44 protein-coding genes and 3 pseudogenes are annotated in these 47,965 nt (G+C 72.0%); 26 read left to right on the top strand and 21 right to left on the bottom strand.

All coding sequences use genetic code 11. The annotated features are described in order from the left end of the window. A pseudogene (locus tag J7E93_RS17510) lies at positions 1 to 864 on the bottom strand (ATP-dependent helicase); the annotation flags it as partial. Between the two features lie 287 nt (positions 865 to 1,151). On the opposite strand from J7E93_RS17510, the gene J7E93_RS17505 reads away from it, so the two are divergent. The 3 genes from J7E93_RS17505 (at position 1,152) to J7E93_RS17495 (ending at position 3,087) form a co-directional block, all read left to right on the top strand. Next, a complete protein-coding gene (locus J7E93_RS17505; protein WP_215070425.1) occupies positions 1,152 to 2,252 on the top strand; it encodes an acyl-CoA desaturase in 1,101 nt (366 codons plus the stop codon). Positions 2,253 to 2,289: 37 nt separating this feature from the next. Then, positions 2,290 to 2,472: a hypothetical protein gene (locus J7E93_RS17500; protein WP_215070424.1), complete on the top strand. Its 183-nt coding sequence runs from the start codon at positions 2,290 to 2,292 to the stop codon at positions 2,470 to 2,472. A 72-nt stretch (positions 2,473 to 2,544) separates the two neighbouring features. Beyond that, positions 2,545 to 3,087 carry an MOSC domain-containing protein gene (locus tag J7E93_RS17495; RefSeq protein WP_215070422.1) on the top strand — a complete coding sequence of 181 codons (543 nt, stop codon included), beginning with the start codon at positions 2,545 to 2,547 and terminating at the stop codon, positions 3,085 to 3,087. A gap of 3 nt (positions 3,088 to 3,090) precedes the next feature. Here J7E93_RS17495 and J7E93_RS17490 read toward each other — a convergent pair whose 3' ends face one another. From J7E93_RS17490 to J7E93_RS17475, 4 genes are all read right to left on the bottom strand, one after another. Next, positions 3,091 to 4,473: a tannase/feruloyl esterase family alpha/beta hydrolase gene (locus tag J7E93_RS17490; RefSeq protein ID WP_215070420.1), complete on the bottom strand. Its 1,383-nt coding sequence runs from the start codon at positions 4,471 to 4,473 to the stop codon at positions 3,091 to 3,093. A 120-nt stretch (positions 4,474 to 4,593) separates the two neighbouring features. Then, a complete protein-coding gene (locus J7E93_RS17485; RefSeq protein WP_215070412.1) occupies positions 4,594 to 5,574 on the bottom strand; it encodes a hypothetical protein in 981 nt (326 codons plus the stop codon). A gap of 100 nt (positions 5,575 to 5,674) precedes the next feature. Then, on the bottom strand, positions 5,675 to 5,980 hold the full coding sequence (locus J7E93_RS17480) for a hypothetical protein (protein WP_215070410.1): 306 nt from the start codon (positions 5,978 to 5,980) through the stop codon (positions 5,675 to 5,677). Positions 5,981 to 6,111: 131 nt separating this feature from the next. Beyond that, on the bottom strand, positions 6,112 to 6,732 hold the full coding sequence (locus J7E93_RS17475; protein WP_215070408.1) for a class I SAM-dependent methyltransferase: 621 nt from the start codon (positions 6,730 to 6,732) through the stop codon (positions 6,112 to 6,114). Positions 6,733 to 6,883: 151 nt separating this feature from the next. On the opposite strand from J7E93_RS17475, the gene J7E93_RS17470 reads away from it, so the two are divergent. The 8 genes from J7E93_RS17470 to J7E93_RS17435 all read left to right on the top strand — a co-directional run bounded on the left by J7E93_RS17470 (position 6,884) and on the right by J7E93_RS17435 (position 15,832). Next, positions 6,884 to 7,822 carry an MHYT domain-containing protein gene (locus J7E93_RS17470; RefSeq protein WP_215070406.1) on the top strand — a complete coding sequence of 313 codons (939 nt, stop codon included), beginning with the start codon at positions 6,884 to 6,886 and terminating at the stop codon, positions 7,820 to 7,822. Positions 7,823 to 7,969: 147 nt separating this feature from the next. After that, positions 7,970 to 10,861 (top strand): nitrate- and nitrite sensing domain-containing protein, encoded by a 2,892-nt coding sequence (locus J7E93_RS17465; RefSeq protein ID WP_215070404.1) that lies wholly within the window; start codon positions 7,970 to 7,972, stop codon positions 10,859 to 10,861. After that, positions 10,858 to 11,292, top strand: a complete 435-nt coding sequence (locus J7E93_RS17460) for a roadblock/LC7 domain-containing protein (RefSeq protein ID WP_215070402.1) — start codon at positions 10,858 to 10,860, stop codon at positions 11,290 to 11,292. The genes J7E93_RS17465 and J7E93_RS17460 overlap by 4 nt, the downstream gene beginning before the upstream one ends. Before the next feature lie 12 nt (positions 11,293 to 11,304). Next, positions 11,305 to 11,721, top strand: a complete 417-nt coding sequence (locus J7E93_RS17455) for a DUF742 domain-containing protein (protein ID WP_215070400.1) — start codon at positions 11,305 to 11,307, stop codon at positions 11,719 to 11,721. Next, positions 11,702 to 12,319, top strand: a complete 618-nt coding sequence (locus J7E93_RS17450; RefSeq protein ID WP_215070398.1) for an ATP/GTP-binding protein — start codon at positions 11,702 to 11,704, stop codon at positions 12,317 to 12,319. Before J7E93_RS17455 ends, J7E93_RS17450 begins: the two co-directional genes overlap by 20 nt. Before the next feature lie 263 nt (positions 12,320 to 12,582). Then, positions 12,583 to 12,996, top strand: a complete 414-nt coding sequence (locus J7E93_RS17445; RefSeq protein ID WP_215070396.1) for a roadblock/LC7 domain-containing protein — start codon at positions 12,583 to 12,585, stop codon at positions 12,994 to 12,996. A gap of 119 nt (positions 12,997 to 13,115) precedes the next feature. Beyond that, entirely contained in the window at positions 13,116 to 14,144 is a 1,029-nt protein-coding gene (locus J7E93_RS17440) for a DUF6397 family protein (protein ID WP_215070394.1), read from the top strand. Positions 14,145 to 14,284: 140 nt separating this feature from the next. Continuing rightward, positions 14,285 to 15,832, top strand: a complete 1,548-nt coding sequence (locus J7E93_RS17435) for an ATP-dependent DNA ligase (RefSeq protein WP_215070392.1) — start codon at positions 14,285 to 14,287, stop codon at positions 15,830 to 15,832. On the opposite strand, the gene J7E93_RS17430 is transcribed toward J7E93_RS17435, so the two are convergent. Further along, on the bottom strand, positions 15,816 to 16,373 hold the full coding sequence (locus J7E93_RS17430) for a DUF6328 family protein (RefSeq protein ID WP_308368693.1): 558 nt from the start codon (positions 16,371 to 16,373) through the stop codon (positions 15,816 to 15,818). The two genes, J7E93_RS17435 and J7E93_RS17430, sit on opposite strands and share 17 nt — an antisense overlap. Before the next feature lie 207 nt (positions 16,374 to 16,580). On the opposite strand from J7E93_RS17430, the gene J7E93_RS17425 reads away from it, so the two are divergent. The 4 genes from J7E93_RS17425 (at position 16,581) to J7E93_RS17410 (ending at position 19,534) form a co-directional block, all read left to right on the top strand. Next, complete coding sequence (locus J7E93_RS17425; protein WP_215070390.1) at positions 16,581 to 16,958, top strand: hypothetical protein; 378 nt, start codon at positions 16,581 to 16,583, stop codon at positions 16,956 to 16,958. Between the two features lie 357 nt (positions 16,959 to 17,315). Beyond that, positions 17,316 to 18,101, top strand: coding sequence for a polysaccharide deacetylase family protein (locus J7E93_RS17420; RefSeq protein WP_215070388.1), 786 nt, complete (start codon positions 17,316 to 17,318; stop codon positions 18,099 to 18,101). Between the two features lie 366 nt (positions 18,102 to 18,467). Then, positions 18,468 to 19,178, top strand: a complete 711-nt coding sequence (locus tag J7E93_RS17415) for a hypothetical protein (RefSeq protein WP_251066673.1) — start codon at positions 18,468 to 18,470, stop codon at positions 19,176 to 19,178. Beyond that, positions 19,178 to 19,534, top strand: a complete 357-nt coding sequence (locus tag J7E93_RS17410) for a peptidase inhibitor family I36 protein (protein WP_215070386.1) — start codon at positions 19,178 to 19,180, stop codon at positions 19,532 to 19,534. The genes J7E93_RS17415 and J7E93_RS17410 overlap by 1 nt, the downstream gene beginning before the upstream one ends. An 88-nt stretch (positions 19,535 to 19,622) precedes the next feature. Here the strand turns inward: J7E93_RS17410 and J7E93_RS17405 are convergent, their stop codons facing one another. The 3 genes from J7E93_RS17405 to J7E93_RS17395 all read right to left on the bottom strand — a co-directional run bounded on the left by J7E93_RS17405 (position 19,623) and on the right by J7E93_RS17395 (position 22,164). Then, positions 19,623 to 20,078, bottom strand: a complete 456-nt coding sequence (locus J7E93_RS17405) for a peroxiredoxin (protein WP_215070384.1) — start codon at positions 20,076 to 20,078, stop codon at positions 19,623 to 19,625. A gap of 216 nt (positions 20,079 to 20,294) precedes the next feature. Then, the gene (locus tag J7E93_RS17400; RefSeq protein ID WP_215070382.1) at positions 20,295 to 20,864 is read right to left on the bottom strand and encodes a PadR family transcriptional regulator; all 570 of its coding nucleotides are present in this window, start codon (positions 20,862 to 20,864) and stop codon (positions 20,295 to 20,297) included. 58 nt (positions 20,865 to 20,922) lie between these two features. After that, positions 20,923 to 22,164: an FAD-dependent monooxygenase gene (locus tag J7E93_RS17395; protein WP_215070380.1), complete on the bottom strand. Its 1,242-nt coding sequence runs from the start codon at positions 22,162 to 22,164 to the stop codon at positions 20,923 to 20,925. Positions 22,165 to 22,376: 212 nt separating this feature from the next. Here J7E93_RS17395 and J7E93_RS17390 point away from each other — a divergent pair, with 212 nt between their 5' ends. The 4 genes from J7E93_RS17390 (at position 22,377) to J7E93_RS17375 (ending at position 24,650) form a co-directional block, all read left to right on the top strand. Beyond that, positions 22,377 to 22,892, top strand: a complete 516-nt coding sequence (locus J7E93_RS17390) for a TetR family transcriptional regulator C-terminal domain-containing protein (RefSeq protein WP_215070439.1) — start codon at positions 22,377 to 22,379, stop codon at positions 22,890 to 22,892. 37 nt (positions 22,893 to 22,929) lie between these two features. Beyond that, positions 22,930 to 23,415, top strand: coding sequence for an SRPBCC family protein (locus J7E93_RS17385; RefSeq protein ID WP_215070379.1), 486 nt, complete (start codon positions 22,930 to 22,932; stop codon positions 23,413 to 23,415). Positions 23,416 to 23,569: 154 nt separating this feature from the next. After that, on the top strand, positions 23,570 to 24,133 hold the full coding sequence (locus tag J7E93_RS17380; RefSeq protein ID WP_215070377.1) for an MBL fold metallo-hydrolase: 564 nt from the start codon (positions 23,570 to 23,572) through the stop codon (positions 24,131 to 24,133). Between the two features lie 208 nt (positions 24,134 to 24,341). Then, positions 24,342 to 24,650, top strand: coding sequence for a CU044_2847 family protein (locus J7E93_RS17375; RefSeq protein ID WP_215070375.1), 309 nt, complete (start codon positions 24,342 to 24,344; stop codon positions 24,648 to 24,650). 88 nt (positions 24,651 to 24,738) lie between these two features. Here J7E93_RS17375 and J7E93_RS17370 read toward each other — a convergent pair whose 3' ends face one another. The 5 genes from J7E93_RS17370 to J7E93_RS17350 all read right to left on the bottom strand — a co-directional run bounded on the left by J7E93_RS17370 (position 24,739) and on the right by J7E93_RS17350 (position 31,552). Beyond that, positions 24,739 to 27,225 carry an ATP-dependent Clp protease ATP-binding subunit gene (locus J7E93_RS17370; RefSeq protein ID WP_215070373.1) on the bottom strand — a complete coding sequence of 829 codons (2,487 nt, stop codon included), beginning with the start codon at positions 27,223 to 27,225 and terminating at the stop codon, positions 24,739 to 24,741. Positions 27,226 to 27,415: 190 nt separating this feature from the next. Further along, positions 27,416 to 28,237: an ABC transporter permease gene (locus tag J7E93_RS17365; protein WP_215070371.1), complete on the bottom strand. Its 822-nt coding sequence runs from the start codon at positions 28,235 to 28,237 to the stop codon at positions 27,416 to 27,418. A 22-nt stretch (positions 28,238 to 28,259) separates the two neighbouring features. Continuing rightward, a complete protein-coding gene (locus J7E93_RS17360) occupies positions 28,260 to 29,162 on the bottom strand; it encodes an ABC transporter permease (RefSeq protein WP_215070369.1) in 903 nt (300 codons plus the stop codon). Positions 29,163 to 29,168: 6 nt separating this feature from the next. Then, complete coding sequence (locus J7E93_RS17355) at positions 29,169 to 30,368, bottom strand: ABC transporter substrate-binding protein (RefSeq protein ID WP_215070367.1); 1,200 nt, start codon at positions 30,366 to 30,368, stop codon at positions 29,169 to 29,171. A gap of 146 nt (positions 30,369 to 30,514) precedes the next feature. Then, complete coding sequence (locus J7E93_RS17350) at positions 30,515 to 31,552, bottom strand: ABC transporter ATP-binding protein (RefSeq protein WP_215070365.1); 1,038 nt, start codon at positions 31,550 to 31,552, stop codon at positions 30,515 to 30,517. Between the two features lie 136 nt (positions 31,553 to 31,688). Between J7E93_RS17350 and J7E93_RS17345 the strand changes: the two genes are divergently transcribed. Both J7E93_RS17345 and J7E93_RS17340 read left to right on the top strand, forming a co-directional pair. Further along, the gene (locus tag J7E93_RS17345; protein ID WP_215070363.1) at positions 31,689 to 32,555 is read left to right on the top strand and encodes a FadR/GntR family transcriptional regulator; all 867 of its coding nucleotides are present in this window, start codon (positions 31,689 to 31,691) and stop codon (positions 32,553 to 32,555) included. A gap of 235 nt (positions 32,556 to 32,790) precedes the next feature. Then, positions 32,791 to 33,510, top strand: a pseudogene (locus J7E93_RS17340) (cache domain-containing protein); the annotation flags it as partial. 108 nt (positions 33,511 to 33,618) lie between these two features. Here the strand turns inward: J7E93_RS17340 and J7E93_RS17335 are convergent. Then, the gene (locus J7E93_RS17335; RefSeq protein WP_215070359.1) at positions 33,619 to 35,232 is read right to left on the bottom strand and encodes a PHB depolymerase family esterase; all 1,614 of its coding nucleotides are present in this window, start codon (positions 35,230 to 35,232) and stop codon (positions 33,619 to 33,621) included. A gap of 168 nt (positions 35,233 to 35,400) precedes the next feature. Between J7E93_RS17335 and J7E93_RS17330 the strand changes: the two genes are divergently transcribed. Both J7E93_RS17330 and J7E93_RS17325 read left to right on the top strand, forming a co-directional pair. Continuing rightward, positions 35,401 to 35,985: a tetratricopeptide repeat protein gene (locus tag J7E93_RS17330; protein WP_215070357.1), complete on the top strand. Its 585-nt coding sequence runs from the start codon at positions 35,401 to 35,403 to the stop codon at positions 35,983 to 35,985. 64 nt (positions 35,986 to 36,049) lie between these two features. Then, positions 36,050 to 36,571 (top strand): nuclear transport factor 2 family protein, encoded by a 522-nt coding sequence (locus J7E93_RS17325; protein ID WP_215070355.1) that lies wholly within the window; start codon positions 36,050 to 36,052, stop codon positions 36,569 to 36,571. A gap of 75 nt (positions 36,572 to 36,646) precedes the next feature. On the opposite strand, the gene J7E93_RS17320 is transcribed toward J7E93_RS17325, so the two are convergent. From J7E93_RS17320 to J7E93_RS17310, 3 genes are read right to left on the bottom strand one after another with little or no spacing between them, the layout of a single operon-like run. Next, positions 36,647 to 36,841, bottom strand: a complete 195-nt coding sequence (locus J7E93_RS17320) for a hypothetical protein (RefSeq protein ID WP_215070353.1) — start codon at positions 36,839 to 36,841, stop codon at positions 36,647 to 36,649. After that, positions 36,838 to 37,071, bottom strand: a complete 234-nt coding sequence (locus J7E93_RS17315) for a hypothetical protein (RefSeq protein WP_215070351.1) — start codon at positions 37,069 to 37,071, stop codon at positions 36,838 to 36,840. The genes J7E93_RS17320 and J7E93_RS17315 overlap by 4 nt, the downstream gene beginning before the upstream one ends. A gap of 54 nt (positions 37,072 to 37,125) precedes the next feature. Next, a complete protein-coding gene (locus J7E93_RS17310; protein ID WP_215070437.1) occupies positions 37,126 to 43,224 on the bottom strand; it encodes a DNRLRE domain-containing protein in 6,099 nt (2,032 codons plus the stop codon). Positions 43,225 to 43,666: 442 nt separating this feature from the next. Here J7E93_RS17310 and J7E93_RS37830 point away from each other — a divergent pair, with 442 nt between their 5' ends. Continuing rightward, complete coding sequence (locus J7E93_RS37830; RefSeq protein ID WP_285440927.1) at positions 43,667 to 43,792, top strand: hypothetical protein; 126 nt, start codon at positions 43,667 to 43,669, stop codon at positions 43,790 to 43,792. Between the two features lie 129 nt (positions 43,793 to 43,921). After that, positions 43,922 to 44,392, top strand: coding sequence for a hypothetical protein (locus tag J7E93_RS17305; protein WP_215070349.1), 471 nt, complete (start codon positions 43,922 to 43,924; stop codon positions 44,390 to 44,392). Here the strand turns inward: J7E93_RS17305 and J7E93_RS17300 are convergent. Both J7E93_RS17300 and J7E93_RS38375 read right to left on the bottom strand, forming a co-directional pair. Beyond that, positions 44,389 to 44,706: a cupin gene (locus J7E93_RS17300; RefSeq protein ID WP_215070429.1), complete on the bottom strand. Its 318-nt coding sequence runs from the start codon at positions 44,704 to 44,706 to the stop codon at positions 44,389 to 44,391. The genes J7E93_RS17305 and J7E93_RS17300 overlap by 4 nt on opposite strands. Positions 44,707 to 44,766: 60 nt before the next feature. Continuing rightward, positions 44,767 to 45,690 (bottom strand): annotated as a pseudogene (locus tag J7E93_RS38375) (MFS transporter); the annotation flags it as partial. A 94-nt stretch (positions 45,691 to 45,784) separates the two neighbouring features. On the opposite strand from J7E93_RS38375, the gene J7E93_RS38060 reads away from it, so the two are divergent. Next, positions 45,785 to 46,660 (top strand): DMT family transporter, encoded by an 876-nt coding sequence (locus J7E93_RS38060; protein ID WP_215070348.1) that lies wholly within the window; start codon positions 45,785 to 45,787, stop codon positions 46,658 to 46,660. Here J7E93_RS38060 and J7E93_RS17290 read toward each other — a convergent pair. Then, on the bottom strand, positions 46,627 to 47,965 hold a 1,339-nt coding region (locus tag J7E93_RS17290), incomplete at its 5' end, for a M20 family metallopeptidase (protein WP_251066672.1). The genes J7E93_RS38060 and J7E93_RS17290 overlap by 34 nt on opposite strands.

Below are 47,965 nucleotides of genomic sequence, written 5' to 3'. Positions count from 1 at the left end.
GCCGGATCCGGCCCAGACCTCGGCCGCGTCCGCGACCAGGGCCGGGTCGCTGACGCTGTGCATCTGGAGTACGGCGCGGAAGGCCGGGGCCTCCTGTGTGGTCAGGCCGGGCAGTTCGACGCGCAGCGAGAGACGTACTCCGGCGTCGTGGCCCGCCGCCACGTCCGCCGCCCATGCCCGTTGCTCCGGCAGCTCCTGCGGTGCGTCGGCGGCGAAGGCGGGACCGCCCGCGGCGAGCGGCGCGGCCGGCGTACGCGGCAGGCCGTCCACGACGGCGTCCACGAAGGCGCGCAGCAGCGCTTCAGGCTCGGGCAGGAGCAACTCCCCTTCCTGGGCGAGGGGTACGGCGTGGGCCGACGGGGGCATCGAAGCGGCGAGCGCCCGCAGCTCCGCCAGTTCCTCGCGGCCCAGCGGACCGGCGCGCCAGGCGTCCCGGTCGGTGCCGGTAAGGCCCGGCAGGAGCAGACCCTTCGCCGCCAGGTGCAGGGCGAAGAGGGTGGCGGCGCCCCAGAAGGCGGCCGCGGGGGAGGTCTTCGTGGAGAACCGGGCGCGGGTGAGGGCCGGGAGGGCCTCCCGTACGGGCAGCAGGAGCGCGGGCACGGTGTGCGGACGGACGTCGTCCGCCACCACCGTCAGCTTGTCCATCGACACGTCAGTCGGCGCCTCCGTCGGCCGTTCGTGCGTCCGCCCGGCGCCCGCTGTCGGCGTACCTCCGTCCGGGGCTCCGCGGGTGGCTCCGTCCGGAGTCCCTTCCGGGGACCAGAAGGCGATCCGCCCGGCGCGGGGCGGATCGGAAGGCAGGAAGACAGCGGAGTGGCGGGCGAGTTCATCGGGTGTCAGCGACAGCGACAACGCATTCCTCAAATTTGACTACTGGAGGCCGAGCGGCCGAGGGTACCCGAACGGACCTCCCTCCCGCCCATGGAAATCCCGTGACCTGGATCACTCCGCCCCGTGACGAAACCCCGTGACGAAACCATGAGGCGGAGGCGTGGGGCGGGGGCGGGGGTGGAGGCAGCCCCACCCCCCCCGGGCAGGCCCCCGAGGACGTCGGGGGGTGACGCCATGGCTGCGCACCACCACCGATCCGTAGGTTCGAGGAAGTCGGGGCGGACCGCGCCCGGCCTCGCCCACGGACACCGGAGACCGCCATGCCCCAGGCCACAGCCACGCTCGCGGCGCCCACCGCCACGCTCACGGCCCCGGATCGGAGGACCCCCGCCAAGCGAGGCGGCGGCAGCGAGTTCGCACCACTCCTGCGCACCATCAAGGAGCAGGGGCTGCTCGAACGCCGGGCCGGCTGGTACGCACGCGGCATGGCCGTCAACCTCCTCGGCCTCGCCGCCGTCGCCGCGGGGCTCGTCCTGCTCGGCCCGTCCTGGTGGGCGCTCCTCCTCGCCGTCCCCCTCGCGCTGCTCTCCGCCCGCGCCGCCTTCGTCGGACACGACGCCGGCCACGCGCAGATCAGCGGCGACCGGCGGCGGAACCGGATCATCCAGCTCGTCCACGCCAACCTCCTGCTCGGCATGAGCCAGGAATGGTGGAACGACAAACACAACCGCCACCACGCCAACCCCAACCACCTGGACAAGGACCCGGACGTGGCGGCCGACATCCTGGTGTTCGCCGCGCACCAGACGGCCGGCCGGACCGGCGTACGCGGATGGCTCACCCGCCACCAGGCATGGCTGTTCTTCCCGCTGACGACCCTGGAGGGGATCGCCCTCAAGGTGTACGGATTCCAGGCCCTCTTCTCCCAGGACGGGCCCTACCGGTCCCGGCGCGAGCGGCTCGTCGAGGGCGCCCTGCTGCTCGCCCACGTCGCCGGCTACGCGGCCCTGCTGCTCAGCACACTCACCGTAGGCCAGGCGCTGCTCTTCGCCCTGATACACCAGATGCTCCTCGGGCTCCACCTGGGCATGGCCTTCGCCCCCAACCACAAGGGCATGGAGATGCCCGACGCCCACCCGGACGGCGACAGCTGGGGCCATCTGCGCCGGCAGGTGCTCACCTCCCGGAACATCCGCGCCGGCGCCCTGACGGACTGGTTCCTCGGCGGGCTGAACTACCAGATCGAGCACCACCTCTTCCCGAGCATGCCCCGGCCGCATCTTCGCCTCGCGCAGCCCGCCGTGCGTGCGCACTGCCGCACACTGGGTATCCCGTACACAGAGACCGGTTTCGTCGAGTCCTACCGGCAGGCGCTGAGCCACCTGCACGAGGTCGGCGATCCGCTCCGTACGGCGGCCTGACAGCTCCGTACCCGGCCCCGAGAAGGAGGCGTCACCCATGACGGCACGGACCAAACTGGTGATCGGAGGAGTGGCCGTCGGCCTGCTCCTGATGCCCTTGATCGGGTTCTGGATGTCACTGCTCGTGGTGATCGGCGTGCCCGCCGTGGCCTACCTGGCGCTGGACCCGGGCCAGCGGCGCAGGCTGCGCCGGATCTCCCGGAAGGAACTCAACCGCTGAGCGGAGGGTCGCCGAGAGACGTGGCATAGGGTCGGAAGCGATCATCAGTTCGGGAGAGGGGAGTTCCGCGTCATGGGCGGGACGGTCACGACGGTCAGCAGCAACGCCGAGTACTCGTTCACCAAGCCGAACCGGGACAGCATCACGCTGCTGGCCGGGCTCGGCGTGGAGGGGGACGTCCACGCGGGCGTCACGGTCAAGCACCGCTCGCGCGTGGCCAAGGACCCGACGGTGCCGAACCTGCGCCAGGTGCACCTCATCCACGCGGAGCTCTTCGACGAGGTCGCCGGATCCGGCTTCGAGGTCGCCCCGGGCGCCCTCGGCGAGAACGTCACCACGCGGGGAATCGACCTGCTCGCCCTGCCGACCGGCACCCGGCTGCGTCTCGGCGCCGAAGCGGTCGTGGAAGTCACGGGACTGCGCAACCCCTGCGCCCAGATCGACAACTTCCGGCACGGACTGCTCAAGCAGGTCCTCGGCCGCGACGAGAACGGGCAGATCGTCCGCCGGGCCGGGATCATGAGCATCGTGCTGACCGGCGGTGTGGTGCGGCCCGGCGACCCGATCACGATCGACCTGCCGGCCGAGCCGCACCGTCCCCTGGAGATGGTCTGAGCGTCAGCTCCGCCGCTCCAGTGCGCAGGAGTTGACCACGTCACCGCCCGCCGGCCGTGCGATCGTCCGGTCCGCGGGCGGCGCCGTACCCTCCTCGACCCACTGCGTCAGCGCCACGAAGGCCGAGCGGTAGCAGGGCAGGATCGGACGCAGCCGCTCCGGGTACGTGTCGTACAGACCGTCGGTGTGGGTGCCGTCCTGGACCGTGTAATAACGGTGCAGCCCGCCCCGGCCCCGTGCGTCGATCATCCGCGCGTACACATCGGAGTCGGTCTTGATCGGCAGCAGCGTGTCGAGGTCGCCGTGGAGCGTGATCAGCGGCTTCCCGATCCGGCCGGTCAACGCGACCTTCTCGACCGCCCTGCGCACGGACGCGGGACGGTCGGTGTAGTCGTAGGAGGCGTCCGAGGCGCAGGCGGCCAGGATCTGCTCGACCGTCGAACCGGCCGTGGAACCAGGGCAGCCCGGGTCGTACGACGGGTCGAACTCGGCCCGGAAGATCTTCTGGGTCAGCCCCCAGTACGCCTTCTCGTGGTACGGCCACAGGAACCGTGAGCCCGGTGCGAAACCGGCGTCGATCAGGTCCTCGTCGGACGCCCGCCCCAGCGACCGGGCGACGGTCACGGGCAGACTCGTCAGCAGGTTGGGCCCCCGGGTCGTCCACAGCACCCCCTCCCAGTCGACCCCGCCGTCGTAGAGCTCGGGACGGTTCTCCAGCTGCCAGCGGGTCAGATAGCCGGCGTTGGAGATGCCCGTCATGTACGTGCGGTGGGGCGCCCGGCCGTAACGCTGCCGTACGGCCTTCTTGGCGGCCCGCGTCAGCTCGGTCACCCGGCGGTTCCACTCGGCGACCGCGTCGCCGGCCTCACGTCCGTCGGTGAAGAAGTCCGGCCCGGTGTTCCCCTTGTCGGTGGCGGCGTAGGCGAAGCCCTGGGCCAGGACGTGGTCGGAGATGAGCGCGTCGGTGGAGTACTGGCGCCGGGTGCCGGGAGCGCCGGTGACGACCAGGCCGCCGTTCCAGTTCTCGGGCAGCCGGATCACGAACTGGGCGTCGTGGGCCCAGCCGTGCGTGGCGTTGAGACGAGAGTCGTCGGGGAAGTAGCCGTCGACCTGGATACCGGGCACGCCGGACGGATTCCTGGTGCCCTTCGCGGAGAGGCCCGCCTGGTCGGCCATGTCGGTGTACGGCGTGCCGGCGAGGCCCGCGGTCGTCAGATCACCGAGACAGACGGACTCCTGGTGCTCCGCGCCGGGCACCTGGATCCGGTGCCGCGCCGCGCAGGGGTCGGGCGGCGCGGGATCGGCCCCCGCCGGATTGGCGGGGCCGACGACGGTCAGCCCCGTCAGGAGCGCGACGAGCAGCGGAACGCCTCGGAACGGGCGCATGGACGGCCTCCGGTGGGACGAACGGGCGGGGGTGCGCCGCCCATCGTGCGGGGCACCCCTTCCGTGCGGCCATGGTCCTGGACCACACCTCGGACCTCCGGCCCATGTGGCCTCCCGGGGTCAGGAGGGGCGTACCGCCATCGCCTCCAGGGCCTCCAGGAGGGCGGGCAGCTTGGGACCTCGGGCGACCGGGAGGACTTCGCGGGGCTCGTCGTCCAGCAGGACGAAGGCCATGTCGTCGGTCCGTGCCACCAGGGACCAGCCGGGGCCGTCCGCGCGGAGCATCCGCGCCCCACCGGCAGCGAAGCTCGACCGGACCCGGCCCACAGGGGGCGCCTCCTCGAGGTAGCCGCGCAGGTCGGCGAGGGCGCGGCGGACACCGTCGTACGGGTCGTGCGGACGGTCGCCGCCGGTGGGGTCGGCCGGGTCGCTCAGGCTGTGCGGACGGTTGCCGCCGGTCGGGCCGGTCGGGTCGACCGGGCTGTGCGGACGGTCGCCGATGCCGTCGCCATCCGCCTCGGCCGGGCCGGAACCCTCGGGGCCCGGCCCGCCCTCGCCGCCCTCGCCGCCGTCAGCTCCGTCGGCCTCACTCTCGTCCATCTGGGCCCGCCAGGCCGCCCACTGCAAGGCCACCTCGTCGGCGCCGAGACGGCGCTGCGCGGGGCCCCAGCCATCGCCGGCCGGCGGGGCCAGCGGGGCACGGTCGCCCTCCTCCGGCTCCGGGTCGTGCGGGGCCGGAAGGCCGGGAGCGGCCGAGGCCACGGCGAGAGGCCAGCCGGGGAGCGCGGCCACGACCGAGCGCTCGTCGGGAGAGAGGTCGTACTCCATCCCGCAGTCCCAGGAGGCGATGGCCACCGCGACGAGCGACACGTCGTCGACGATCACGGTCCACCGGGCGCCCGCGCCGTCCTGGCCGAGCACGAGCCCGTACCCCTCGGCGTACGGTTCGAGCTCCAGCGCCGCGCATGCCGCCGGGTAGTCGTCGCCCAGGACGCTCGGGTACTGCGCGGGCGTCAGCAGCACCGCCGTCAGCACGTACAACGCGTCGTCGGTGCCGTCGGCCTCTACGGTGTTGTCGGCGGTAGGGTCCGTCCCACCCACGGCAGCCTCCCCATCTGGTCGTCGGCGCACCTTAACCAGTGGGTAACCCGCGCGTCGAGAGGCTCCGGGCGACAAAGTGGCGGGGCTGATTCTGTACCGATCAGGAGTCGGGCAGGCCGAGCAGCGACCGGGCCACGGTGCGCGGCGACTCGTCGCGCTCGCGGGCCAGCGCGATCACGGCCCGGCAGGCCAGCTCGTTGATGCCGAAGGAGAGCGCCTCGGGCTGGACCCAGGTGACGGCCTCCTCGATCTGGTCCTGGTCCTCTTCCACACAGCCGACCACGTAGGTCGCCGCCGCCTCGAAGATGTTGTGCGGCCGGCGCACGCCGGGGGCTTTCCGCGGCTCGTCGGGAGCCCGTCGTGCGGTCGGCAGGAGGGTGCGCAGTATCGCTCGCATACGGGCCATGGCCTGCCGCCTTTCCCGGACAGGGCTGCCCGGCACCTCCACCGTAGACACGGAAGTGCCGGGACAGAAGGGTGCGTCGGTGTACGGGTCACGGGTCATGGGTCACGCGATCACCGGAAGGGCCGGGACAGTCACTCCGTACGACGGAGGGGTGAGCCCTCTCGTACGGCGAGCACCAGATAGCGGTCGTCCTCGTCCACGTAACGGACCATCCGCCAGCCGGAGTCGGAGAGAAGCGGGCGGAGGCGGGGCTCGGCGCGCAGGTCGTCCTCGGTGACGAGTCGTCCGTGGCGAGCCGCGAGGGCCGCCCGGCCGATGGGGTGGAAGAGGGCGAGCTGTCCGCCGGGGCGCACGACCCGGGCCAGTTCGCGCAGGTTCTCGGCCGGATCCGCAAGGTGGGAGACGAGTCCCGCCCCGAAGACCGCGTCGAGCGCCTCGTCGCGCACCGGAAGCCGGGCGACGTCCGTCAGGAGCAGCGCCGCGACCTTGTCGCGCCCGGCGCGTACCGCCTCGGCGAGCATCTCCGGCGTCAGGTCCGCGCCGATCACGGTCCCCGTGGGTCCCACCGCCTCGCGCAGTGGAGGAAGCGCTCGACCGGTGCCGCAGCCCGCGTCGAGCACGGCGTCTCCCGGGCGCAGCCCGAGGTCGGCGACGGCCGCGGCATAGGCGGGACCGTCGTCGGGGAAGCGCGCGTCCCAGCCGGCGGCGCGGGCGCCGAAGAACTCCTGGACATGGGTGGGGTCATCGCTCATGCGTGCATGATGCCCCAGCCTCAGGGGTGAACGTTCTGTGCGCACGTTCGAGCGCGGCACGATCGTTCTGGAACATCTCTGCGTCATATTCCATCAGCTTTCGAAATGCGCCCCCGATGCGCCCCCTTGCCCGCACTAGCGTCCCTGGGTCATGGGACACCTGGACCACGCCACCTTCGGCTGGCTGACACCTGCGCTGTCGTACGCGATGGCCTGCATAGGCGCGGCCCTCGGGCTGCGCTGCACCGTCCGCGCGCTCGACGCGACCGGCCGATCACGACGCAACTGGCTGCTCACCGCCGCCTCCGCGATCGGCACCGGCATCTGGACCATGCACTTCGTCGCGATGCTGGGCTTCGGCGTCACCGGGAGCGACATCCGCTACGACGTTCCCCTCACCATCCTCAGCCTGCTCATCGCCATGGCCGTCGTCGGAGTCGGGGTCTTCGCCGTCGGCTACGGCCGCGACCGCTTCCGCTCGCTCCTGGTCGGCGGACTCACGACCGGCGTCGGTGTCGCGAGCATGCACTACATGGGCATGGCCGCACTGCGGCTGCACGGGCAGGTGCGGTACGACCCCGTGCTCGTCGCGCTCTCCGTCGTCATCGCGGTCGTCGCCGCGACGGCGGCGCTGTGGGCGGCCCTGAACATCCACGCCCCGGCCGCTGTCGCGGTGGCCTCCCTGGTGATGGGAGCGGCCGTCAGCAGCATGCACTACACCGGTATGTTCGCCGTCCGGGTCGAGGTCACCCCGTCGGCGTCGACGCTTCCCGGCGCCTCGGCCATGCAGTTCATCTTCCCCCTCGCCGTGGGTCTCGGCTCCTACCTCTTCATCACCTCGGCCTTCGTGGCCCTCTCACCCACCGCCAAGGAGCGCGCCGCATACGCCTCGGCGGAGCGCCTCACCGAACCCGACGACCGTGCCGTCGACGTGGCTCCGGCCGGCTTCCACCCGTCATCGCCGTCGCCGTCACCGTCACCGTCACCGTCGGCGCCGCAGGCCGCCGACAACACCGCGGGCGCCATGGGGACGGCGCCCTCGTACGCCTACCCGGCGGGCCCCGTGGACGGTGGCCCGGGCAGGGCCTAGGCCGAACTCCGCTCTTCGGCACGCACGCGCGCGCGTGCCTGGGCGGAGGAGCGCGAGGCGCGCCACGCACGGCGCATCACGAACCACGAACGGCGCACACCGCACCGCGTACAGCACCAGGACAGACGCAGCCGGAACGAGGAGGCCATGCGAACTCCCCGCAGGACCCAGGGCGCCCACACGACGGCGCGGCCGCAGGCGACGGTGCGCGGGCGGCGCGCGCACGCCGGGCCACCCGCCGACGAACCGCCGGAGACCGATGACGCGCCGCCCACCCACGAGGCGCCCTGGCTCACCGACGTGCCCGGGTCCACCGACGCGCCCCGGTCCACCGACGCGCCCCGGTCCACCGACGTGCCCGGGTTCACCGAGGTGCTCAAGTCCACCGGGACGCCAGGGATGCCAGGGGCGCCCGCCGCGACCCGGCGCCGGGGTCTGCGCCCCCGTACCGTCCGCGCGAAGATCGTCTCGTTGCTGATGGTGCCCGTCGTGTCGCTGCTCACTCTGTGGGGCTTCGCCACCGTCACCACCGCGCAGGACATCGCCCGACTGCGCCAACTCCAGCGCGTGGACGCGGAGATCCGGGAACCCGTCGCCGCCGCCGTTCTCGCCCTCCAAGCCGAACGCCGTGCCGCCGTACGCCAGGTCGCCGCACCGGGCACCGGGCGCGCCACCGAGCTCAGGGAGCAGGCGCGGCGTACCGACGCGGCCGTCACCCGGCTCCGTCTCGACGCCCGGCACACCGTCGGCGACACCGGAGACCTGTCGGACGGTGCGCCCCGCGAAGTCGCCGACCGGCTCGGACGGTTCGTCACCCGCGCCGAAGGCCTCGGTCGACTGCGCACCGCAGCGGCCGACGGCAAAGCCGACTGGGACCAGGTGTACGCGGAGTACACCGCCGCCATCACCACCGCCTTCGCCGTCGGCGGCGCCCTGACCGGCATCCAGGACGCCGAGATCGGCTCCGACGCGCGCGTGCTCCTGGAGTTCGGCCGGGCCGGCGAGATGCTCGCCCGCGAGGACGCCCTGCTCGGCTCCGCCCACCTCGGCGGAGAACTCACCCCGGAGAGGCTCCGGCGGTTCACAGGAGCCGTGGAGACCCGCCGTACCCTCCTCGAGTCCGCCACCGCCGACCTGCGCGGCCCCGAGCGAGCCGCCTGGGAGAAGCTCGCCGCCCAGCGCGGCCACCGGCAGCTCACCGCGGCCGAGGACCGCGTCATCGCCGCCGCTCCCGGCCGCAAGGCCGTCCAGGCCGTCTCCGCCGCCTCCTGGGACGACGCCGTCGCCGTCGTGCGCGGCTCAATCCGCGCGATCGAGACGGACGCCCGCCACGCCGCCGCCGACCGCGCCGACCCGTTCGCCGACGGCGTCCTGACCGCGGGTGGCGCCGCGGTCCTGCTCGGCCTGGCCGCCGTCGCCGCCTCCCTCGTCATCTCGGTGCGCATCGGCCGTGCCCTCGTCGTCGAACTGGTCAGGCTGCGCAACACGGCCCTGGCGATCGCCCGGCGCAAGCTCCCCGCCGCCATGCACCGGCTGCGCGCCGGTGAGGAGATCGACGTCCTGGCCGAGGCCCCGCCGGGGCCCGCCCCGCAGGACGAGATCGGCCAGGTCGGCGAGGCGCTCACCACCGTGCACCGGGCCGCGCTCTCCGCCGCCGTCGAACGCGCCGAACTCGCCAGTGGGATCTCCGGCGTCTTCGTCAACCTCGCCCGCCGTAGCCAGGTCCTCGTCCATCGGCAGCTCAACCTGCTGGACAGCATGGAGCGTCGGGCCGACGACCCGAACGAGCTCGGCGACCTGTTCCGGCTCGACCACCTCACCACGCGGATGCGGCGCCACGCCGAGAGCCTGATCATCCTCTCCGGCGCCGCACCCGGACGCGCCTGGCGGATGCCGGTCCCGCTGACCAACGTCGTACGGGCCGCCGTCTCCGAGATCGAGGACTACGCGCGCGTGGAGGTGCACCGGCTCCCCGAGACGGCCGTCGTCGGCGGCGCCGTCGCCGACCTCACCCACCTCCTGGCCGAACTCATCGAGAACGCCGCCCAGTTCTCCCCGCCCCACACCAAGGTGCGGATCACCGGCGAACAGGTCGGCAACGGTTACGCCCTGGAGATCGAGGACCGCGGCCTCGGCATGGGCAAGGAGAGCCTGGCCGAGGCCAACACGAGAATCGAGCAGTCGGAGGCCCTGGACCTGTTCGACAGCGACCGGCTCGGACTGTTCGTGGTGAGCCGCCTCTCCTCCCGGCACGACATCAAGGTCCACCTGCGGACCTCGCCCTACGGCGGTACGACGGCCGTTGTGCTGCTGCCGACGGACCTCCTGCAGAGCGCACTCCCCCCGGGACGGACCGGGCCCGACCGCCGGGCGTCCGAGAGCGCCTACGGGGAGGGAACGAGGGCGGAAGGGGCCCGCTCCGAGGAAACGCCGATGCCGCCGAAGGCGATGAGGGCGATGACGGCGGTGACAGCGGTGACAGCGACGTCGGCGACGACGGCGGTGACAGCGACGACGGCGACGTTCCCGGAGCACCGGCGGCAGCAGCCCGGCGCCGTGACCCCCGTACCGTCCCAGCCGCCGGCGGGCCCGCCACGCGTCCCCGCCCTGTCGGCGCAGCCGGACGGGCAGGAGACCGGTTCCCAGGAGCAACCGCCGGCCGGGGTCACCACCCTTCGGCAGCGCGGACGTCCGACCCCGGGCCCCCAAGCGCCCCCACCAGCGACGCCTCGGTCCTCGGCACCCTCCTCCCCGCCCCCGGGATTCCCCCTTGAGGACGCCCACGAGCTCCCTCGCAGGGTGCGTCAGGCCAGTCTCGTACCGCAGCTGCGCGAGGCGCCCCCGGCGGACCCGCCGCCCACCCCGGCGGTCCAGGGAGCGGGCGCACGCACACCCGAGCAGGTCAGGGACCGCATGACCGCCTACCGCGACGGTTGGACGCGGGGCGGCGGCGCCGCCCCCGGCACCCGCCGCCCCCTCGGCACCGGCTCCGGCCGCGACTTCGGCCGCGACTTCCCCAGTGAAGGAGAGCAGGAATGATCGACCACGAGAGGATCTCCCACCACCGCTCAGGTGAACTCGACTGGCTCCTCGACGACCTCGTCGTCCGGGTCCGAGAAGTCCGCCACACCGTCGTGCTGTCCAACGACGGTCTCGCCGTCGGATCCTCCAGCGGCCTCAGCCGGGAGGACGCCGAGCATCTGGCCGCCATCGCCTCCGGCTTCCACAGCCTTGCCAAGGGCGCGGGCCGCCAGTTCCACACGGGGGGCGTGCGCCAGACGATGGTGGAGATGGACGACGGCTTCCTCTTCGTCGCGGCCGCCGGCGACGGCTCCTGCCTCGCCGTCCTCAGCTCGGTGAACGCCGACATCGGTCTCGTCGCCTACGAGATGGCCCGCCTGGTGAAGCGGGTCGGCGAACATCTGCACACACCGCCGCGGCTCACCGCCACCCCGCCGGCCGCCGGCTGACCGGAGACACCCATGAACGAGGACAGCACCGGCGACGGCCAGGCCGCTGCGGGCAGCCAGTGGTACGACGCCGACGCCGGGCCGCTCGTCCGGCCGTACGCCATGACCGGCGGCCGTACCAAGCCGGGTCCCAGCAACGTACGGTTCGACCTCATCGCCCTCGTCGTCGTCGACGACGACCCGCCCGGCCGTGCCGAGGAATCGCTCCTCGGCCCGGAACACCGGGCCCTGCTCACGCTGTGCCGGGCCGAGACCCAGTCGGTGGCGGAGCTCGCCGCCGACGCCGACCTGCCCGTCGGAGTCGTCCGGGTCCTCCTCGGCGATCTCCTCGAAGCGGGCTTCGTCAAGGTCAGCCGACCCATCCCGCCCGCACAGCTGCCCGACGAACGGATCCTGAGGGAAGTCATCGATGGCCTACGAGCGCTCTGAGAGCACCGGTACGGGCGACGGCGTGGACGCCACGGCCCTCGCCCTGAAGATCCTGGTCGCCGGCGGGTTCGGCGTCGGCAAGACCACCCTGGTGGGCGCGGTCAGCGAGATCCGTCCGCTGCGCACCGAGGAACGGCTCAGCCGGGCCGGGGAGACCGTGGACGACACCGACGGCGTCGCCCGGAAGACCACCACGACCGTGGCCATGGACTTCGGGCGCATCACGATCCGCTCGGGGCTCTCGCTGTACCTCTTCGGCACCCCGGGGCAGGACCGCTTCTGGTTCCTCTGGGACGAACTGTCCCAGGGGGCACTGGGGGCCGTCGTCCTCGCCGACACCCGACGGCTGGAGGACTGCTTCCCGGCGGTGGACTACTTCGAGCACCGCAAGATCCCCTTCCTCGTCGCCGTCAACTGCTTCGCGGGCGCCCGGAACTACGGTGCGCACGAGGTCTCGCGCGCACTGGACCTGGACCGCGGCACACCGGTGGTGCTGTGCGACGCGCGGGACCGGGACTCGGGCAAGGAGGTCCTGATCCGACTCGTCGAGTACGCGGGACGGATGCATACGGCCCGGCTGCTGGACTCCGTCGGCTGAGACGAACCGGTGCCCTCGCGCTCGACGACCTCCTCGGCACGGTCCACGCCCATGGAGCGGCCACCGATCCGGGCAGCCCCATGGCCAGGGGTCCGTGCTGCGCCGTGCCGCGCCGTGCCGCGCCGCGCCGTGCCGTGCTGCGGCACGCGTGGCTCCTTCGAGTGCTTGCTCTGTCCACGACACTGCGTAAGGCTTGCGGACGACACGCGGACCGCGGGGACTTCGGGTCGACGGGGACGCAACACACAGGGGGAGGACCGGACATGGCGCTGGACAAGGGACTTGACTGGCTTCTGGACGACTTGACCCAGCGGGTCGAGTACATACGGCACGCGCTGGTGCTGTCCAACGACGGGTTGGTGACGGGCGCGAGCAGCGGCCTGAAGCGGGAGGACGCCGAGCATCTGGCCGCCGTCTCCTCCGGCCTGCACAGCCTGGCCCGCGGTTCGGGTCGGCACTTCCAGGCGGGTCGTGCCCGGCAGACGATGGTGGAGTTCGACGAGGCCCTGATGTTCGTGACGGCGGCGGGGGACGGCAGCTGTCTGTGTGTGCTGAGCGCCGCGGAGGCCGATGTCGGCCAGGTGGCGTACGAGATGACGCTGCTGGTGAACCGTGTGGGCGAGCATCTGGGGGTGGCGGCGCGTCAGCCGGGCCGCGCGGGACTCGCCGAACTCTGAGGTTGTCCACAGGACGGGGCCGGGTCGCCCGGCCCGAGTTGTCCACAGGGGGAGCGGTGGGACATTGCTGCACGTTACGGTCGTCACCGAGAGTATTCGTCACTCAGGGGGAGGCCGTCATGGCGGTGGAGGAAGGCGCGGGCACGCTGGCACCGACGCGGGCAGCGCAGGAACTGGAACTGCGGCGAGACGAGTTCCAGTTGGCCGTTCAGTGGGGACTGATCCGTACGGTGCCGGCCGGCGCCCCCGATGCACGGGGCGGTGCGCCGGGCGGCGGCCGGCGGAGGGTGGAGCGGGCAGAGGTCGACCGGCTCAGAGCCGCACCCGACTTCCCCATGGGGCTGCGGGAACGGGTCCGCACGGTCGGTACGACGGAGGCCGCCGCGCTGCTCTCGGTCACCCCGGACCGCTTCACCAAGCTGGCCAGGACCGGGCACTTCAGCCCTGTGCGGTTCTATCTGAACCGGTACCGCGCGGTGGTGTGGCTCTACCTCGCCGGTGAGCTCGGGGAGTTCGCCCTGACCCATCAGAGTCTGCTGAGCGGACGGCTTCCCCAGGAGGTCCGCGACCGGATCGAGGCGGGTGAGGACCGGCGGGCGCGGAACTGGCGGGCCAGACGGCTCGGACTGCTGCTGCGGGCGACGGAGGACCCGTGGGCGCGGGCGGCGGCGATCGCCTCGCTCCTCGACCCGCTCCAGCTGGCCGAGGTCGTCGACGACCCGTACGAACGGACGCATCTCGACCGGCTGCGCCCGCAACCGCCATCGGGGCTGCCGGCGTCGGCGACCGGCCGTGAGATCGCGGATCGGCTGATGCTGGCGGACGACCCGGACGAGGTCCTGTGGCACCGGATGAGCCTGGCGCTCGCGCTGGACGAGGCCCGTCAGGAGCGCCGGGCCCCGCGGCCCGACGGGGGAGCGGGCGGGCGCCAGGAGCCCCGTCCGGCCGCCACCCGGCCACCCCGTCCGCCGGCCTTCTCCCGCCCACCCGTCCGCCGCGCCCGCCCCGGGCTCCTCGACCGGCTCCGGCGCCGAAGGCGAACGGGCGCGAATGCGGGGACGGATCCGGTTCCCGGTGCGGGCGCGGGCGCAGGCGTGGCGATGCCCGAAGGGGAGGTGGTGCCGCGCCCGGTCGCGTCCATGGAGTAGCGCCGTCGACCGGGGCATGCCGGGGGCGGGGCCGGGGCGGGTGACCGGATCGGCGTGCGAGGTGCGGTCGTCGGCCGGGGCGGGTGACCGGATCGGCGTACGAAGTGCGATCGTCGGGCGGGGCGGGAGAGGATGGGCGCATGCTTCTGGCACGACTCGCGGACGTCTCCCATCAGGTCGCCGCCACCTCGGCCCGTTCGCGGAAGATCGCGCTCCTCGCCGAGCTCTTCTCGGAGGCCGCGCCCGAGGAGAGTCCGCTCGTCATCGCCTACCTCTCCGGCCGGCTCCCGCAGGGACGCATCGGTGTCGGCTGGAGTGTGCTCAAGAACGCGGTCCCTCCCGCCGTCCCACCCGCCGAGCAGCCGACCCTCACGCTCGCCGGCACCGATGCCGCCATGACCGCGCTCGCCACCCTCACCGGCGCCGGTTCGCAGGCCGAACGCGTCCGTCTCGTCCATGACCTGATGGCCGCCGCCACCCTCCCGGAACAGGAGTTCCTGATCCGGCTGCTCTCCGGCGAGGTGCGTCAGGGCGCCCTCGACGCCATCGCGCTGGAGGGCGTCGCACGGGCCGCCACGGTCCCCTCCGACCAGCTCCGCCGCGCCGTGATGCTCGAAGGATCCCTGCCGCGCGTCGCCCGGGCGGTGCTCGCCGACGGTCCCGGCGCGCTGGACACCTTCGCCCTGCGGGTCGGCAGCCCCGTCCAGCCGATGCTCGCCCACACCGCCGGCTCGGTCACCGAGGCCGTCGCGAGCCTCGGCCCTTGCGTCGTCGAGGAGAAGCTGGACGGCATCCGCGTCCAGGTGCACCGCCGGGGCGACGAGGTCCGGGTCTTCACCCGCTCCTTGGACGACATCACCGGCCGGCTCCCCGAAGTCGTCGGGCTCGCCCGGGACATGACTGCCGACCCGTTCATCCTGGACGGCGAGGTCATCGCGCTCGATCCGGCCACGGGACGGCCGATGGCCTTCCAGGACATCGCCTCCCGGGTCGGATCCCGCGTCGACGTGGTGACCGCCAGCGCCACGACCCCCGTCTCCCCGGTCTTCTTCGACGTTCTCGCCGCGGACGGCGAGGTCCTCATCGACCGGCCCGGCCACGAGCGCCACGCGGCCCTGGCCCGCCTGGTGCCCGAGGCCTCGCGGGTGCGGCGGTGCGTCGTCGACGATCCGGGCGCGGCCGCGCAGATCGAGACGGCCGAGCGGTTCTTCACCGACACCCTGGCCCGTGGCCACGAAGGAGTCCTGGTCAAAGCCCTCGACGCGCCCTATGTGGCCGGCCGCCGCGGGCGTACCTGGCTGAAGGTCAAACCCGTCCACACCCTCGACCTCGTCGTCCTCGCCGCGGAGTGGGGTCATGGACGGCGCACCGGGCTGCTCTCCAACCTCCACCTCGGCGCCCGCGCCGCCGACGGCTCCTTCGTGATGCTGGGCAAGACCTTCAAGGGCCTCACCGACGAGATGCTCCGCTGGCAGACCGAGAAGCTGCGTGGACTCGCCGTGTCCGACGACGGATTCACCGTGCGCGTACGGCCCGAGCTCGTCGTCGAGATCGCGTACGACGGGCTGCAGCGTTCCACCCGCTACCCGGCAGGAGTCACTCTGCGCTTCGCCCGCGTCGTGCGCCACCGCCCGGACAAGCCGGCCGCCGAGGCCGACACCGTGCGGCGGGTCACCGGCGGCCCGTGAACCGGTCCCGGCGACGTCGGGGGGCGCCGCCACCGTTGGAGTAGCGCCTGCGCACCCAGATCGGCAGCACGAACCAGCAGAGCAGGTACCAGGTGACCAGGCCGGCCACGAGCCACGGCACGTACGTGTGCTGCGTCGCCACCCTCAGCACCAGGAGCAGCGCGGAGGCCAGGGTCGCCAGCAGCAGGAGCAGCCCGATGAACGTCAGACGGGACGCCCACTCGACGGACTGCGGTTTGATCCGCCGCCCCGCCACCAGCCGGTGGAAGGAGACCGGTCCGATCAGGGCGCCCGTCGCCGCCGCACCCAGGGAGACCGTGACGACGTAGGTGGTCCGGTCGGCCGCCGACAGTTCCGGGAAGCGGGGCGTGAAGACGACCGTCAGAAGGAAACCGAACAGGATCTGCACGCCGGTCTGGGCGACCCTGATCTCCTGCATCAGTTCGCCCCACCGCCGGTCCGCGCGCTCCTCCGGCGTCTCGTGACGCCCGCGGATCAGACCGTCGCCGTCGGGCGGTGTCTGACGTGGCGTGGTGGGCACGGAACCTCCCGTTCAACTCCATCGTCGCGGATGACCGGACGTGGGGCTTCAACCCTGAGGGATGAGCTCGGCGCGCGCCACCGAAGCCGGAGAAGCGTGCGAGGTGCAGGGGACGCGGGCCGGCCCAGGCGCGGGCCTCGCGGGACGCGTCCGTGCGAGGGATGCTGGAAGCGTGGCAGGACGACCGGCCCGCCGGGCCGCGAGGAGATGAGCGACGTGTACGACATGCACATCGACACGGACGTCACCGTGCAACTGAGCGACTGCTCCCGGGAGGACGCCCAAGTCGTCTTCGACGTCCTCGACCACGTCTACGAGCTCGAGGACATGACCGCGCCGGGCCCGCGGGCGGGCACGGCCCCGGGCGTGAACGTCTGGACGGCCACCTTCGACACGGCGGCCGGCCGGCATGAGGAGACGAGCCACGTTCCGCTGACCGGGATGGTCGGGGCGGTGCTGACCGGCGGATACCACGCGGTCGACGAGGTCGAGAAGACGCTCGCCACCAGCTTCGACATCCAGTCGCTGCAGTCGGTCTCCGGCGACCAGGAGACCGAGGCCCGGCTGCTGCTCGCCTCCCGCTGAGACGCCGGCGACGCAGGCCTCTCGGTGAGACGCCTGCGACCGCCGGCACGTGGACACCCCGGGCGGAGCGGACGGGCGCCGTCCGGGGCATACGTATGCCGTGCGGCGGCGGGCCCTCATGGCTGATCACCGGCGTACCCCGGCTGATCACCCGCGACGACCGGCAGCCCCCACGATCACGACGATCCCCCGCGATCACCACGACCCCCCGCGATCACGACGACCCCCGCGATCACGACGACCCCCTATGCACGGTGTGTATACACCGTGTGTAGAGTGCTCGGCATGCCACGGAAACGCCCCTGACCAGGCGTGCGTGGCCGTCCGAAGCCATCGACGGGGAAAGCGGGTCGCAGCATGTTCCGAACCAAGCCGACGAAGAGCCGGGGACCGGCCGTCGCCCTTCTGGCGGCGGCCTCGTTGGTCCTCGCCCTCAGTGGTTGCGGGGTGGACCGGGTCACCCCCGGTGAAGCCAGGGGCGAGGCGGCCCGTTCGGACGGCAAGGCCGGAGCGGCCGGCGCTTCCCGGGCGGTCGACTGCGCCGCGGTGAAGTGCATCGCGCTGACCTTCGACGCGGGCCCCGGCAAGGACACGCCCCGCCTCCTCGACATCCTCAAGGAGAAGCAGGTCCCGGCCACCTTCTTCCTGCTCGGCAAGAACCACGTCGACCGCTATCCGCGGGTCGTCAAGCGCATCGCCGACGAGGGCCACGAGGTCGCCAACCACACCTGGACCCATCGCATCCTCACCGACGTGGAAGCCGGTGACGTGCGGGAGGAGCTGTCCCGCACGCAGGACGCGATAGAGGAGATCACCGGGCGCAGGCCCACCCTCATGCGGCCTCCGCAGGGGCGCACCGACGGGACGGTCTCCGAGGTGAGCCGTGAACTCGGGCTCGCGCAGATCCTGTGGAGCGTCACGGCGAAGGACTACTCCACGACCGATTCGGCGCTCATACGCCAGCGGGTGCTCGACGGGGCCGAGAGGGACGGGATCATCCTGCTGCACGACATCTACGACGGAACGGTCCCGGCCGTCCCCGGGATCATCGACGAGCTGAAGCGACGAGGCTTCACGTTCGTGACCGTCCCGCAGCTTCTCGCGCCCGCCACCGCAGAGCCAGGGACCGTCTACCGTCCGTAACCTGAGACGCCGGACCGGCGAAAACGGGGTGAGGTGACTCACACCGGGCAGGTTCGATTCCTCGGAACACGGCGCGAAGGTTTATCGTTCATCCATATGTGACTGCGAAGGGGCCCGGTCCCCGAGTCCCCCCTTGAGGTGACCGCTCTTCGCCGTCACAGCGATCGGCCCCGGTTGGAATCCCCCGTCCAACCGGGGCTCTTTCGTTTCCGCGCGCGGACCGCTCCCGGGCGGCGCACACTCCGGCGCGTTCGACCCGTTCGAGTGACCCCCGGCATGTCCTCCGCTGCGCTCGGGCAGTGTCGTCACGCGCCGTGACGATCATCGGATACGACTCGCTGACCAGGCGTTTCACAAGGGGGGACCTTGCTTTCCATCACTCGGCGTGCCCTGCGCCTGCTCGGGCCCGCCCTCGCCGTCCTCGCGCTGGCCGGCTGCGCGAGCGTCCACGCCCGGCCGGCCGTACCGTCCGCGCCCGAGGCCCAGGACGAGCTGCTGAGGACCGCCGAACGCACCCTCGTCGTCCGCTGCCTCGCGGCGCGGGGCCTCACCCTCCCCGACACCGTCCCCGGCCGCTCGCCCGCCGCTGCCGACGACCGCCGCCTCCAGGCAGCCCTCTTCGGCACGGGCCCTCGTGAGCTCTCCCTGACCCTTGCCACCGGCCACACCGTCACCGCCCACACCGACGGCTGCGTCGCCGCCGCCCGGCAGAGCCTCTACGGCGACCAGGCCCGCTGGTTCCGTGCCCAGGTGACCGTCGACAACCTGCGTGCCGAGGCCCAGGCGCGTATGAAGGACGACCCCGCCCACCGTGCCGCGCTGGACCGATGGACCCGGTGCGCAGCCCCACCCGGCCGTCCACGCCCCGAACGCCCCGACCCCGCCCTCACCGCCCGGTGCGAGCGGGAGAGCGGACTCGCCGACGTACGGGCCCGGCTGGAACCCGCCGAGCTGGCGGAGGTGCGCTCTCTGCACGACGACCAGCTCGCCACTTACCGGCAGCTGCGCAACCGCGCACTGCAGCGGGCAGCCGAACTGTCCGCCCGCACCACCGAACAGAAAGGCAACGACGCCTGATGAAGCGCATCCTCACCGCCGCCGCCGCCGCGGCTCTGCTCGCCCTCACCACGCCGGCCCTGGCGGCCGACTGCCCGAGCGGCCACTTCTGCACGTGGCAGGAAGCCGACTTCGGTGGCCAGCGTGCCAACTGGAGCGGCGACGACGGCTGGTGGGAGAGCTGGATCGCCGATACCGACTCCTCCTGGGCCAACCACGGCATCTCCGGACCAGGGGTCAAGGACCACGTCCGCGTCTACGAGAGCGCCTGGCAGGGCGGTTCCATGACCATCTGCCTCGCCCCCGGCCAGGAGGTCGGCTACAACGGCGCGGCCAACGACCGCGGTGACTCCCACACCTGGGCGACGGGCTGCTGACCGAGCCTCCCGACGCGCTCCCGCGCCCCGAGGGTGCGGGAGCCCACCGGTACGGGGGACGATCTCTTCCCCCGCTGTGGGTGGCGCTTCAGACCCGGCGTGCGCGGAGCGCCGCCAGCGCGCGATCGGCGTGCGCGCTCATCCGCAGCTCGCTGCGGACGACCTCCAGGACCCGGCGGTCCGTATCGATCACGAAAGTGACCCGCTTCGTCGGCGCGAGCGAGAATCCGCGCGTCACCCCGAAGCGGTCGCGGATGGCGCCGTCGGGGTCGGAGAGCAGCGGGTACCCGAGCGAATGCCGGTCCGCGAACTCCTGCTGGCGTTCGACGGCATCGGAGCTGATGCCGACCGAGCGCGCTCCCGCCGCCCGGAACTCGCTGGCCAGGTCACGGAAGTGGCAGGCCTCGGCGGTGCAGCCGGGGGTGAGCGCCGCCGGATAGAAGAAGAGGACCACCGGCCCGTCCTCGAGCAGACCGGTCAGGGACCGGGGCTTCCCCGTCTCGTCCGGAAGAGTGAAGTCCTCGACGATGTCACCGACGTTCATCCGGCCCGCCCCTCAGTCCGGCCACCGGCCCCTCCGGTCGCCGACGGGTGACGTTACCGGGGAGTAAGCGGATCTGTCACCAGAGGCGGGCGGCTGCCAGCAACCGGTCCCGGCCGACCCATCAGCCATGCTGTCCGTCACGCCGACCAGCATAGGTGTGCCCACGGGAGGCGGCGGTGGGCGGCGGGACCGGCCGTGCGGTGCCCGCGCGCGGGCTCAGGCCTGCTGGCGTACGGCCCGGCGCTGTTCCAGAACCGCCAGGACCCGCTCGCCCCAACGCAGGTTCTCCTCTTCGAGGGACAGGCCGCGCATCAGCGTGAGGTAGGGGCCGATCCGTTCCGCCTCGCGCAGGTACGTCTCCTCGTCGCGGCCGTCGAGCATCCACTCCCGCAGCCGTCGGTAGCGGGCGAGTTTGCCCCGCGACCACTCCATCCGCTCCCGCACGAAACCGCGGACGGCGTCGGTGTCGCCCGCGTCGCAGGCCTGCACCTGGACCATCAGTTCGTCGCGGATGGCGGTCGGACGCGGCGGTTGGGCGGTGTACGCCACGAGGTCCTGCCGGCCGGCGTCGGTGAGCGAGAACATCCGCTTGTTGGGCCGGCGTCTCTGTTGTACGACGCGGGCGGCGATCAGGCCGGCCTCCGACAGTCGGTCCAGCTCCCGGTAGAGCTGCTGCGGCGTGGCGGCCCAGAAGTTGGCGACGGACACGTCGAAGATCTTGGCCAGGTCGTATCCGGATGCCTCGCCCTCCAGGAGAGCTGCGAGGACCGCGTGCTTCAGGGACATCCGGACACGCTAGCAGTTCGTTGAATAGTTCCTTTCGCACCTATTCAGCGGCCGACTGTCAACGGCCGACGCCATCGGCTTCGGAGGTCGTCGTCGCCCGGGGCAGGGACGGCGGTGTCCAGTCGGCGTGCCGCAGGATCATGCGCAGCGCCGCGCCCGAGGGGGCCAGCCGAAGCGCCGCGTTCCGCAGGGCCACGGCCGCCGGGTGGCTGAGCTGCTGGCCCATGCGGCCGGCGCGGCGAGCGGCGACCGTGACGGACTGGGCGCGAGGGCGGCGTTCGGCGTCGTAGGAGGCCAAGGCCGCTCGGATGTCCGTGCCGTCGGCCGCCCGGGGGTGCCCCAGGGCGGCGGCGAGGACGACCGCGTCCTCCAGCGCCTGGCAGGCGCCTTGGCCCAGGTTGGGGGTCATCGCGTGGGCCGCATCGCCGAGGAGCGCGACGCGGCCGGAGACGAAGGACGGGAGCGGGGTGGCCAGTTCATGAATGTCGTGGTGGAGGACGGCCTCGGGGCGGGTCGCGTCGAGCAGGCGGGGGATGGGCGGATGCCAGCCGGCGAACAGCCGGCGCACCTCGCCGAGCGGGTCCGCGTGGCGAACGCCGGGCCGGGCGTTGAGGACGGCGTGCCACTCCGCGCGCCCGTCCTCGAAGGCGATGTGGCCGAACTCGGCGCCGTGCCCCCAGCTGATCTCGAAGTCCGTGGGCAGGTCCAAGGGGCGGTCCGTGAGGGCGCGCAGGACGGTCGAGCCGCTGTGGACCGGGCCCCGGTGCTCGGGGAACAGCAGCGCCCGGACGCGGCTGTTGACGCCGTCGGCGGCCACCACCAGGTCGGCGTCGAGGTGCGTCCCGGGCGTCGGCGAGGCCCCGGCGGCCCGTGCACGGAGGTGGACGCGGACGCGTTCAGGAGCCGAGCGGTCGAGGCCCGTTACCTCGACGCCGACGGTGAGGGCCTCGGCCGGGAGGGCGGCGCGCATGATCCGGTGCAGCGCGGCGCGCGGGATGCCGACGATGGGCGTACCGAGCGCGCGTTCGAGGGCGGCGCCGTCCATGCGGGCGAGCCAGGAGCCGTCCGGCGTACGGGTGCCGCCGGTGTACTGACCGCGCGCCGCCGCCCGCACCTGGGCCCCGACGCCGAGCGCGTCGAGGGCGCGGATGCCGTTGGCGGCCAGCGAGATCCCGGCGCCCGCGTCGTCGAGGACGTGGGCGCGCTCCACCACCGTCACCTCCCAGCCGACCCGCCGCAGTCCGAGGGCGGCGGCGAGCCCGCCGATTCCCGCGCCGACGACGACAGCGGTGTTCCCCATGGCATTCAGCCCCTCTCCAGAGTCTTCTACACCTGTAGAAGCCTAGCGTGCGGTCTCTACAGGTGTAGAAAGTGGGGGTGACCTCCGATCGACGTGCCGCCGCCGCCACCGGCCCCGCCTCCGCTGCCCGTGCCACCGCCCCCGCTTCCGGCGTCTCCGAGCGCCGCACCCTCCTCGCGGACGCCGCGATCGACGTCCTCGCCGACGCGGGGATGCGCGGGCTGACCCACCGCGCCGTCGACGCCGCCGCGAGACTCCCGGCGGGAACCACCTCCGCGTACTACCGCACCCGCTCGGCCCTGCTGACCGCCCTCGTCCGCCGTCTGGTCGAACGGGACCAGGCCGAGCTGCGGGCGGTGGGGGAGGGGCTCGGCGAGCCGCACTCCGCCGCCGAACTCGCCCACGCCGGCGCCGCGCTGATCGCCGCCCGTCTCGCCGGTGAGGGCCGGCGCCGATCCCTCGCGCGCTACGCCTGCGCGGTCGAGAGCGTGCGGGACCCCGAACTCCGCGACATCCTGATTCCGCGCGAGAACCCGGCGCGGGACGCGGTACGCCGCTTCCTCGCCGCTCACCGGGTCGAGGACCCGGAGGGGCGCACACTGACGCTGCTGGCGTGCGTGGACGGTCTCGTGTTCGACCGGCTCGTCCGAGGTGGAGACGTCTCCGTGGAGGAGGTCGAAGGTCTGGTGACGGCGGCGTTGCGGCCTGCCGGCGCCGGGCGGCGTTGACACGCGGCAGCCGCACGTCAGCAGGGAGCAGAACCCGATGGACAGCAACGCGTTCGTCTACACCACCTACATCCGCACCACTCCCGAGGAACTCTGGCAGGCCCTGATCGAACCGTCGCTCACCCGCCGCTACTGGGGGGTCGCCTTCGAGACGACGTGGACCGCCGGGTCGCCGATGGTCTGGGACGAGGGCGGACGCAAGACCAGTGACCCCGGCCAGGTGGTCCTCGCGGCCGAGCCCGGCCGGCTCCTCTCGTACACCTGGCACACCTTCACGCCGGAGTGGGCCGAGGCGGTCGGTGTCGGTGACGAGGTGTACGCGAGGCTCGCGAGGGAGCGCCGCTCGAAGGTGACCTTCGCGATCGAGCCGGCCGGGGACATGGTCAAGCTGACCCTCGTGCACGACGACCTGGAGCCCGACGGTACGGTCCGTGACCTGGTCGGCGAGGGCTGGCCGGCCCTGCTCTCCAGTCTCAAGTCCCTCCTGGAGACGGGCGAGGAGCTGCCGGAGCCGCCGCGCTGAGAGCCCGTCCTCCCCGAAGGTGCCGAGCCCCGGGGGCCCCGGCATCCGGGAGCCCCGGCATCCGGGAGCCAACGGCAGGCTGGCTGGAAATCGCATGCCAGTCCGGCTGGAAACAATCCATCCCGCACCAGGTGCCGCGCTAGCGTGAGCGCCCATGACCGCCACCCTGACCGTCCTGACCGAGGGATACGTCGGCCCACGCACCGCCTCCACCGTCAGCCTTCTGCGTGACGGGGACGTCGTGGTCGTCGTCGACCCGGGCATGGTCGCCGACCGCGAGCTGATCCTCGGCCCGCTCGACGCCGCCGGTGTGGTGCCCGGGCAGGTCACCGACGTGGTGTTCAGCCACCACCACCCCGACCACACCCTCAACGCCGCCCTCTTCCCGGCCGCTCGCTACCACGACCACTGGGCCGTCTATCAGGACGATCTCTGGACCGACCGTCCCGCCGACGGCTTCGCCCTCTCCCCGTCGATCCGGCTCGCCGCCACGCCCGGGCACACCGCGGAGGACATCAGCACCCTGGCCGAGACCGCCGACGGCCTCGTCGTGCTCACCCACCTGTGGTGGTCGTCGGACGGGCCCGTCGAGGAGCCCTACGCCACGGACCCCGCAGCCCTGCACGCCTCGCGGCGGGCGATCCTCGACCTCTCCCCGGCCCTGGTCGTCCCGGGCCACGGCGCCGCCTTCACCCCCACGGCCGCCACCCCGGGGTAGCCCGGCACCGGTGCGTTCGAGTCGCGCCGGACCCCGCTCCCGCGCCACTCCTCCTCACGTACGGGAGGGCAGCGCGCCCGGGCGGCCGGCGGCCGGCGGCCGGCGCGCTGAGGAGCGGTCGCGGCGTGCCGACCGTTCGCGCCCGCCGCCCTCGGTGATACTGGCGCCCTGCCCCGCCGCCCGTACCACGAGGGAGTCGTGAGCCGCGATGCCGGACGTCACCAGGGTCGAGATCGGGGACGCCGTGCTCTACGTCGAGGCCGAACGGCTAGGACCGGACACGGAGCTGGAAGGGGTGCGCGACGCCGTCCCCGATCTGACGGGGCTCGGCCGCGCCCTGTCCGCCTTCGCCGGACAGATCGGCGATGCCCTGCACCAAGCCGCCCCCCACCGGGCGACCGTCGAGTTCGGCTGCGAACTGGCCCTGGACGCGGGCGGACTGACGGCGCTCATCGTGAAGGGCAGCGCCGGCGCGAGTCTGCGGGTCACGCTGGAATGGACCAAGCGAGCGGACTGACGGCACCGAGCAAGCCCTGCGGCGCGCGGGGCGCGGGGTCGTGGGCCCCGTGCCGCCTCCGTCCGGGCGAGGCCCCTGCCTCACCGGCTCATGCCGGCTTCTTCACCCGGCAGACCAGCGCGTCGTTCTCGATGTCCGCCACGATCGTGTCGCCTGGATCCGCCTCGCCGCCCAGGAGCAGGGACGCGATGTGGTTGTCCAGCTCGGCCTGGATGGTGCGGCGCAGCGGGCGGGCGCCGAACTCCGGCTGGTGACCGTGCGCGACGAGCAGCTTCTTCGCCGCCTCGGTCACTTTGAGCCGCAGCCCCTGGGCATGGACGCGGCGCTCGGTCTGCCGCAGCAGCAGATCGAGGATCATGCCGAGATCGTCCTCGGCGAGACCGTGGAAGATGATCGTCTCGTCGACGCGGTTGAGGAACTCGGGCGTGAAGTGTCCGCGCAGGTCCCGCTTCAGGTCCTCCCGGATCTCCGAGACGTCGCCGTGGTGGGCCAGGATGCGCTGGGCGCCGATGTTCGAGGTCATGACGATCACACAGTTGCGGAAGTCGACCGTCCGGCCCTGCGCGTCCGTGAGTCTCCCGTCGTCCAGGACCTGGAGCAGGGTGTGGAAGACATCCGGGTGGGCCTTCTCCACTTCGTCGAAGAGCAGGACGCTGTACGGCTGCCGGCGTACCTTCTCGGTGAGCTGGCCCGCCTCCTCGTGCCCGACGTATCCGGGAGGCGCGCCGACGAGCCGGGAGACCGTGTGCTTCTCCTGGAACTCGCTCATGTCGAAGCGGATCATGCGGTTCTCGTCCCCGAAGAGCAACTCGGCCAGGGCCTTGGCCAGTTCGGTCTTGCCGACACCGGTCGGGCCCAGGAAGAGGAAGGACCCCACCGGCCGGCTGGGGTCACCCATCCCCGCCCGGTTGCGGCGCACGGCCTGAGAGATGGCGGTGACCGCCTCGTCCTGCCCCACCACCCGGCTGTGCAGGGCGTCCTCCAGCTTGAGGAGCCGGTCCTTCTCGCTCTGCGTCATCTGCGCCACGGGGATGCCGGTCCGGCGCGACAGCACGTCCGCGATGTCGTCGACGGTCACCTCCCGCACACCCTCGCGCCGCTCCTCGATCCCGGACAGCTCGGCCTCGAGCCGGCCGATGTCCTTCTTGATGTCGTTCGCCCGCTCGAAGTCCTCGGCCGCGACCGCCTCGTCCTTCTCGCGCCGCAGCTTCGCCAGCTGGTCCTCGCGATCGACGACCTCCGTCGACCTGCCGAGCGAACGCAGCCGTACGCGGGCGCCCGTCTGGTCCACCAGATCGATGGCCTTGTCCGGAAGGAAACGGTCGGAGACATAGCGGTCGGAGAGCTCGGCGGCGGCGACCAGGGCGGCGTCGCTGTAGCGGACCTGGTGGTGGGCCTCGTAGGAGTCCCGCAGCCCCTCCAGGATCTGAACCGTCTCCTCCACCGACGGCTCGGGGATCATCACCGGCTGGAAACGCCGTTCCAGCGCCGCGTCCTTCTCCACGTACCGCCGGTACTCGTCGATCGTCGTCGCGCCCACCACATGGAGCTCGCCGCGGGCGAGCGCGGGCTTGAGCATGTTCCCGGCGTCCATGGCCACCTCACCCGACGCGCCGGCGCCCACCACGGTGTGCAGCTCGTCGATGAAGAGGATCGTCGAGTCGGCGGCCGTCTTCACCTCGTCGATGACGTTCTTCAGCCGCTCCTCGAACTGGCCGCGGTACTGGGCGCCCGCGACCAGGCCGGAGAGGTCGAGCCCGATGACCCGCTTGCCCTCCAGGGTCTTGGGGACCTCGCCCGCCACGATCCGCTGGGCCAGGCCCTCCACGATGGCGGTCTTGCCCACGCCCGGCTCGCCGATGAGCACCGGGTTGTTCTTGGAACGGCGGGAGAGGATCTCGACGGTCTGCTCGATCTCCTCGGCCCGCCCCACCACCGGATCGAGCTTCCCGGCCCGCGCCTCCTCCGTCAGATCGCGTCCGTACTCGTCGAGCGTGGGGGTGGTGCTCTCCGGACGCGCGGCCGGCGTGCCCTCCGGACGCGCGGCCCGCTCGGCCGAGGAACGCAGGCCCCCGACGTCCGAACCCAGCGCGCCCAGCAGCTTCGCCGCCGCGGACGCCGGGTCGTCGAGGAGCGCGCCGAGGATGTGCTCGGGACCGATGTACGAGACGCCGGATTCCTGGGAACGGCCGTAGGCCCGCAGCAGGACCCGCTTGGCGGCCGGGGTGAGTCCGGGTTCGGCCGACGGGACGCCGCTCGCGCCGGGCAGGGCCTCCCCGACCAGCTTGCCCAGCTCGTCGGGGTCGGCGCCCGACCTCTCCAGCAGAGACCGGGTGGGTTCCACCTGGGTGGCGGCCCAGAGCAGGTGCTCGGTGTCCAGGTCCGCGCTGCCGTCCTCGGCCGCCCGCGTGGTGGCACGGCCGATCAGGTCGCGTGCCGAGTCCGTGAGCAGTCTGCCGATCGGCACCCGTTGCACGGCCGGTGGGGAGGCCGCCGGAGACATGCCGAAGAAGCGGTTGAGCAGCTCGTTGAACGGGTCGGATCCACCGAAGGACCCGAAGGGGGACATGGTCATGGGGGGCGCCGTCCAGATCGTCGACTTCCGTGCGGTACGCCTCCCACTGCACCAGCCCTGCTCGTTCGGCGCGCTGTCCTGCCCGCCGAACGGGTGACTCGCGGAGCCCGGCCCCCCTCACGCCCCCGGCCGCCTCACACGCTCCCGGCGGCCGCACACGCTCCGGGCAGCCTCACACCCCCCAGCCGCCTCACGCTCCCCGCCCGCCACCGCCCGCCGTGTCCGAGGAGAGCCGCTGCGCCGCGTAGATCGGGATCACCGACAGCAGGACCAGCACCGCCGCCACCACGTTGACCACGGGCGCCTGCTGCGGCCTCGTCATGTTGTTGAAGATCCAGACGGGGAGCGTCTGGATGCCCGGCCCCGCCGTGAACGTGGTGACCACGATCTCGTCGAAGGAGAGGGCGAAGGCGAGGAGACCGCCCGCGAGAAGCGCCGAGCGCAGCAGCGGGAAGGTGATGTCCCAGAACGTACGGAACGTGTGCGCGCCCAGGTCCATCGCCGCCTCCTCGTACGAACCGGGCAGTCGCCGCAGCCGAGCCACGACGTTGTTGAAGACGACCACGATGCAGAAGGTGGCGTGGCCGACGACCACGGTGAAGAGACCGAGCCCCACCCCCAGCGGCGCCAGCACGGTGCCGAAGGCGGAGTTGAGCGCGATGCCCGTGACGATGCCGGGGAGCGCGATCGGCAGCACGACCGCGAAGGAGAGCGCCTCCCGTCCGAAGAACGAGAACCGCTGCACGGCGAAGGCGACCAGCGTGCCGAGGACGAGCGCGATCGCGGTCGCCGCGAGCCCCGCCTTGACCGAGGTCCACAGCGCCTCGCGGGCGCCCTCGTTCTCCCAGGCGGCCGCCCACCAGTCGGTGGTGAGCCCAGGGGGCGGCCAGCTCGACGAGCGGTCCGGGTTGAGGGAGTTCAGCAGGACGAGCAGCAGCGGCAGATAGATCACCGCGAAGCCGAGGCCGGCCGCGGTGCGCAGCGCGATCCGTGCGGGACGGGAGAGGTTCATCGGACGCGATCCTTCCGGCCTTTCACAGGCTGCGCAGGGCTCCGGTGCGCCGCACCGCGAGCAGGTACAGCACGATGAAGGCCACCGGCACGGTGCCGAGCGCGGCGGCCAGCGGCAGATTCAGGGTGACGTTGGAGTAGACGAGGTTGCCGATCAACTGGGTCTTGCCGCCGACGATCTGCACGGTGATGTAGTCGCCGAGGCTGAGCGAGAAGGTGAAGACCGACCCGGCGGCGACCGCGGGTACGACCATGGGGAGGACCACCGACCGCAGCGTCCGGCCGGCCCGCGCCCCGAGGTCCGCGGAGGCGTGCAGCAGGCTCTCGGGGAGCTGCTCCAGGGCGGTGTGGACCGGAAGGATCATGTACGGCAGCCAGAGGTAGGTCAGCACGAGTACGGTGGCCGTCAGCCCGTACCCCGGCCCACTCAGGCCGAACGGTCGGAGTGCCCAGTCCAGCGGTCCGCCCTCGGAGAGGATCAGCCGCCAGGCGTACACCTTCACCAGGTAGCTTGCCCACAGCGGCATGAGGAGGGCCACCACGAGGAGCGGCCGGCGTCGTGGGGAAGCCACCCTGGCCGTGTAGAAGGCGATGGGGAAGGCGATCAGTGCGCACAGAGCGGTCACCGCCAGGGCGACCCCCACCGTGCGCAGGGCGACGGTCCGGTAGACGGGCGACGTGAGCAGCTCCTGGAAGTTCTGGGCCGTCCAGATCCGTACGACCTCAGAGGTGAAGGAGTCGGTGGTCCAGAACGCGGAGAGGAACAGGGCGGCGAGCGAGCCGAGGTAGGCGAGCACCAGCCAGAGCAGGGGCGCCGTCAGCAGGGCGGCGAGCCGTACGCCGGGCCTGCGGTGCAGGGCCCCGGCGAGCCGCCGGACGGATCCGGCGGCCGGCGCGGGTGTCGCGGTGGGCGCGAGCGGGGTCATGGAGCGTCAGCCCTTGATCTCGTTCCAGGCCTGGACCCACTTGGCGTACGGGACGCAGCGCGCGTCCGTACGGCCGTCGAGGCACTGCTCGATGGGCGTGGTCCAGAAGTGGACCTTGTTCCAGTACGCCTCGTCGGTGGCGTGGAAGGTCGCGCAGTGGATCTTGTCGGCCGTCTCGGCGCAGGACCTGGCGTTGGCCGGTGCCTCTCCGAAGTACTCGGCGACCTGGGCGTTGGTCTTCGGCGAGATGATCCAGTCGAGCCACTTGTAGGCGCAGTTGGGGTGCTTGGCCTTCGCGGCGACCATCCAGGTGTCGGACCAGCCGGTCGAGCCCTCCTTGGGCAGGACGGCGTCGATCTTCGCCCCCTCGGCCTTGGCGAGGTTGGCGATCACCTGCCAGCTGGTGCCGACGACCGAGTCGCCGCTCTTGAAGGCGGAGATCTCCTTGAGGTAGTCGCTCCAGTACTCACCGATGTGCGCGTTCTGCGCCTTCAGGAGCGCGACCGAGGCGTCGAACTGCTTCTGGTCGAGCGCGTAGGGGTTCTTGATGCCGAGTTCGGGCTTGGTCGCCATCAGGTAGAGGGCCGCGTCGGCGAGGTAGATGGGGGAGTCGTACGCGGTGACCTTGCCCGTGTGCGCGGCGGCCTTGTCGAAGACGGCGGACCAGGAGTCGGGGGCGGGCTTCACCTTCTCGGTGTCGTACATGAGCAGATTGGCGCCCCGGCCGTGCGGAACGCCGTAGGCGACTCCCTTGACCGAGTTCCACTCCTTGTTCTTCAGGCCGGCGAAGACATCGGCGTAGTTCGGCACGAGGGCGGTGTTGACGGGGGCCGCGTCACCCGCCGCGATCAGCCGGAGCGAGGCGTCTCCCGAAGCGGAGACGGCGTCGTACTCGCCGGTCTTCATCAGCGAGACCATCTCGTCGGAGGTGGCGGCGGTCTTGGCGTTGACCTGACAGCCGGTCTGCTTCTCGAAGGCGGTGACCCAGTCGGTCTTCGGGTCGTTGGAGCCGTCCTCGACATAGCCGGCCCAGGCGATGAGGTTGACCTGCCCCTCGGTCTTCCCGAGCGCGGTGGGCGCCTTGAGGTCGGGCGGGTTGAGGCCGCCGGGCTTTCCGGAACCGGCGGGCTCGGCGGAGCCGCAGGCCGTGACGAGCAGGAGCCCGGAGACGGCCACGGCCGTCAGGAGGGAACGGTGCAGGCGCACGTGATTCTCCGTACGTGAGGGTGAAGGGGGACGAGAGAGGTGCGGGAGGAGCGGAAAGAGCCGGGGGGAGCAAGAGAGAGCGGGGGAAGAGCGGATCAGGGGGAAGCAGAGGGGAGCGGGGAGCGGGCAGCGGGTGACGGGCGGGGTTACGGGGCGTCCGGGACGCGTACGGCGTGGCGCCGGTGCCACCGCAGTCCGATCCGCGCGCCCCGGAAGGCGCTGAGGTCCTCGGCGGACGTCTCCAGGTTCTGCTGGACGGCGGTGAGCCGGCCCCCGGCGTCGAGATCGACCAGGAAGCGGGTCGCGTCGCCGAGGTAGACCACTTCGGCGACGGTGCCGGTCGCGGTGGCGTGCTCGGGTTCGCCGAACTCGGCGTGGTCCTTGAGGACCCGGATCTTCTCCGGCCGGATGCTGTACGTGCCGGGGGCACCGACCAGGCGTCGCGCCGCCTCGCCGCTGAGCAGGTTCGAGGTACCGACGAATCCCGCGACGAATGGGGTCGCGGGCCGTTCGTAGATCTCGGCCGGGGTGCCGACCTGCTCGATCCGGCCCTGGTGGAAGACGGCGATCCGGTCGCTCATCGTCAACGCCTCCTCCTGGTCGTGGGTGACGAAGACGAAGGTGATGCCGACCTCGCGCTGGATGGCCTTGAGTTCGACCTGCATCTGCTCGCGCAGCTTGAGGTCGAGCGCGCCGAGCGGTTCGTCGAGCAGCAGCACCCGGGGGCGGCCGACGAGGGCGCGCGCGAGGGCCACCCGCTGGCGCTGACCGCCGGAGAGCTCGGAGGGCCGGCGCCGGCCGAGCCCTTCCAGCCGGACCTGTGCGAGCGCGGCGCGGGCCCGGACGAGACGTTCGGCCTTGGCGACCTTGCGGACCTTCAGGCTGTAGGCGACGTTCTGTTCGATCGTCATATGGGGGAAGAGCGCGTAGTCCTGGAACACCGTGTGGACGTTCCGCTCGAACGGGGCTAGCCGGGTGACCTCGCGGCCGGCGAGCTCGACCGTGCCGGCGCTCGGGGCCTCGAACCCGGCGATCATGCGCAGCACGGTCGTCTTCCCGGAACCGGACGGGCCCAGCATCGAGAAGAACTCTCCGTCGGCGATCTCCAGGTCCACCCCCGCCACGGCCTCGGTCCGGCCGTAGGCCTTCCGCAGTCCCTGCAGCCGGATCGCCATTCCCTCCATGGGCGGGAACCTTTCTGGTGCGGTGAAGCGTTGAACGGGCGTGGGCGTAAACATATGAAGTCATAGTTCAAATCTCAAGACCCCCTTAAGGTAAAGCCTGAGTCAACGCTCGACGCGTACGTACAAGGTGGTAACCGTGAGACCAGACGGCAGACGGGACGGGAACGGGGCGGCCGGCGCCGGTCGTGCCGGCGTTGCGGGCGGGGCCCGCAGGGCCGTCTTCACCCCCGTCGACACCCGGGCGCGCGTGGACGCGGTGGTCCGGCGGCTCGGTGACGCCATCGAGCTCGGACTCCTCGCCGACGGGGAGCAGTTGCCGGGCGAGAGCGAACTCGCCGGGCAGCTCGGCGTCTCCACCGTGACCTTGCGCGAGGCGCTCATGGCGCTGCGCCAGCAGGGGTTCGTCACCACCCGCCGGGGGAGGGGCGGCGGAAGCTTCGTCACCCTGCCCGACGCGCCCGCTCAGGAGCGGCTCCAGGCCCGGCTCGCCGACTGGTCCACCGAGGAGCTCCGCGACCTCGGCGACCACTGGGCCGCCGTGTCCGGCGCCGCCGCGCTGCTCGCCGCCCAGCGCACCCAGCCCGGCGACCTGCGTCAGCTCTCCCGGACGCTCGACGAGCTCGCGAAGGCCGAGGACCCGGCCGCGCGCAGTCGGCTCTACGGACGCTTCCATGTCGAACTGGCCGCCGCCGCCCAGTCCGCCCGGCTCACTCGTGAGCAGATCGCCCTGCAGACCGAGTTGGGCGCCCTGCTCTGCCTGGTCCTCGACGACGCCACGTATCTCGAAAGCGTGGCGGATCGTCACCGCTCCGTGATCTCCGCCGTGCAGGATGAGGACGACGAGCGGGCCAGAATGCTGGCGGAGAGCTGCGTACGGGAGTCGGTGGGGCGATTGATCGCCCTTCGGCTCGCCGCCCCCACCGACGCACCCGAGCCTCGTCCCGAGGAGGACACCCATGGGCAGGAGCACCGGGCTCGCGGGCCCCGCCGAGGCGGCGTCTGACACGAAGGCAGCGCCGGGCGCGCAGGCCCCGGCCGGCGGTGAGGGCGCTTCCGGCGCGCAGGCCTCGTCCGGCGGTGAGGCCCCTTCCGGCGCGGACGCCTCGTCCGGCACGCACGCCCCTTCCGGCACGGGGGCCCCGACCGGCGGTGAGGCCCCTTCCGGCGCGGGGGCCTCGTCCGGCACGCAGGCCCCGTCCGGCGCTGGGGCCTCGTCCGGCGCGGAGGCCGCGGAGGGTGTCGCCGTCCGCGTCCGCGACACCCTCGAAGGCGTCTTCGCCGCGGTCGCCGCAACGCGCGACGCCATCACGGCCCTGCTGGCCTCGGTCGCCGACCGGGATGGGTCACCCGTCTCCGCCGATCTGGCCGCGCTCCGCCCCGGACTGCATGCCCGCCTCGCCGACCACCGGCTCGTCTCGGGCATCGGATTCGTGGCCGCGCCCGGTCTCCTGGCCGACGTCCCCGCCTGGTTGGAGTGGTGGCAGCGCGGGCCCGAGGGCTCGGTCCGGCCCCTCCTGCTCGACCTGGACCCCGAGCACTCCGCGTACTCCGACTACACCCACTGGGACTGGTACGCGCTGCCCCGGGAGACCGGACAGCGGGCGGTCGCCGGACCGTACGTCGACTACCTCTGCTCGGACGAGTACAGCCTCACCCTCTCCGCGCCGGTCACGGTCGAGGGCCGCTTCGTCGGGGTCGCCGCCGCGGACGTCTACCTGCGCCACTTCGAAGCGGCCGTCATGCCCGTGCTCCAACGGCTTCCCGGGCCCGCCCGGCTGGTCAACGCCCGCGGCCGGGTCGCCGCCTCCACCGACCCGGCCCACCTGGCCGGCTCCCTCACCAAGGGCCACGACTTCGCCGCCCTGCTGGCCGGGCCACCCACACGGACCCGGACCGACGGGCTGCATCTGCTGCCCTGCGCCGGGATCCCGCTGGTCCTGGTGACGGCCGCGGACTGACCGGGCCGGGGCCACACACCACCGTGGTTCCCCTCCGCTGCCGGGGACGAGGGACGGGACCGCGGCCTGGATCTCGTCCCCTCCACCGGTCTCGCGACCGGACGCCTCCTAGCGGTACTCGACCGTCAGGGTCACCGGAGTGTCCCTGTTGACGAAGAGGTACGCCGTCGAGAGCGGGGCGGACTCGAAACGCAACCGGACCTGGGTCGTGCCGTTCCGGTCGAGGGCGGCGAGCGCCTGCGCCGACAGTGCGGTCGAGGTGGCGCTCCCCGACGAGAACGCGGCGACCTGCGCCCCGCCCGCCACCGTGGCCGCCGCCGACCAGTCCGACGCCTCGACCGCGCACGCGCCGAAACAGCCGGTCCGGACGTCCACGAGGAGCCGATTGCCCGCCGGTGATGCCCAGGGATCGCCGGACCCGCTGCTCCGGCTCACCGTCAGATACGCCCGGGTGATCTCCTTGCCCGCCGGGATCCTCGACGTGTCGAACGACAGCAGCGTGCGGTTCACCTTGCCGTCGGTGCCCCGGCCGAGCGCGAGACCGTAGCTGTCCTCCATCGTGCCGACCGCCGCACCCGAGCCGTCCGCCGAGGCCTTCACATAGCCGTCCTGGGCGTCCACGCTCGCCAGCGTGACCCGGTCGGCCGCGGGCGGTGGCGTGGAGCCGCGCAGCGCCCGGACCATCGCCATGACCGCCTCGATCTGCCGGCCGCCGTGCCGCGCGTAGGCGGAGTCACCCAGGTAACCCCACCAGTTCCAGCAGCCATTGGGGTTCTCCAGCGTGGCCGTCGCGGCGGCCTGCGGGTACAGCACGATCATGTCGTTCGTGTCGGCGTACTCGTTGAGATACGCCTTGTCGACGAACTGGGTCCCGAAACCCTGGTACCCGTACCCCTGCTTGCAGCCGTGCAGGGCGACCATGAGCGTGCAAGCGGCGCCCTCGGAGCAGGACTTCGGCACGTACACGAACCCCTTGTCGCCCATCGAGAGCGCCGCCGCGTCGCCGGAGGCGTAGGCGTTCTGGTCGAACTGGATCAGAGCGCCGCCGGGGGCGGCGCTCGGAGCCGAGACGGAGCCCAGCAGATGGCCGAGCAGATCACGCTCGGCGTCGATCCCGCAGTTGTTGATCCACGGACTCTGCGTCACCGTGCAGGAGTTGGGCCCGAGCGGGCTGATCCAGGCGTGACCGGCCGCGGTGGAGCGGTTGTACCGCACGGAGGCGCCGAAGCGGCCGTAGTAGTCCGCCAGCGCGTCGGCCACCGGTCGCTTCACCGTCGCGTCGCCCGAGCCGCTGAAGACGTACACCGGATCCCCCGCGAGGTTCCCCACCGGATCGACGAGCCCCTGCGCCGACCAGTCCCGGGTGGTCTGCTCCAGCTTCGCGAGCTGAAGGTCCTGCGTGGTGTTCATACAGGCGTTGAGGGCGGTGGAGAGCGTGTTCTGGGCGCAGTGGTACGGGCCGGAGGCGAAGACCGCCGAGCCGCTGAACGTCCCCGAGTACGCCACATGGAGCTGCGTGGCCATGTAGCCGCCGGACGATATCCCGGAGCTGTAGACGGCATCGACGTTGTACGGCCGCAGCTCACCGGGTACGGGAGCGGGGGCGGCGGCCGTCGCGGGCGAGGCGCCAGGGAACAGGGCCGTGGCGGCGAGGAGCAGCAGGGCCGCCGGCCGGCGAAGACGGCGCGGCACGCGGGGGCGGGCGGGGCGGGGTGGTCGCATGGAATCTCCCGGGCGGCTCGTACGGGATCGGATGATGGCCGGGAGACTAGGGCCGCGCCGCCCCCGCTCCTATGGGCCCGGCAGCCACAACCGGCGCCCCGGAGTATGGCGCTCCGTCACCTGGCAGCCGCCGCCCCGGAGCCCGTCGCGGCCTGCGACGATGGCCCGATGAGCGACAAGGCGAGCGACAAGGCGAGCGACGAGGCGAGCGACGAGGTGAGCGACCGGGTGAGCGGCGGCGGCGACGTGAGCGAGGCGCGGGACGGACTGCTGGCCGACGCGGTCCGGCTCCGGGAGCAGGGCCGCCAGGAGGAGGCGCGCACGCGCCTGGTGGAACTCGCCGCGCGGTACCCCGACGACGCCGAGGTGGCGTACCAGACCGCCTGGGCGCACGATGTCCTCGGCCTGGAGGCCGAGGCCGTCCCCTTCTACGAGAACGCCCTCGACGGCGCCGGCGCGGCCGCCCTGTCGAACGAGGACAGGCGCGGCGCGCTCCTCGGCCTCGGCAGCACGTACCGCGTCCTCGGCCGCTACGAGCAGGCCGTCGCCACCCTGCGCCGCGGGACGGAGGAGTTCCCCGACGACGGAGCACTGCGCACCTTCCTCGCGATGGCGCTGTTCAACACGGGCGAACACCACGAGTCCGCACGGCTGTTGCTGAACCTGCTGGCGGCCACGAGCGACGATCCGTACGTCCGCAGGTACCGGCCGGCCATCGAGTACTACGCGCGGGACCTGAACGACACCGTGTGAGCGTCGGAAGGAAGAGACGGGAAGCCCTTGACCTCAATCATGGTCGAGGTCGAATGATCGCCTCATGAACACCATGAGCAGCACGACGAATCCTCAGGACCACTTCGAGATCACCACCCTCATCAGCGGCTTTTTCCGCGCCATGGACGAGCGGCGGTTCGAGGAGGGCTGGGCCCGCGCCTACTTCACCGACGACCTGCGGACGACGACACCGCTCGGCGTGGCCGAGGGCGCGGACGCCGTACGGGGAGTGGAGGAGGCCGTCGGCCGGTTCGCCGCCACCTTGCACCTCTCCTCCGACGTCGTCGTCCGGGCCGAACCGGGCGCCCGGACGGCCGACGTCTCCTGGAACGCCCATATGACCCACGTCCACCTCGACTCCACCCTGCGGGCACGCGGTGAGGGCGCCGACCCCCTCTTCACGGTGGGCGGCGTCTACGAGGGGGAGTTCCGGCGCACCGACAGCGGCTGGCGCGTCAGCCGGATGTCCGTGCGAGCCGTCTGGACCACGGGCGAGCCGCCCGTACTGCCGGAGGGGACCGCCACCCGCGTCGCGGAACTGACCGGCGCCCGGACACGAGGCTGAGCATTCACGGACGCGTAAGGCCGGGCGGCACTCGGCCGCCCGGCCCTCCTGTCACTCCGGATCCCTACCGGCCCCTCACCCCTCGGTGAAGTACAGGGATCCCTTCCATCGAAGGTTCATGACGTCGTACTCGAACGTCACGTCGACCACCCGCTGCTCCGGCCTCTCGGAGATCAGAGCGGCAGCCCTGCGCAGCACGGAGACGGGGCTGTCGTCGTCCATGTCTCCGTCGACCACGACGCGAAGGGTCCGCGCCGTTCCGGCGCTCATGCGCCGCTCCGGCTCGCCGGGTCCGCGAAGACGCTGACGTAGGCGGTCGAGCTCGGATCCTCCGAGTCCAGCCCTCCTACCCCGACCGCGAACACGTCCCACTTCTCGCCCAGCTTCTCGATCCTGTCCGCCACGGTGCGCAGCAGGTCGGCGACGCCCTGGCCGCTGCCGGCGGGAATACCCAGGCTGAAGTGATGAGTGGTCCACATGTCCTTCTTCGTGGCTCTCATACTCAGCTTGTGGTTACGGCTCCTTCGAGCCATCGGTTCCTCCAAGGCGTGGTGCTAGAACGGGTTGGCGAAGAGGGCGATGCGCCAGCCCCAGCGGAAGCTGAAGCGCCTGCCCCACCGCAGACCCCGGATGAAGCCCTTGCCGACCTTCCGGTTGGCCTTGTAGTGGCTCTTCCGCTTCTGCTTGTTCCGCTGGCCGTTGTACTTCTGATTCTTCTTGATCTTCTGCATCGCCCTCTTGTAATCAGAGGCGTTGTACGACTTGCCGGCGTTCTTCCGATAGTAGGCGTCCTTCTCCTTCTTGCTCAGCGTCTCCGGGCCCTCGAGCCCGTACGCCTCCTGGAGACCTCCGTCGCGGCCGTCCAGGTCGATGCAGTTGACCGGGTCCGCGTCGCAGTACTCGAAGGCGTTGGAGTTTCCGCCGTGGACCGGGTCGATCGAGTGGAACCGGCCGATGGCCGGGTCGTACAGCCGGGCGCCCATCAGCGTGAGACCGCTGGGCGTCTCGCTGGAGCGCTGCTTGGCCCCCAGCCAGTCGTAGCGGGTGTCCTGCAGGCCGCTGCGGGGGTTTCCGTACTCGTCGCTGTCGAGGACGACGGGTGCTTCGCCGGCGTTCAGCGGAAGCTGGAGCGCGACGTCACCGTGGACGGTGGTGAGCTGGAGGACGGTGTCGCCGCTCTTGCTCGTGGTGGCCGCGAGGTCACCGGAGGCCGACTCGACATTGCGGGTCAGGGCGCCGGTCGCGGTGTCCTCGGTGATCCAACGCGGGTTGTCGCCGTCACCGTCGTAGTGGTTGACCTGGGAACCGGTCTGGGTCCACGTGGTGCCGCCGCCGGTCTCGGTCTTCCAGGCGCGGAAGCGGAGCGCCGCGTCCAGGGTCCACGTCCGGCGCTCGCCGTTAGCGGTCTGCTGGTGCGCCAGGTCGTTGGCGTAGTAGCCGACGGTGCCGCCGGGCAGGGCGGTGGTGCGGCCGAACGCGTCGTACGTGTAGCCGGAGTCGACGAGCCGGTCACCGCTGTCGTAGGTGTGGCCCGCGGAGGTGCCTCCGGTGGTGGGGCAGTCGGCGCCGGCGCTGCCGACCGCGGTGGTCAGCGACGTGCGGTTGCTGCGCCCGTCGAAGGCGTAGCTCCGCCTGGTGCAGACGGTGTCCGCGGTGTCCTCGACGGTGACGAGGCGGCCGGCGGCGTCGTAGCGGTAGGCCTGGTCGGACCAGCCGGCGTGGCTGGTCACCTGGCGGTGCACGGACCGGGTGACCGTGTCGGAGGCGACGACGGTTCCGTCGCTGTCCCGCGTGTACGTCCGGTCGAGCGGCGCACCGGTCGTGTCCTCACCGACGGTGAGGGTGTAGCCGCCGGGCAGCTTCTCGCTGCTGATGGAGCCGTCGGCGTCGTAGGCGGTCTGGAAGACACCGGCGACGGAGTCGGTGGTCCTGGTGGCGAGGCCGCGCGGCTCGGCCGCGTGGTCGTAGGTGTACGTGACGGTCGACGGCGCGTTGTCGACGACCTTGACCTGCCGGTTCAGCAGATCGTACGCGGTCGTCGTCACACCGCCGTCGGCGTCCGTGTAGGAGATCTGACGGCCGAGCCTGTCGAACGCCTTGGTGATCGTGCCGCCGGTCGGCGAGACGGTCTTCACGGCCCGGCCGGTGGCCGGGTCGTACTGGGTGGTCGACTCCGGCACGGCCTCGCCGATGCCACCGGTGACGGCCACCTTCGTGGGACGACCGGCCGCGTCGTGCGTGGTCGTGGTGGTGCGGGTGACGCCGTTTGCGGTCTCGGTGACCTTGGCGGCGTTGCCCCACCAGTCGTACTCGGTGGTGGACGTGGGCAGTTGTGCCGGGTTGCCGCCGCCGCCGGTGACGGCGCCGGCCGGGCCGGTGGAGCAGACCAGGTCGGCCCACTCGGGGCGGCCCTGGCAGGTGCCGGTGCCCGTGGCGGACCAGTACGTGGTGACGCGGGTCGCGGCGTCCGTGCCGGTGGCTCCCGGCGGCAGCTGCTTGGTCAGGCGGCCCTGCTCGTCGTACTCGGTGGTCGTCGTGAGCGCGAGGCCGCCCGGGTCCTTGACCGTCCGGACGGGCAGACCCTTGGCCCAGTCGTAGACCGTCTGCGTGGCGCGGGCCTCACCGAGGACGGTGGGGTGCTCCCGCACCTGGGCGCCGAAGGTGGCCCTGGTGACCTGGTCCTTGACCTTGGCGGTGCCGTCGGTCGGGCGCCCGGCGTCGTACTCGTTGACCGTCCGGTCCCGGGCCGTCACCGAGGTGCCGGACGGAACCAGCAGGGTGGTGCCGGACTTCAGGTCCGTGGTGAGCTCGGTACGGCGCAGCGGGCCGAGGTCCTCCAGGTGACGTGTGCCCGTCTCGTTGTAGAGGGACCGGGTGCTCAGGAGTTCGGCACGGCCGGCGCTGGTGAGCTGACCGATGCCGAGGTCGGCCTGGACGGCCCGGTCGGCGGCGGTGGTGCCGAGCGCGACGGCCCGGTTGCCCGACGTCAGCTTGCGCACGGTGTTGCCGAAGCGGTCGTACTCGGTGGTGTCGATGTAGCCGCCCGGTTCAGCCGTGTTGACCGAACGACCGGAGACGCCCAGATACGTGACCGTGGCGCGGGTGTAGGCGGAGGCGGCCAGGCTCGATCCGGCGTGCGAGGCGGGGACCGAGTCGGCGGGGAAGACGGCGGTCGCGTCGGTCGGGGCGTCCAGCTGGGCCCAGGCCTTCACATCGGCCGCGCCCATCCGGTACGGGGCGGTGGTGCCGGTCAGCGGTACGTCGTAGACGACGGACGTGGTGGCGGTGGACTCCTCGACGTCCGCGGTGCCCTCCTTGAGACCGGAGCGGGACGCCTTCAGCAGCATGCCCGCACCGGCGGTCGCCGAGTTGCCCGCGGTGCCGTAGGTGAAGGTCCAGGGCAGTTCCCCGGCCGGCGTCAGGCCGGTGACCCGGCCCGCCGCGTCGTAGCCGTACTCGGTCTTCAGCGCCGGGCTGATCTGGGGGTCCCAGGCCTGACGCAGTCGGCCCGTCTCGTCGTACGCGTAGGTCTGCACGGTCCGGGAGGTCGCCGACGCGGTGCCGGGCTCCGTGGACCACAGCCGGATCTCCTTCACCTGGCCGGTGATGTCACCGAAGGCGGTGGCGGTGGCCGTCGTGGCGGTCGCGTAGACGAACTCCAGCGCCCGGCAGCCCTTGGTGGCCGGCGTCGCCGTGCACGTGGCGGCGGTCGCCGCGGAGGTCGGGGCGATGACCCGCTTGGGGCGGGCCAGCGTCTTGCCGTCGACGGTCACGTTCTCGGAGACCACGGTGGTGGTGGAGTTGGTCAGACCGTCCAGCAGGATGGACGAGACCTGCCAGGTGGTGGCCCCCGTACCGGACCTGGTGAACGCGGTGACCGCGCCCTCGGTGTCGGTCAGCGTGAACGAACCGGTCACACTGCCGGTGAGGGTCAGAGTCTCCGCACCGGGCTCGGGGATCCAGCCGGTCCTCGCCCCGTTGGCGGTGAAGTACGTCTCCTCGCCCTCGGTGCCGACCACCGCGAGAGCGGTGTCGGAGATCCGGCGGATGTGCGAGAACTCCGATTCCGTCGCCTCGGCGACGGTCCCGGAGACCCACTCCTTGCCGAAGATCGGCGCCTGGCCCTCCTGGCTCGCGGCCTTCAGCGGCTCGCGGGAGGACGCGGTACGCGTGACGGACAGGCCGAAGGCCGACACGTCGGTGTCCGAGAGCTCGTAGTCGCCGGTCAGCAGGTTCACCGAACCGGGGCCCACCTCCTCGGTGGCCGCGCCGCTCGCGTCGCGGTCGACGATCACGGTCAGGGGTTCGGTGGAACCGGCCGCGGAGTCGGGGCCGGTGAAATCAGCCTTGATCTGGACGGTGCCGTCGGGGTCGACGGTGTCGGTGGCGTTCCAGACGAGGGCGGCGTTCCTGCCGCCCGTCATCGGCACGGGCCATGCGGTCAGCGGGGTGCCGGCGGAACTCACCTGGCCCGTCGGGATGGTCACCCATGCGTCGGCCTCGGAGCGCCGCCAGGAGAACGACACGCTGGTGTACCTGGCGCCGTCCGCCTCGGCGACCAACGGCAGCCGGCGCGCGGTGCGCTCACCCTCGCTGGGCTGGACGAAGCCGCCGGGGCCCGCGTGGAAGGTGTGGCTGATCGCCTCGGACTTGTTGTCCGCCTTGTCGGCCGCACGCACCTGGAGGGTGTGCGTGCCGTTCTTGGGCGGGGTGACCGAGATCGCCTTGGCGCCCGTGGCGCCGCCGGTCGCGACCTTCGTCCAGTTCACGCCGTCGAGGGACCACTCGAGCCAGTTGTGGTCGGTGGCGGGCGGTGTGACGGTGAAGGTGCCTGGCTGGCCCGCGCCCTTGACCCAGGCGGTGGACGGGTAGTCCGTCGACGTGATGCCGGTCGGGGCGGACGGCGCCGTGGTGTCGACGGTGAACGTCTTCCACGCCGACCAGCCGAGGTTGTAGTGCACGCCGTCGTAGGGCGAGGTGCGGAACTGGTAGGTCTTGCCGTTGGCCAGGACTCCGGCCGGGACGGTCACCGAGGCGACCTGGCCCGAGGAGACCCACGGTGAGACCAGGACGTCGCCGACCTGGGCGTTGGTCGCCGTGTCGAAGATCTGGAACGTTCCGTTGACCTTGTCACCGTTGGCGTCGACGAACGTGTCCCGCAACGTGGGCGTCTGGGAGTTCACGACGTAGGAGCCGCTGTAGGAGAAGTACGGCGGGCCGGCTTCCTGCTTCGTGCCGGTGCGCGGCCGGTAGTTGTAGGTGACGACCAGCTTCGGCGGGTTGGCGGCCGCGTTGGCGGAGTTGACCCTCTTCCAGCCCGCCACGGTGCTCTCGTCGGTGGCGCGGACGCCCATGCCGGCCGTCGACCACTTGTTGTTGGCCCAGTGCTGGACCAGGCTCGTGACGTCCGCGTTGACCCAGCCGTCCGGCTGCGTGGAGCAGCTCGTGTTGCCCCGGGTCTCGGTGGAGGTGGCGTACTTGGCCGCCATGGTGGGGCGGTTGGTCCAGCGCGAGGCGGTGTTCGCGTTGTTCGCCGACCAGACCTCCCACGGCTTCGCACCACAGTCCGCGTTGTTGCCGGAGTGGAAGTTCCACAGCGACAGCTTGGCGCTGGAGACCATGGCGTCGGAGACCGGAGCGCTGTTCCAGGTGATGTAGGTCTGTGCCGTGCGCGGCGTGCCGTCGGCGTTCTTGGTGCCGGGGTTGCCGAAGTCGAGCTCGGTCTCGGCGGAGGTGTCGTACGTGACGCCCTGCTGGACGTAGGTGTCGAAGAGGTTGCCCAGCGAGGAGGTCGACGGGTCGACCGTCACCGGATACCGGGTCTTCGGGTCGGCGAGGAATGTCGCGTCCGGAGTGACGACCAGGTCGACGGTCGCACCCTTCTGGACGACCTTCATCGCCACCGGCACCGTACGTGTGTGCTCACCGGAGGCCGGGTCGACGGTGGAGTCCCACATCACCGGGGCGGGCATCAGCGCCCGCTTCTTGTTCTTCCTGTCGGTGAACAGCACGCTGCCGTCGGCCTGCTGAGTGGCCTTCAGGCCCTTGGCCCGCAGGGGCAGCGTGTAGGTGTACCCCTCGGTGGCCGGCTTCTGCTTGATCTCGACGAACTGCTCGAAGCCGGTACGGGTCGCCTCGACGACGACGTCCGCGCCCGGGACGGCGTTGACGTACTCGGCGCGCGTGCCCGCCAGCTTCGGTGCGGGCAGGCCGCCCTTCCACTGGAGGGTGATCTGCTCGTCACCCTCGCCGAGGGTGACCAGGTCGACGGCCTTGCCCTGCTGGCCCGCACGCAGCGACGGTGCCGGAGCGCCGGTCCCGCCGGTCAGCTTCAGCCCCTCGGGGTGGGCCACCGACTCCACGGAACCGTCCGGACCGGTGACCAGGTCGAGGTTGACGTCCCGCCACTGGCCGGTGAGCTCGTCCTTGAACCGGACGGGTCCGGCGGAGATCTCCGTGGTGAGCGAACCGTCCTTGTTCACCCAGGTCGTGGACGTTCCGGTGCGTTCCGACAACGCCTCGACGGGCTTGCCCGACAGGCGGGCGGCGACACGTGCGGACGCGATGTCCGCGGCCTGCGTCACGGTCTGCTGCGGTGCGGCGACCGTATCGGCGGTGGCCGCCGTCGCTTCCGCGCCGTTGATCAACCCCATGGCCAGAGCCAGGGTCAGGCTGCCCGCGACGTAGCGCAGGCTCCCCCCGGACCGGAGGCGCCCGCGCTCATCGGGCGCGGGTATGTGAATCGTCATGATTCCTCGGTCTGTTGCCTTCATAGGCATCACTTATGTGATGCATAAGGGAACCTATCGAGGAATCAAAGGTGCGAAACGGGAACAATGCCTTTCAAGATCGACAACGCGCAAGCCGTCGGACGGGTGATGTGCCTCACGCTTCGGCGGCCTGGCGTCAGGTCGTCGCCGACCGGCCATGTGCCGGTCGGTTGCTCGTCCGACGGTGTTGCGTTCCGTGCCGCCGCGATCCACCGGCGGGTGAAGATGCGGGACTGTCCGGACGACCGACACGTCGATCACCCGTTCTGGCACGGCTCCGGTGGCCAGTCTGGTGGTCGACTTCCAGCATGCGAAGGAGGCAGGCGTGTCACCTCACGACCAGGGCCCCGCGCTCTCCCGGCGGCGGTTCCTCGTGGCCGGTGCCGCGAGCGTCGGCGCCCTCGTCGTACCCTCCGTCGTCAGCGTGCAGCCCGCCGCGGCGGCGACGTAGAGCCTCAACGCCGCCAACCTGTCGACGCAGTTCCAGGACTTCTGCCTGTACCAGAAGGCGGTCGACCTCGGCGTCCCGGGTGCGATGTCGCTCGCCTGGATGACGGCGCCTGCCTGGCCGGGTAAGACCGTGACGTTCACATGGACCGTGGACTACGGCTTCGTCTGGGGCTTGACCGGCCGGCTCACGAGCGGCGGCTACTTCGTGCCGTGGGACCAGATGGCCGCCGACCCGGACAACCCGCCCCGGAACCGGACCGGGTTCGGCTTCAGCAACGGAAACTACGGGTTCGTGGCCGCGGGTGGGAACACTCCGGTCGGCGCCCTCGAGATCGACGTTCTTTCGGACGTGCCGGACGGGACCGCGTCCGTGGGCATCGGCATGGACGACTCCTCGGTCTTCGTGGCCCAGGCGGAGCCCGGCGCGAACCTGCGGTTCACGCCGCATCCCGAGTACTGGATCACGGCCGGCACCTTTCGGGCGGGCGAGGTGCTGGACGTCGAGGAGATCACCCAGGAGGCCGAAGTCCCCTTGGAGGGCACGCTCTCGATGCAGGCCACCCTCGAGCCGGACGACGTGTGGACCGTGAGTGTCGCCTAGTCGTTGACCGCGGTCAGCAGGACGACGGCGTCCTCCAGGGCGGTGAGGCCGTGCCGTTCCTTGGGGAGCATCCGCAGTTCGCCCACCGACAGGTCCTCCGACCGGTCCGCCGCCGTCAGGCGTACCCGGCCCCGCAACACCTGCAGGCTCGCGGCCGGCGGGGCGTTGTGCTCGTCGAGTGTCGTGCCGGAGACCAGGGCGATGACGCTCTGCCGGAGCACTCCGTCGTGGACCACCAGATGGGCGCTCCGGCCGTGCGCGTCGGCGTGCGCCTTGGCCAGGTGTTCGTCGGCGAGGCCTGCGAGATCCTGCATCGTTTCTCCCTGCGGGGTGCGCGGGTCGTGAGTCCCAGCCTCGCGCGTGTCACGCGGGACGCAACTCGGGACCCGACGCCGTGCCGCCGCCGCGACCACCAGAGCGGCCACGGCCGTGAAACCCGCCGCGGCCAGGACCGCCGCCGTCCAGCCGTACGCCCCGTACAGCCACACCGACGTGAGCGAGCCGAGCGCGCCGCCGCCGAAGGAGGAGAGCATGAAGACGGTGTTCACGCGGGCGGCGACCGAGGGACCGAGGCCGAAGATCCGCGCCTGATTGGCCACCTGGCTCCCGCTGGTGCCCAGGACCAGCAGGTTCGCGCCGATGACCAGGGCCAGGGGTGAGCGTGCGCCGAGCCCGATGACGGCCGGTGAGGCGGTGAGGCAGAGCAGCGACCAGACGTTGACCGCCGACGCGCCGAAGCGGTCGGTGAGCCGGCCCGCGTACGCCGACAGCAGCGCGCCGGGTGCGCTCAGCAGCCCGAAGAGTCCCGCCATTCCCGGACCGAACCCGAGCGTCGCCAGATGAAAGGCGAGCGTCGCCCAGAAGACGCTGTACGCGGCGAAGACCGCCGCCCCGATCGCCGCCGACACGCGCACCTCGTGGTGGTCGACGAGCAGCCGGGGCAGGCTCGCGAGCAGCTTGGGGTACGGCAACCGGTGTCCGGCCGTACCCGCCCGCTCGGGCAGGGCGCGCGGCAGGAGGAGGAGCAGGGCGGCCGTGGCCACGGCGGCCACCAGATAGGCCGTGCGCCAGGTCCCCCCGGCGTCGGCGACCGCCCCCGAGACGGTACGGGAGACGGTCGAGCCCAGCGTGAGCCCGAGGCCGAGGGTGCCGACGGCGCGGCCGCGCCGCCCCGGCCCGGCGAGTGCGGCCGCCACCGGTGTGAGGACCTGGGGTAGGACCGTCGTCGTGGAGAGCGCGAGGGTCGCGAGCGTGAGGGCGAGGAGGTTCGGCGCCGCCGCGGCGACGAGGAGTTTCAGATCCTTTGCCGAGGCCGTCGGCGCACAGCGCTGAGCCCGCCCGGCGGGCGTGTCCCGGCCGGGTCGGGGAACCGCCGCGGTTTACGGTGAACCGGTGCAGCGTGCCGCAGACCGCGTGACGCTCGCCGCGTTCCTCGCCACCTCGGTCCTCGCCGGCGGCAACGCGGTCGGCGTCCGATTCAGCAACCGTGAACTGGATCCGCTGTGGGGCGCGGCCGTACGCTTCGGCGCCGCCGCGCTGCTGCTCCTGGCCTTGGTGGCCGTACGGAGGCTGGAGTTCCCGCGCGGCAGGGCGCTCGCCGGATCCGTCCTCTTCGGCGTGCTCAACTTCGGTGTGCCGTTCGCGCTCGGGTACTACGCGCTCGTCCGCATCCATGCCGGGCTCGGCCAGACCATCCTGTCCCTGGTCCCGCTGGCCACCCTGCTGCTCGCGGTGGCGCAGCGACTGGAACGGTTCCGGCTCATGGCGGCCGTCGGCACCCTCTTCGCCGCGGCGGGCGTCGCCGTCATCTCACGCGCCCCGCCGCAGGGCGATGTGCCGGTGCTGTCCTTCCTGGCGCTCCTCGGCAGCGTGCTGTCGTTCGCACAGGCCACCGTGCTGGTGCGACGGCTGCCGAGGGTGCACGCGGTGACGATGAACGCGGTGGGCATGACGGCAGCCGCCGTCCTGCTGTTCGCCGGCTCGCTCGCGGCCGGCGACACCTGGCGGCTCCCGGACCGCGCGGCGACCTGGTGGGCGCTGGTCTACCTCGTCGTCGGCGGTTCGGTCCTGACCTTCGTCCTCTATCTGTTCGTCGTCCACCGATGGGACGCGTCGCGGGCCTCGTACGTCTTCGTGGTCGTCCCGGTCGTCACCCTCGTGCTGTCGGCCTGGCTCGACGACGAGCCCCTCACGCGGTGGCTGCTGATCGGCACCCCGCTGATCCTCCTCGGTGTCTACCTCGGCGCCCTGCGCAGACGCCCCGACTGACCGGGCGCCGCCCCGCCACCGGGGACCACCGTGCCCGCGAGGTGGTCGTACGCCAGGTGCGCGTGCAGACGGACACCCGTGACCAGCGTGTCGTCGTCGGCGTAGAAGCGCGGGTTGTGGTTGGTGACCAGACCGCGGCCGTCCGGGAGCGGGACCGGACGGCCGTCCTCGTCCAGTGAGGCGTCCTGGACGCCCAGCATCACGTACAGCCCACCGAAGCGGTTCACGAACTCCGACACGTCGTCATAGCCGAGCGTGGCCCCGGTCTCCACCGTCCGCTCCTCTCCCACCACCCGGCGGATCGTCGGCAGCCCGGCCGCGACCCACTCCGCGCTGTTGTGCACCGGCGGAACGGCCTGGAGGTACTCGACACAGGCCGTGGCGTTGTAGGCCGCCGCCGTGTGCTCGGCCAGTGTGGTCAGCCGCCGCTGCACCTCGGCCATGTCCGACTCGACCGCGCAGCGGACGGTGCCCCACAGGGTCACGGTCTCGCCGATGATGTTGAACCGTCCCACGTCCTCGACGTGGCCGATGGACACCGTGATCGGGTCGAAGGCGGAGACCTGCCGGTACAGCTGGCCGATGCCGGTCAGGACCGCGCCCGCCGCCGGCATCGGATCGATGCCCTGCCAGGGCGTGGAGCCGTGCACCTGCCTGCCGGTGATCACGACTCTGACCAAGGTCGAGGCGCCGTACTGGTTCCCCACGCGGTAGCCGACGTACCCCTTCGGGTAGGGCGTGACATGCATCCCGAACACCATCGTCGGCACCGGGTCGGTGAAGGCCCCCGCGTCGACCATCGCCCCGGCGCCGCCCTGCTCGGTGACCGGCGGACCCTCCTCGGCGGGCTGGAAGACGAACAGCACCGTCCCCGGCAGCCGTTCGCGTACCCCCGCGAGTATGGTGGCGGCGCCCATGAGCATCGCGGTGTGGCAGTCGTGGCCACAGGCGTGCGAGACGGGGAACGGGCCACCGGGATAGTCGGCGTCCACGGCCTTCGAGGCGAACTCCGCGCCGCACAGGTCCTGGACGGGCAGGGCGTCCATGTCCGCCCGCAGCGCCGCCACCCGTCCCCCCGCGGCGCCGCCCCGCAGGACGCCGACGACACCGTGTCCGGCGATCCCGGTACGGACCTCGTCCAGGTCCAGGGCACGCAGATGGTCGGCGACCAGCCGGGCCGTCCCGACCTCACGGTTGGAGAGTTCGGGGTTCCGGTGCAGATGCCGGCGCCAGGCGACGACCTGAGCCGCCACCTTCTCGGCGCGCTGGTCCAGATCGTCGTGGATCGCGTCGCTGCTCAAGGGC

The organism is Streptomyces sp. ISL-36, assembly GCF_018614205.1.
Taxonomy (GTDB): domain Bacteria; phylum Actinomycetota; class Actinomycetes; order Streptomycetales; family Streptomycetaceae; genus Streptomyces.
The sequence above is the reverse complement of the archived record's forward strand: the minus strand, read 5'-3'. Positions and strand labels throughout refer to the sequence as shown.

Excerpts from the sequence above, each read along its gene's own strand:
- J7E93_RS17505 (WP_215070425.1), top strand. The coding sequence starts at position 1,152 with ATGCCCCAGGCCACAGCCACGCTCGCGGCGCCCACCGCCACGCTCACG.
- J7E93_RS17500 (WP_215070424.1), top strand. The coding sequence starts at position 2,290 with ATGACGGCACGGACCAAACTGGTGATCGGAGGAGTGGCCGTCGGCCTG.
- J7E93_RS17495 (WP_215070422.1), top strand. The coding sequence starts at position 2,545 with ATGGGCGGGACGGTCACGACGGTCAGCAGCAACGCCGAGTACTCGTTC.
- J7E93_RS17490 (WP_215070420.1), bottom strand. The coding sequence starts at position 4,473 with ATGCGCCCGTTCCGAGGCGTTCCGCTGCTCGTCGCGCTCCTGACGGGG.
- J7E93_RS17480 (WP_215070410.1), bottom strand. The coding sequence starts at position 5,980 with ATGGCCCGTATGCGAGCGATACTGCGCACCCTCCTGCCGACCGCACGA.
- J7E93_RS17475 (WP_215070408.1), bottom strand. The coding sequence starts at position 6,732 with ATGAGCGATGACCCCACCCATGTCCAGGAGTTCTTCGGCGCCCGCGCC.
- J7E93_RS17470 (WP_215070406.1), top strand. The coding sequence starts at position 6,884 with ATGGGACACCTGGACCACGCCACCTTCGGCTGGCTGACACCTGCGCTG.
- J7E93_RS17465 (WP_215070404.1), top strand. The coding sequence starts at position 7,970 with ATGCGAACTCCCCGCAGGACCCAGGGCGCCCACACGACGGCGCGGCCG.
- J7E93_RS17460 (WP_215070402.1), top strand. The coding sequence starts at position 10,858 with ATGATCGACCACGAGAGGATCTCCCACCACCGCTCAGGTGAACTCGAC.
- J7E93_RS17455 (WP_215070400.1), top strand. The coding sequence starts at position 11,305 with ATGAACGAGGACAGCACCGGCGACGGCCAGGCCGCTGCGGGCAGCCAG.
- J7E93_RS17450 (WP_215070398.1), top strand. The coding sequence starts at position 11,702 with ATGGCCTACGAGCGCTCTGAGAGCACCGGTACGGGCGACGGCGTGGAC.
- J7E93_RS17445 (WP_215070396.1), top strand. The coding sequence starts at position 12,583 with ATGGCGCTGGACAAGGGACTTGACTGGCTTCTGGACGACTTGACCCAG.
- J7E93_RS17440 (WP_215070394.1), top strand. The coding sequence starts at position 13,116 with ATGGCGGTGGAGGAAGGCGCGGGCACGCTGGCACCGACGCGGGCAGCG.
- J7E93_RS17435 (WP_215070392.1), top strand. The coding sequence starts at position 14,285 with ATGCTTCTGGCACGACTCGCGGACGTCTCCCATCAGGTCGCCGCCACC.
- J7E93_RS17425 (WP_215070390.1), top strand. The coding sequence starts at position 16,581 with ATGAGCGACGTGTACGACATGCACATCGACACGGACGTCACCGTGCAA.
- J7E93_RS17420 (WP_215070388.1), top strand. The coding sequence starts at position 17,316 with ATGTTCCGAACCAAGCCGACGAAGAGCCGGGGACCGGCCGTCGCCCTT.
- J7E93_RS17410 (WP_215070386.1), top strand. The coding sequence starts at position 19,178 with ATGAAGCGCATCCTCACCGCCGCCGCCGCCGCGGCTCTGCTCGCCCTC.
- J7E93_RS17405 (WP_215070384.1), bottom strand. The coding sequence starts at position 20,078 with ATGAACGTCGGTGACATCGTCGAGGACTTCACTCTTCCGGACGAGACG.
- J7E93_RS17400 (WP_215070382.1), bottom strand. The coding sequence starts at position 20,864 with ATGTCCCTGAAGCACGCGGTCCTCGCAGCTCTCCTGGAGGGCGAGGCA.
- J7E93_RS17395 (WP_215070380.1), bottom strand. The coding sequence starts at position 22,164 with ATGGGGAACACCGCTGTCGTCGTCGGCGCGGGAATCGGCGGGCTCGCC.
- J7E93_RS17390 (WP_215070439.1), top strand. The coding sequence starts at position 22,377 with ATGCGCGGGCTGACCCACCGCGCCGTCGACGCCGCCGCGAGACTCCCG.
- J7E93_RS17385 (WP_215070379.1), top strand. The coding sequence starts at position 22,930 with ATGGACAGCAACGCGTTCGTCTACACCACCTACATCCGCACCACTCCC.
- J7E93_RS17380 (WP_215070377.1), top strand. The coding sequence starts at position 23,570 with ATGACCGCCACCCTGACCGTCCTGACCGAGGGATACGTCGGCCCACGC.
- J7E93_RS17375 (WP_215070375.1), top strand. The coding sequence starts at position 24,342 with ATGCCGGACGTCACCAGGGTCGAGATCGGGGACGCCGTGCTCTACGTC.
- J7E93_RS17370 (WP_215070373.1), bottom strand. The coding sequence starts at position 27,225 with ATGACCATGTCCCCCTTCGGGTCCTTCGGTGGATCCGACCCGTTCAAC.
- J7E93_RS17365 (WP_215070371.1), bottom strand. The coding sequence starts at position 28,237 with ATGAACCTCTCCCGTCCCGCACGGATCGCGCTGCGCACCGCGGCCGGC.
- J7E93_RS17360 (WP_215070369.1), bottom strand. The coding sequence starts at position 29,162 with ATGACCCCGCTCGCGCCCACCGCGACACCCGCGCCGGCCGCCGGATCC.
- J7E93_RS17350 (WP_215070365.1), bottom strand. The coding sequence starts at position 31,552 with ATGGAGGGAATGGCGATCCGGCTGCAGGGACTGCGGAAGGCCTACGGC.
- J7E93_RS17335 (WP_215070359.1), bottom strand. The coding sequence starts at position 35,232 with ATGCGACCACCCCGCCCCGCCCGCCCCCGCGTGCCGCGCCGTCTTCGC.
- J7E93_RS17330 (WP_215070357.1), top strand. The coding sequence starts at position 35,401 with ATGAGCGACAAGGCGAGCGACAAGGCGAGCGACGAGGCGAGCGACGAG.
- J7E93_RS17325 (WP_215070355.1), top strand. The coding sequence starts at position 36,050 with ATGAACACCATGAGCAGCACGACGAATCCTCAGGACCACTTCGAGATC.
- J7E93_RS17320 (WP_215070353.1), bottom strand. The coding sequence starts at position 36,841 with ATGAGCGCCGGAACGGCGCGGACCCTTCGCGTCGTGGTCGACGGAGAC.
- J7E93_RS17315 (WP_215070351.1), bottom strand. The coding sequence starts at position 37,071 with ATGAGAGCCACGAAGAAGGACATGTGGACCACTCATCACTTCAGCCTG.
- J7E93_RS17310 (WP_215070437.1), bottom strand. The coding sequence starts at position 43,224 with ATGGGGTTGATCAACGGCGCGGAAGCGACGGCGGCCACCGCCGATACG.
- J7E93_RS17300 (WP_215070429.1), bottom strand. The coding sequence starts at position 44,706 with ATGCAGGATCTCGCAGGCCTCGCCGACGAACACCTGGCCAAGGCGCAC.